Here is a 55,532-nt window from a genome sequence, read left to right as displayed (position 1 = left end):
GGGAATAAATTTCGGCCCGGACGATCCTGTTTTGCGGAACCCAAACAGGAGATGACATGAACGTCTGGCCGAATTCCGCTCCTCAGCGCAGCACTTCAGGCCTGGCTCTTGCCTTTGTCGCTATCGTGCTTCTGGGCCCAGCTCGGCCCGCGGCTGCGACCGGCAACGTGGCGCGCGGCCAGACGCTCTACAAGGGCTGCGCAGATTGCCACGCGATCAACGAGAACGGCGTCGGCCCCATGCACAGGGGTGTTGTCGGCCGCAAGGCGGGCAGCGTCGCCGGTTACGACTACTCGCCTGAGCTGAAGAAATCGGGGATCGTCTGGACCGAGGAAAATCTCGACCGATGGCTGACCGGACCGCAGGCCATGGTGCCTGAGACCAAGATGTTCTTTGACGTGCCCGACGCGCAGGATCGCGCCGACATCATCGCATTTTTGAAAGAAAAGGCGCGGTAGCCACCGCCCTCAATCAGTCACGATCTTCACGCGGTCGCGCACCTTCACCTGCGCATTGCGATCGAGCCCGTTCAGCACCCGAAAGCGCTCGGCCGGATGATCGACACCGGCCATGCGGTGGGACAGCGATTCCACGGTGTCGCCGGGCTGCACGGTGATGACCTTGATGCGCAGCGGGCGCGCCGCCTGGATCTCGTCGAGCGTCAGCCGGCGGAAGGAATTGACGGTCTCACGCGCGTTGCGCTCGCTCTCGGTCGACTTCTGCCGTGTCGCGAAGATGAAGCGGTAGACGTCGCTGCCGAAGCGCAGCGCATAGACCTTGAACTGCCACTGATCGCCCTTGGCAGAGGCAGATGCGGCTGGAAAGCCGTTGATGGTGATGTCCTCGGTGGACGCCTTCTCGACGCCCTCCATCCAGCCGGAATTGAGGTAATCGCCCAGCGACTGCTCGGCCGGCACGCGCACGACGTCGAAGCGCATCGCCTGCGAGCCGCCCTCGCGCACGCCGATCACCGCCTGCGCGGTATTGTCGAGCGAGAAGTTATCAGGCGCCTGGAACGTGAAGCCGAGCTTTGGATGCAGGAATCTGCGGCCGCGGACGAAGCCTTCGCTGGGGTCCTCGCCATAGACGAGGTTGTCGATCGCGGAAAGATAGCTCTCGCGGTCGCGCTCGCCGCCTTCCGGCGCGACGTATTGCCGTGCGATCGCCTGCGCGTTTTGCACCCGTTCGGGCGTGGCCGGGTGCGACGAGGTGAAATCCTGCGCGCGCGGATCGAGCGAGCTCTTGCCGGCCTTCAGCTCGGCATTGCGCTCCATCGCCGAGAGGAAGCGGGCGGCACCATAGGGATCGAAATGCGCCTTGGCGGAGATGCCGACGCCGATGCCATCGGCCTCGAACTCCTGGTTGCGCGAAAAGCTCGCCATGGTCAGCTTGGTCTTGGCGAGTGCGAGCGCGGTGAGATCGGGATCGTTGCTCATGTCGGTGACGACACGGGTGACGATGGCAGCCTGGCGCGCCTGGTCCTCGCGCATCGCGGCGTGTTTGGACAGCACATGCGCCATTTCGTGGCTGAGCACGGAGGACAACTCAGACGTATCGCTCGCAAGCGCAAGCAGGCCGCGCGTGACATAGAGCTGGCCGTTCGGCAGCGCGAAGGCGTTCACCGCGCCGGAATTGAGGATGGTGACCTTGTAGCCCTGATCCGGGCGATCGGAGGCGGCGACGAGTCGGTCGACGGTCTTGCTGACGAGTGATTCGAGCCTGGGATCGTCATACGCGCCGCCGTAGCTCGCCAGAATGCGCTCGTGCTCCTTTTCGGTGGCGGGGGTTTGCGCGACGGCCGGCTTCGGCTTGGGCAGCGCGACGGTCGGCGGGGCCGCCGCAGTTTGGAAACGGCCCATGTCGCCGCAACCGGCGAGGGCTGTGCCCAGCACGAGGCAAAGCGCGGCCGGCGCAGCCCGCAGGCGGCGGCCATCACTTAGTCCGTGCCGTTCTAGCACCCCATTCACGTCGATTAACCCGTGCCTGGCCTGATCTAAGGCCTTACCCCTGTCGGCTCGTTTGCGCCCAGCAACTCAACCTGTCCCGCCCGGAACACATCGATACGCGGCCCCGTCGTCCCCTCAACCCAGCCTCGGACACGAATCCGTCTATTTTCCAATGACTTAAGAGTTGCTCCGGCACTTTCAAGCGTCGGCAGCGTACGCTTTGAGATAGTCACAGCGAAGCCGTGTGTCCAGTTCCGTCCGAAGTTGAGGTAGGTCATTGCCCCAGCTTGCCGGACCGATAGGACTTTGCCCTCGACCACCATAAAGCGCCCGATCCCGGCCAAAATATCGTCCGGACTTTCCGCGTTTTTTATGGCCGACGGGTCAGCCCAGCTGCCCTTTTTTTGGCGCCGCGCCTCGGCCTCGGCCGACATCAGGGCGGCTGCGCAATCCTTCTCGGCGATCTCGGCGGAGACGAGGGCATCGCCGTTGGTGAGCAGCATCGTCTGCACGGAGGCGTCGCTCTCGCCGATGAACACCAGCGCGCCCTGGCGGCCGTAGCGGTCGGGCGTGTCGTCGGTGCCGCGCAGGATGACGTCGCGGCCGACGAGCAGCGACGTCAATGCTTGCCTCGTCGTGGCTGTCGCCTCCATGCCGGCGAGACGGACTTCACGGCCATCGTCGAGACGTACACTGCGTGCGTCAACGATCGCCGCGACACGGCCTTGGCCCTGTGCTTCGAATTGGCACGGTGCCGCGTACGCAGCTCCATCAGCGACGAGAAGAAGCGCGACGATGAGGTGAAGCCGTTGCGGCATGAGACCCGTGGAGGTTGCGTTGAGCGCCGATGTTAACCCAAGCGCTGTGTGGCGCGAAGAGGCTTCTACACGCTCGGTCATTGCGGGGAGCCCTTGCGACGAAGCACATCCGGATGTCTCGACCGAAAGATTCTGGATTGCTTCGCCACGCTCGCAATGACGTGGAGATATTTGTCCATACATCACCATTCCGCTTTGCGGAAAACACACAACGCCGTCGCGAGACGCGCATCGCGCTTCTGCTTGCTGCGCACGCGCGCATCCGGCATGATTGCGGGAATAGCAATAATCAAGCCGCCGTTCAGAGCCAGGCGATCAAGGGAGGTTGTTTTTCATGAAACATATTTTGTCCGGCATTTTTGCCGCCGCGATTGCCTTGAGTGCAAGCGCCGCCGCGCAGGCCCAGGACAAGCCTCCCTTGAAGGTCGGCGGCATCCTCGACATGTCGAGTCTCTATGCCGACATCACGGGCCCCGGCAGCGAGACCGCGGCCAAGATGGCGGTGGAAGATTTCGGCGGTGAGGTGCTCGGACGCAAGATCGAGGTGCTGGCCGCCGACCATCAGAACAAGGCTGATCTCGCCGCCAACATCGCCCGCGACATGCTCGACAACCAGGGTGTCGAGATGATCTATGACGTCGCCGCTTCCGCGACCGCGCTTGCCGCCGGCGAAATCGCGAAAGCGCGGGGCAAGATCATCATCTTCAACGGACCCGGATCGATCCGTCTCAGCAACGAGGCCTGCGGCCCCTATACCATCCACTACGTGTTCGACACCTACGGTCAGGCCAACGTCACCGGTCTTGCGGCCGTGAAGGCGGGCCTCGACACCTGGTTCTTCCTCACCGCCGACTACGCCTTCGGCCAGGATCTGGAAAAGGACACCAGCGCCGTCGTCATCAAGACCGGCGGCAAGGTGCTCGGCAGCGTGCGTCATCCACTTAACACGTCCGATTTTTCGTCGTTCCTGCTTCAGGCGCAGGCCTCAAAGGCCAAGGTGATCGGACTTGCAAATGCCGGCGGCGATACCGTCAACGCCATCAAGCAGGCGGCCGAGTTCGGCATCACCAAGGCCGGCCAGAAGGTCTCGCCGCTGCTGGCCTTCGTCACCGACATCGACTCGATCGGGCTGGAGACGGCGCAGGGCCTGCTGCTGGCCGAAGCCTTCTACTGGGACATGAACGACGAGACGCGCGCTTTCTCGAAGCGCTTTCAGGAGCGCGTCAAGCGACCGCCGACATCGGCACAAGCCGGCGTCTATTCCTCCGTCACGCACTATCTGAAGGCGGTGAAGGCGGCCGGCACGACCGATGCTGCCGCGGTGATGAAGGTGATGAAGGACACGCCGGTCAACGATTTCTTCGCTCACAACGGCAAGATCCGCGAAGATGGCCGCATGATCCACGACATGTATCTGTTCGAGGTCAAGAAGCCGTCGGAGTCCGGGGGGCGCTGGGATGATTACAAGCTGCTCGCCACCGTGCCCGGCAGCGAGGCGTTCCAGTCGCTCGAGCAGTCGCGCTGTCCCCTGGTGAAGAAGTGACGGCGTGACGAAGTCACGACGTCATCCCGGGGCGCGAAGCGAACCCGGGATCTCGAGGTTCCGGGTTCTCGCTTCGCGAGCCCCGGAACGACGGAGATACAAAACAACAAAAGGGAGACCTCCCATGAACGACATGGTCCTGCAAAAGCTCGAAGGCGGGCTGCTCACCATCACCATGAACCGGCCCGAGCGAAAGAACGCGCTGAACCCTGAGATGGTCGCAGGCCTGGTCGAGGCGGCGCGACGGGCGGCGGACGATCCGGACGTGCGCGCGGTGCTGTTCAAGGGCGCAGGCGGTTCGTTCTGCGTCGGCGGCGACGTCAAGTCGATGGCGGCCGGCCGCGCGCCGCTGCCGTTCGAGCAGAAGCTTGCGAATTTGCGCCGTGGCATGGAGGTCTCGCGCATCCTGCATCAGATGCCGAAGCCCGTGGTCGCGCAGCTCGATGGCGCCGCAGCCGGCGCCGGCCTGTCGATGGCGCTGTCGTGCGATCTGCGCGTCGCCGCGGAATCCTGCAAGATCACGACGGCTTTCGCCAAGGTCGGCTTCTCCGGCGATTACGGCGGCACCTATTTCCTGACCCAGCTGCTCGGCAGCGCGCGGGCGCGCGAGCTCTACCTGACTTCGCCGGTGCTGACCGCCCGGGAAGCGCATGCGATCGGCATGGTGACCAGGGTCGTCCCCGACGCCGAGATCGACGCCGCCGCGCACGAGCTCGCAATGTCGCTGGCGCAAGGGCCCTCGATCGCGCTCGGCTTCATCAAACGCAACATCAATAATGCCGAGCATTTGCCGCTGGAAGACTGCTTCGACGGCGAAGCGATCCATCACACCCGCTGCAGCGACACCGAGGATCACAAGGAAGCCGCCAAAGCCTTCGTGGAGAAGCGCAAGCCGGCCTTCAGGGGCGCATGACGATGGCGCCCTATATGCGGCTGCGACAGATCTGCCTGGTCGCGCCGCAACTCGCGCCCGTCATCTCTGACATCGCCGGGATCATGGGCCTTTCCGTCTGCTACCGCGACGGCAATGTCGCCAAATATGGCCTGGAGAACGCGCTGCTCCCGGTCGACACGATCATGCTGGAGGTCGTCGCGCCGTTCAAGGATGGCACCACGGCGGGGCGCTTCATCGAGAAGACCGGCGGTCGTGGCGGCTATATGGCGATCTTCTGCTGCAGCGAACCGGACGAGCGCGGCCGCCATGCGAACGCGATGGGCGTGCGCACCGCCAACGTGATCGACCATGCACCTTATCACGGCGTCCAGCTCCACCCGCGCGACTGCCGCGCCGCCTTCATCGAGTTCAACCACACCGAAGGCAGCGACGATATTCTGGGCGCGTATCCGCCGGCCGGACCGGACTGGCAAAGCTTCATCCGCAAGGATGTGACGCAGGCGCTGACAGCGGTGGAGATGCAGAGCCCGGATCCGCAGGGACTAGCGGAGCACTGGGGCAAGATCATCGGGGTGGCGCCGACTGGCGAGGCCGAACTGAAGCTGCCCAACGCGGTCTTCCGGTTTGTGAAGGGTGCGAGCGAGATCATGAGCGCGCTGGAATTCCAGGTAACCGATGTCGCCCAGGTGCTGCATGCCGCCAGGGCGAAGGGGCTCGCGGTGGCGGGGAATGAGTTTCTGCTGGGCGGAGTGACGTTCCGCGTCAGTTGATGATCCAATCGTGATCCGCCACCCTGAGGTGCTCGCCTCTTCGGCGAGCCTCGAAGGGCGACGGCCACCATCGGGCGTCATCCGTCGAGGCTCCCCGCGCGGTGCTACGTACTGCGCGGCTCGCTCCTCGGGATGACGGTCTGACAGTGCGGCAGGTGTAGACAGAACAAGACGGGATCACATGATGCCGCATCCGCTCGACAGCTTCTTCGCACCCGCAAGCATCGCACTGATCGGGGCCTCGCGCGATCACGAGAAGATTCCGGGCCGGCTGCTATCGATGCTGCGCAAGAACCGTTATCCCGGAAAGATCTATCCGGTGAACCCGAACTACGCGGAGCTCGACGGGCTCGTCTGTTACAGATCGATCGCCGAGATCGGCGCGCCGATCGATCTCGCCGTGATCATCATTCCTGCCCGCGCCGTGCTGCCGGCACTCGAGCAATGTGCCGTCGCCGGTGTGAAGAACGCAGTCATCATCTCGTCCGGCTTTGCCGAGGAGGGCGGCGACAGCGCGGCGATGCAGGACGCGATCGCCGCACTGGCGAGGCGGACGGGCATGCGGATCTCCGGGCCGAACGCCGAGGGGTTTTTTAGCCAGGTTCAGCACGTGGCGGCGACGTTCAGTCCGGCCGTGGATGTCAAGCCTGATGTGGTTCCACTGGTGGCCACGACCAGGCGGATCGGCATCGTCGCGCAGAGCGGCGGCATCGGCTTCGCCTATTATCACCGCGCCAAGACGCTTGGCATCGCCGTGAGCTACGTGGTCAGCGCGGGCAATGAATCCGACCTCGGTGCCGGCGAATTCCTCGAGTACATGGTGCAGGACGCTTCGACCGATGTGATCCTGCTGTTCATCGAAGGCATCCGCGACGTCGACAAATTCCTGGCCGCAGCGCGACGGGCGGCCGAGCTGAAGAAGCCCGTGATCGTGACGAAAGTCGGCCGCTCCGGCGCAGGCGAGCGTGCCGCGGCTTCACACACCGCGAGCATGGCCGGCTGGTCGGCGGCTTATGATGCGGTGTTCGCGAAATACGGCTTCATCGTCTCCAACGATCTCGACGAGGCCCTGACGATCGCCGGGGTGCTGGTGAGCAATCCGCTGCCGAAAGGCGACCGCGTCGCCGTCGTCACGACGTCGGGCGGCGCCGGCATCTGGGGCGCCGATGCCGTGGCGCTGCAGGGGTTGCAGGTGCCGGAGCTCTCCGAGCAGGTGCAGGCGGAGATCGGCAAGCTGATGCCGTCCTATGGCACTGCGCGCAACCCGATCGACGTCACCGCGCAGGGAGTGACTTTGGGCGGCTTGCAGAAGAGCGTTGATCTGCTCACCCTGTCCGACGAAGTCGACGCGATCTTGGTCGTGCTGTCGCTGTCGAGTGATGTTCGCAAGCCCTTTCAGGAGCCGGAGCTGACGCCGGTGCTGGCGGCGCGACGCAAGCCGGTGGTGTTCTATTCGTACACCGTGCCGTCCGAGTTCGCGCGGCGCGAGCTCGCGAAATCGGGCGTGGTCGTGCTCTCGGGCCTCACCCATGTCGGCGTCGCGATGCGGCGCGTCGTCGACTACGCGAAGTTCAGCCTGCCAAAGCCCGCGGACGACACCCGGTTGCCGGCGCGCGATCTGTCCGCTCATTTGAGCTCGCCGGTTCTGTCGGAGGCCGGCAGCAAGGCATTGCTGCGCGCCGCCGGAATTGCCTTGCCGGATGAAGCGTTGGTGAAAGACAGGAGCGAGCTGGACGCGGCGGTCGCCGGTGTCGGCTTTCCGCTTGCGATGAAGATCCAGTCGCCGGACATTCCGCACAAGAGCGAGGTCGGCGGCGTGCGCCTCAACGTCGCCAGCAAGGGCGAGGTGTTTCTGGCGTTCGAAGCCTTGATCAACAACGCGCGCAAGCATCGACCGGAGGCGGCCATCGAGGGTGTGCTGATCGGTCCGATGGCAAGGAAGGGTGTCGAGATCATCGTCGGCACGATGACGGACAAGACGTTCGGGCCGATGGTGATGGTTGGGCTCGGCGGCATCACGACGGAGCTGTTCCGCGACGTCGTCTATCGTCCCGCGCCGGTCAGCGCGGAGGACGCGGTCGCAATGTTGGCGACCCTGAAGGCCGCGCCGCTCCTGAACGGTTTTCGCGGAGCGGCAAAGGCGGATCTCGCCGCGTTGGCGCAGCTGATCGCGGATGTCTCAGTGCTTGCCGCGCGGCATGCAGGCGAGATCACGGAGATCGAGCTCAATCCGGTGCTGGTGCATCCGCAGGGAGAGGGCGTGACGATTGTGGATGCGCTGGTGGTGGGACGCAAATAGACCTTCTCCCGCAAGGGGAGAAGGAAGGCAAGGCAATCACCGTCCCTTAAAATTCGCCACGCGACGTTCTTCCGTCGCCTTCACGCCTTCCTTGAAGTCTTCCGTGGCGCGCAGGCGGGTCTGCTCGGCGAGCTCGTGATGGGTCGCGGCCATGACGCGGTCGGCGAGACCGGCGCGCATCGTGGCGCGGGTCGAGAGCAGGCCGAGCGGAGAGCATTCGGCGATCTCGTTGGCGAGCTTCATCGCTCCCGCCTTCACCTGGTCCTGCGGCACCAGCACATTGGCGAGGCCCCATTTATAGGCTTCTTCGCCGGTGACGCGGCGGCTGGTGTAGAACATCAGCTCGGCATTGTTCTTGCCGATCAACTCGGGCAGCGTTGTGGTCAGGCCGAAGCCGGGATGGAATCCGAGTTTTGTGAAGTTCGCGGCGAAGCGCGCTTCCGGGCAAGTGACGCGAAAGTCGGCCGAGACCGCGAGGCCTAGCCCTCCACCAATAGCGGCGCCCTGCACGGCGGCGACGATCGGTTTCTTGGCGCGGAAGATGCGCACGGCCTGGATGTAGAGATGGTTGATCGGGCCGAGGTTGTCGGCCGGGTCGCCCTTTGCTTTCTTCTCGGCCTCTTGCGCTTCCTGCGCCTGCCGCGCCGGATCGCCGAAATTTGCGCCGGCGCAGAACGCCTTGCCTTGCGCTGATAACACGGAGGCGCGGATCTCGATGTCACGGTCGAACTCGTCGAGCGCGTCGGCGATCTGGTTGATCAGCGAGATGTCGAAGAAGTTGAGCGGTGGGCGGCGGATCTCGATGGTGCCGACGTGCCCTACTTTCTCGACGCCGATATCTTTGTAAGTGGTCATTTTTGCCTCCAATGTCTCAGTAGCGAAGATTCACCTCTCCCGTTGGGAGAGGTGAACGGAGCGCGGGGCCAGAGTTTCGATCCCATCTAGCGGAGCCCAAGTCCGCGGGCGATGATGCCGCGCAGCACCTCGGTGGTGCCGCCCTGGATGGTGAGTTTCGGTGCGGTCTTGATGGCGAAGTCGAGCTGCCGCTCCAGCGTCTCGCGGTTTGTGGCGGTCTCCTCGACGAAGGCGGCGAGATCGCGCACGCGGTGCGGAAGCTGCTGCTCCCAGACCGTGCCGATGTCCTTGACGATGGAGGCTTCCACCACCGGCTCCTTGCCGGCCTGCAGCATGCCGGCCACCGAGACCGACATGCGCCGCATGGTGTGGAGCTGCGCCACGAGACGGCCGATGCCTTCGGCGCTGCGCGTGTCCGGATCAGGACCGACCGCACGGACCAGCTCGGTCAGCACGTAATAGGTTTCGAGGAAGCGCTCGGGGCCGGAACGTTCATAGGCGAGCTCCGATGTCGCCTGCTTCCAGGCACCATCGACCTCGCCGAGCACGTGATCGTCGGGCACGAAGAAGTCGGTGAAGACCACCTCGTTGAACTCGTACTGGCCGGTGATCTGGCCGATCGGGTTTACCTTGATGCCCGGCTGCTTCATCTTGACCAGAAACTGCGTCAGGCCGTGACGGCGGTTCTCCTTGGTGGGCGGTGAGGTCCGGAAGATCGCGATCATGTAGTCGGCGATATGCGCCGACGAGGTCCAGATCTTGGTGCCGTTGATGAGATAACCGCCGTCGGTCTTGGTCGCACGCGTCTTCGCGGCGAACAGGTCGGAGCCGGAGTTCGGCTCGCTCATGCCGATGGCAAAGCAGATCTCGCCGCGGCAGATGCGCGGCAAGATATCCATCTTGATGTGTTCGGGCGCGTATTTCAGCAGCACCGGGCCGCTCTGGCGGTCGGCGACGAAGAACCGCCGCGTCGGCGCGTTCGCAACGCGCATCTCTTCCGTCACCACGTAACGCTCGAGGAAAGAGCGTTCCTGGCCGCCATATTTCTTCGGCCAGGTCATGCCGAGCCAACCCTTGGCTCCCACCTTACGGGAAAATTCCGGGACGTCGGTGTCTTCGCGGTTGGGCTTGTGCGGATCGAAGGTGCCGGCGGCGATCTCTTCGGCGAGGAACGCACGCACTTCCTTGCGTAGTTGTTCGCAGGTCTCGGGCAGGCGGATCGGGTCGAAACGAAGGGCAGCGGTCATGTGTTTCGTCTCCCGGTCAGCGCGAAGCCACGAGCGGCCACAATTCATCGGCGCCTCTGGAGGCGACCAGCTTGCCGAGCTCGACCGCCCAGTGGCTCTCCGAACCGAAATCGTCGCGCCAGGCCAGCGCCCGCAGCGAGTAGCGGTGCAGGATATGCTCGATGGTGAAGCCGATCGCGCCGTGAACCTGGTGTGCGATGGCACCGCCTTTTTCGGCTGCTTCCGCGCAGCGGATCTTTGCCGAGGCGGCTTCGAGGTAAACTTCATCGTCGAACGTCTTTGCGTTCGCGATGGCGTCGGCCGCCGACGTCGCGGCCGCAAGTGCTGCGGCAGACTCGCCCGCCAGGCGCGCGAGATTGTGCTGCACCGCCTGGAATTTCGAGATCTTCTTCTCGAAGGCGACGCGCTCGTTGGAATAGCGCACGGAGATGTCGAGCATCGATTCCAGGGCACCGGCGATCTGGAGGCTGCGTGCGACGCCGCCCATCAGCATCAGCCTTGTCTGGTCGACGCCATCAGGCGCCGCCTCGATGGCGAGGGGCTGGACCTTGTCGAGTGTGACGGTGTCGCTGTGGTCGTAGCCGACGTTGAGCCCGGATTCGATCCGCCCCTTGCTCGCATCGACCAGCGCGATCGAGACGCCATCCGGCCCATGCGCGAGGACTGCAAAATGCCTGGCCGCCTTGGCAAAGGGGACGCCGCGGCAACGGCCGGAGAGCGCGCCGTCGGCATCAACTGTGATGCGATCCTTTGGCGAGGCCGGCATCACGGTCATCTCGCCTTCGGGCGAGGTCATCTTCGCTTGCGCCAGCAGCCAGCCCGCCAGCATGGTCTCGGCCAAGGGAATCGCGACTGCGAAACGGCCGGCGGCGTTCAGCAAGGCAAAACCGTCCGCCAAGCTCGCGCCGGAACCGCCGAGCTCGTCGGGCACCCAGGACAGCGGCAAGCCGGCTTCGCTCAGCGCCTGCCACAGCGGCGCCTGCCACGAATTCGTCTTGTCGTTGTTGATGGTTTGCGGATCGGCAAGATCGGCGAAGATCTTCTCCGCGGTCTCGACGACGATATTGTCACTCTCCGCCACAGCGTTCCCCGTTTTTGCCATTGGCGCGTCCCGTCCAATCGGGCCGACGCGCAGGTTCTTCTTGCGCCCGATGATCCGAAAAAGCCATGGCTCTGACAAGCGTTGATCGCAGGCCCATCTGCGGCACCGGCATGGAGGCGCGCGAGCCGTCTGGACTAATTCCGCTTAGCGGAGTTTGCCGCGATTTGCAGCGCGCGGCAAACTCGCTAAACAAGGCACCACATTCAATCACGGGGAAGGACATCCGGATGGCCAAGGACAGTTTGTGCGCGATCGTGACGGGCTCCGCATCCGGGCTCGGTGCTGCGACTGCGCAAATTCTCGCAGCGAGCGGGGCGCGGCTCGTCATCAACTATTCGTCGAGCAAGACCGAAGCCGAAGCCACGGCAGAGCTCTGCCGCAAGGCCGGCGCCGCCCACGTTCTGGTCGCGCAGGGCGACGTCTCGAAGGATGATGATTGCCGTAGAATCGTTGCGGCCGCCAGCGGCTGGGGCAAGCTCGACATCCTGGTCAACAATGCCGGTACCACCAAGCACGTTGCTCATGCCGACCTCGACGGATTGTCGGCGGAGGATTTCCAGCGGCTCTACGGCGTCAACACCATCGGCCCGTTCCAGATGGTGCGCGCGGCGCGCAGCCTGCTCGAGGCGGCGTCGAAGGCGTCCGGGCGTGCGTCGGCGGTGGTGAACGTCTCTTCGGTCGCCGGCATCAGCGGCGTCGGTTCGTCGATCGCCTATGCCGCGAGCAAGGGCGCGCTCAACACCATGACACTGTCGCTGTCACGCGCACTCGCGCCGCTGGTCCGTGTCAACACCGTGTGTCCCGGTTATATCGACACGCCCTGGTTCACCAAGGGCCGCGGCGAGGCCGGCGCCAAGCAGGTGCGCGACAGTGTGGTGGCGAAGGTGCCGCTGAAGGTCGCCTCTTCAGCCGAGGACATCGCACAGCTCGTCTGCTTCCTGGCGATGCCGGCCTCCAGCAACATGACCGGGGAGGTCGTGCGCATGGACGCCGGGATGCATTTGATTGCGTGATTGGCTCTGCGCTCTCTCACGTCATGGCCGGGCTTGTCCCGGCCGTCCACGTGCGACAGCGGGTCGAAAGACGTGGATGCCCGGGGTCAAGCCGGGCATGACGACGAGGTGGTAAGTGATCCACCTTCGGCCCTTTGAAGCGTCACCCCTTGATCACGCCGCTCGCGACCAGCCGGTGCCAGATGAACAGCACCACCACGGCGCCGATCGTGGCCATGATGAATCCCGCGCCCTGATCCGGACCGTAATGGCCGATGGCCTGACCGATGAAGGTCGCCAGGAATGCACCGACGATTCCGAGGATGGTGGTGAGGACGAAGCCGCTGGGGTTGTTCGGCCCCGGCGCCAGGAAACGCGCGATGAGGCCGGCGACGAAGCCGACCACGATGATCCACAACAGGCCGCCCATGCTCATGTCAGTGCTCCCCTCGTTTTGGCGAAAATCAGAGTCTGCCCGAGATCTCGTTCTCGGTCGGTAGCCGTCCATCCGGCGTCAAATGATCGACCACCTGCGGCAGGTATTGGCTGAGACCTGATAGCAGCTCGTCGCGCGACAGGCCGCTCTGCGCGGACAGACTCTGGATCTGATCGGCGCCGAGCGCATTGGCGAGATCGCCGGGGCTGATGGGCTTGTTCTCGCCCTTGCCAACCCAGCTGTTCGCAGTGTCGCCGTGACCGCCCTGCTGGAGCTGCTTGAGGAGATCGCCGAGGCCACCGCTCAGCACGGAGCCGGCCGCCCCGCCCGCGAGCAGGCCGCCGAGGCCGCCCTTGAGGACATCACCGAGGCCGCCACCGCCAACGGCACCGCCTGGGCCCGCATTCACGGGCGGCGGCACAGGCGTCGGCGCCGACTGCGGCGCGCCGCCCGGCTGGCCTGCCGTCAGATGCTTGAATGCCTTCCATGCGAGCAGGCCGAGGATCGCCATGGTCATCGGCGACATGCCGCCGGAAGAGCCTTGCGGGCTTGGGGTGCTCGGGCCGCGGGGTCCGTTCTGCATGCCGTTGAGGACGTCGAGTAGACCCATGATGTTCTCCTTTGGCGTTCTCGTCGGCGAGCTCTCGCCGGTGATAAGCCCCCATGCAAAAACATATGGGCGTCTCATGACGGTTACAAGGCAGATGCAGTTTGGCCGCGATGGGCAGCCGGCCTCGCCTCTGGTCTAAGCCTCTGCTATCGAAGACGCATCATTGTGGAGCAGGTCTGGTGGTGACGGATCGATCGATCGTGGTGGCCGGCGCGGGCGCCATCGGCTGTTTCGTCGGCGGCCAGCTCGCCGCCTCCGGCCGCCGTGTCGGGCTGCTGGTGCGGTCGCGGGTGAAAACCGAGATTGAGCGCTTCGGTTTGCAGCTGACGGATTTCGACGGCTCCGAGAGGAAGCTCGGCGCGGGCCAGCTCGCGCTGTCGGAGGATCCGTCGATCCTCTACGGCGCCGGCATCGTGCTGGTGACGGTGAAGAGCGCCGACACGGCCGGTGTCGCCGATCAGATCGCGCAGCATGCGCCGCAGGATGCCGTGATCGTGTCGTTGCAGAACGGCGTCGGCAATGTCGCCGTGCTGAGGGAGCGCCTCGGTGGCCGGCGCGTGCTCGCCGGCATGGTGCCGTTCAATGTGGTCGCAATGGGCGAGGGGCGCTTCCACCGTTCCAGTTCCGGAGACATCCAGGTCGCTGAAGACGCGGACAACATTGCTGCCGCGCTGTCGGTGCCGGGTCTTCACCTGCGCGCCAGCCGCGACATCGCCGGCGTGCAATGGGGCAAGCTCATCATCAATCTGAACAACGCACTCAGCGCACTGTCCGACATGCCGCTTGCCGCCCAACTGGCGAACCGCGACTGGCGAGGACTGTTCGCCGACCAGATGGCGGAAGGCCTGGCTGCGCTGAAGGCCGCCGGCATCACACCGGTGTCGTCAACGCCCATCCCGATGAACTGGACGCATGCGATGCTCAGACTGCCCGACATGATCTTCAAAGCGATTCTGGGGCGGACGATGAAGATCGATCCGGAGGCGCGCTCCTCGATGTGGCAGGATCTGAAGCAGGGCCGCAAGACCGAAATCGACTATCTCCAGGGCGCGGTCATTGCGCTCGCGGAGCAGAACAAGCTCGATGTGCCGCTGATGCGTCGCATTGTTGTGCTGGTCAAGGAGGCGGAGACGGCGGCTCAGGGGCCGCCCGGCCTTTCGCCTCAACAGATCCGTGGTGTGGTTTGAGTGGAGGAGCCGATGAAACGTTGTCTCGTGATCGGACTCGGGCTGGCCGCGCTCTGCGGCGCCGCTCGCCTGGCGGAGGCCCGGCCGCCGACGGTCATGAACTCGCCGGGCTACGACGCGCGCTTGCAGGAGAGCCGCAAGGCGCTGAGCAATTCACAGGCAACGACAGAACCGGTTACGCCGGCGGTGACCCCACCGAAGCGTCCGAAGAAGAAGCAGACGCGCTGAGGGCCGGGCACGAATCCATCCACTCGTCATTGCGAGCGTAGCGAAGCAATTCAGGAAACCTCCACGGAACGACTCTGGATTGCTTCGCTGCGCGCGCAATGACGGATGTGGAGACAGCTTACCCCTTCTTGGCCGGCTTGCTCGGCGCCGGGCTGAACAGCTTCTTCAGGTCGCTGAGGCTTTCCGACAGCCGCGGCCATTCGCAAGAGAACGCGCCCTTCGTGCAAGGGGCATTCTTCGGCCGCGCACCCAGCACCTTCGGGCGCTCCACCGGAACGGGCACGCGCTCGACCTCGGTTCGCAATGCGACCTGCTGGAGTTGCTGCGCTTGCTGCTCACGCTGCCGTTCCCGCTGCTCGCGCTGCTTCTCCTGCTGCTCGCGCTGTTGCCGCGCCAGGGCCTCGGCGGCTTCATTGCTGCGGCGCTGATCGGCAAGATAGGCGGTGTAGGATTCGTCGATCTTCTTCTGCTCCTCCGGCGTCGGATTGGGACCTGCGATGTCGAAGGTGCGGTCCTGGAGGAAGTCGTAATAGGTGTAGCCGCCGCCTGCCTTGCGCCGGCCGGCGAATTTGGCATTGCAGTCCGCAAGGGCTGCGGTCTTTTCGGCCTTGGTCGCGGATTTTTCGGCGGCGTCGGCGCATTCCTCGAAGTCGATAGGGGCGCGCTTCCACCATTCGGCGTGGGCATGCGGCGTGGTCAGCAGAAAAATTCCTGCTGCGGCAACGAGAAGTGGCGCCGCACGACGCGATGCAAACACGGACAACATTCTGCGAGAGCCTGAGAAACTCAACCCAACTGAGTCGTCGCCAATTTTTGCCCCTTTCTCGTCGCCTTGTCACCCATGGAACTCGGGAAATTCATGGCTGGGTTGCTGACATTTTTTCCTTGACGTGGCAGGGGAGGTCACAGCCGTGGGGCGCCGGTTGCGCTTGCGGTTTGATCGGTTTGAATGCGAAGAGAAATTCTCATCATGAGAGCGTTGACCTGTTTCTCCGCCATCGCATGGCGCAGGTTGCGGCCGCGCACTGGTCGATACCGCTGCCGGCGATCTCCCGCGCCCTGCTGCACGGACACCTGCGCGATGCCGACGTCTACATATGTCGGCGCATGCCGCGCCGAGCGCGGCGGCATTGACCGAGGAGGCCTGAGTGCAAAAGCTTGAAGGGGCGGCTCCGGCTGTTACACTTCGCCGCGCGACCCGCCCCATCCTGAGGCCCCGCCAAGAAGACGAAATGGAAACGCCTGATGCTGCTGCCCCTGTCCGATGTGCCGCGCTGGTACGCGCAACGCAAACCCGAGGGCACCATCGCCGTCCAGCACGGTCAGGATAGACTGACATGGGGCCAGCTCGAACGCGGTGCCAACAGGCGCGCGCGGGCGTTTGCGGCGAAGGGCGTCAAGCCCGGTGATTTCGTCGCCATCGGATTGCCCAACAGCAATGCGTTTTTCGAGACCACGTTTGCGGTGTGGAAATGCGGTGCGACGCCGACCTCGCTGTCGTGGCAGCTGCCGCGCGGCGAAGCCGCGGCCGTGCTCGAGATTTTGAAGCCCGCGCTCGTGGTCGGTGGCGAGGCCGACTGGAATGCGCCGAACCGCTTGCCTGCGGATTTTGTGCCGGACGGTTTTTCCGATGAGCCGCTCGATCCCCCGGTCGCGCGCTACTGGAAGGCCATGACCTCAGGCGGCTCGACCGGCCGTCCCAAGGTGATCCTCGACCATCAGCCTGCGGTGACTGATACCGTCGCTGCGCCGCCGCTCAATATTCCCATTGGAGTCTCGCTGCTCAATCCAGGCCCCCTTTATCATAATGCGCCGTTCATCGTGTCGCATTTTGCGCTGTTCGCCGGCGGCAAGCTGACCGGCCTCGAGAAGTTCGATGCTGAGGAGACGCTGCGCCAGATCGAGCGCGAGCGCGTGCAATGGGTCAATTTCGTGCCGACCATGATGCACCGGATCTGGGCGCTGCCTGATGACGTTCGCAATGGCTATGACGTGTCGAGCCTTCAGACCGTGTTCCACATGGCAGCGCCGATGCCGCCCTGGCTGAAGGAAAACTGGATCGCCTGGCTTGGGCCGGAGAGGGTCTGGGAGCTCTATGGCGGCACCGAGCGCCAGGGCGCCTGCATCATATCAGGCACCGAGTGGCTGGCGCATAAGGGCTCGGTCGGCAAGATCGCGGAGACGGCGAGGCTTCGCATCATCGGCGAGGACGGCAACGACGTCGCGCCCGGTGAGACGGGCGAGATCTATTTCCTCAACAATGACGGCAAGGACGCCACCTATCACTATCTCGGCGCCGAGCCGAAGCGCCGCGCCGACGGCTGGGAATCGCTCGGCGATATCGGCCGGCTCGACGCCGAAGGCTATCTCTATCTCGGCGACCGCCTCGCCGACATGGTGCTGCGCGGCGGTGCCAACATCTATCCGGCCGAGGTCGAGGCTGCCGTCTCCGCGTGCCCCGGCGTGCGCTCCTGCGTGGTGGTGGGCCTGCCTGATCCTGAGCTCGGCCAGCGCGTGCATGCCATCATCGAGCCGGACCCCGGCGCGGACCGTCAGGTGATCGCGGACGGCATGGCGGACTTCTTGAAAGACCGGCTCAGCCGCTACAAGCATCCGGAGAGTTTCGAGTTCGTCAGCGCGCCGCCGCGTGACGATTCCGGAAAGGTTCGCCGCACGCTGTTGCGCGACGAACGCGCGGCGTGGATGAAGGAAGGCCGTGCCTTCCGCATCATGCCCGTGCAGGCCCGGGCGCACGCCGAATAAGAAACTCGGAAGGACTGAACCTCATGACGATCACCATCGCAGCGAACAGCGTGCCGAAGCCGCCGGCCGATATCATCGAAGGCTTCAGGAATGCACCAACCTCGATCATTTCGGACAATCTCAGCCGGCTGCCTGGCGCGGTCGGGCTGAAGCCCTATCATCGCAGCGGCAAGCTGGTCGGCGCGGCCTTCACGGTCCGGACCCGTCCCGGCGACAATCTTGCCATCCATCGTGCCCTCGAGCTGGTCGGTCCCGGCGACGTCATCGTGGTCGATGGCGGCGGCGACGAGACCCGGGCCCTGGTCGGCGAGATCATGAAGAACATCGCGCAATGGCGCAAAGCCGAAGGCTATGTCATCGACGGCGCCATCCGCGACGTCGCGGCCTTCGCCGGCGACGACTTTCCCTGCTTCGCCCGCGCGGTGATCCATCGCGGGCCCTACAAGAACGGCCCAGGCGAGATCAACGTGCCTGTGACGGTCGGTGGCAGCGTGATCTCGCCGGGCGACATCGTGGTCGGTGATGAAGATGGCGTGGTGTCGTTTCCCGCCGCCGGCGCCGCGACGCTGCTGGAGGCCGTGCGTGTCCAGATCAGGCGCGAGGAGGAGACCCTGAAGGCGATCCGCGAGGGGCGCTACCAGGGGGCTTACGGGAAATCCTGATCCTCCGCTTCTTGACCTCGCGAAGGGCTTCCGGTCCCGCCGCTGCTTTGCTATGAACGCGTCCAGGCAACCCGCCCTACCGGCGGGTTCCGCGGTCCCGTAGCTCAGCCGGATAGAGCGGCGGTTTCCTAAACCGTAGGTCGCATGTTCGAGTCATGCCGGGATCGCCATTCCAACATGCGGCTTTTGAAAAATCGTTTGCCGCCCCCGCTCTTTCCGCCAGTTAATTCCTCATAGGATCTGCACTCCTTGCCGACCATCGTGCTTGCGGAGTGCGGGCGTGTGATGCCGATGCGCTGCAGCGGCTGAAAGAGGATGCGCCGAAGGCGGCGCGCAGGCCCCTTGGACATTGAGCTCAGTGGATTTGCTTCGTCAGCGGGAAAATTGCTAACAGAAGCGCGGGCTGGAAGGGTAGCTTCCGGCCCGGTCCAAGCGTTGCTGAGGCCCGGAGACGACGATGCCCTTCGATTTGATCCTGCGCGGCGGACGGGTCGTCGACCCCTCGCAGAAGCTCGACGCCGTGACCGATGTGGCATTTTCCGGCGGCAGGGTGGCTGCGATCGGCGCCGGGCTCAAGACGGACGCCGGCACCGAGGTCCGTGACGTCTCGCGGTTCATCGTGACGCCCGGGCTGATCGATCTCCACACCCATGTCTATTGGGGCGGCACCTCGCTCGGCATCGACGCCGAGGAGTTCTGCCGTGCCTCGGGCGTGACCACCTCCGTCGACACCGGCAGCGCCGGCCCCGGCAATTTCGCCGGTTTTCGCAAGCACGTGATCGAGCCGAGCCAGGTCCGCATCCTCGCTTATCTGCACGTTTCCCATGCCGGCATTTTCGGCTTCTCGCACCGGATCATGGTTGGCGAGAGCGAGGAATTGCGGCTGATGAATCCGATCGAAGCGGCCAAGGTGGCGGACGCCAACCGCGACATCATCGTCGGCATCAAGGTGCGGGTCGGGCTGCACTCCTCGGGCACCTCGGGCGCCGTGCCGCTCGATATCGCGCTTCAGGTTGCCGACGAGGTCGGCATGCCCCTGATGGCGCATATCGACCATCCGCCGCCGACCTATGAAGAGGTGCTGGCGCGCCTGCGGCCGGGCGATGTGCTGACCCATGCGTTCCGTCCCTTCCCGAATTCGCCGGCCACCGCGCAGGGTACGGTCAAGCGGGCGGTACTGGCGGCGCGCGAGCGCGGCGTGCTGTTCGACATCGGGCACGGCAAAGGTTCTTTCGCGTTCAAGACCGCGCGCGCCATGCTGGCCAACGGCTTCTATCCGGATACCATCTCCTCCGACATCCATCAGCTCTGCATCGACGGCCCGGCCTTCGACCAGGTCACGACCATGTCGAAATTCCTCTGCATGGGCATGTCGCTGTCGGATGTGATCGCGGCCTCGACGGAGAACGCCGCGATGGCGCTGCGGCGCCCCGAACTCGGCAGCCTGAAGCCCGGCAGCGTCGGCGATGCCACGCTGATCTCGGTGAAGGAAGGCCAGTTCGACTATCAAGACGTCGTCGGCGAGCGTCTCATCGGCGACAGGAAGATCGTCTCCGAAGGCGTCGTCATCGGCGGCCGCTGGTGGCATCCGAACTAGGTTTGCTCGCGATAGAATTGCAGCAGCCGTGCGCCCGCCGGTGAGAGCCAGTCGGGCGCGCCGGCGATGTAGCCCTCGACATGGCCGCTCGTCCCGACGAGATAGGTGATGGGCATGCCGAGGAGGGGAAGCATCTCCGTCGACGCTTGCGCAGCTGCGCCATAGGCATCGATGTAGCAGGCGAGGTTTTTCGCGGCGAGACCGCCGAGGAACGCGGTGATCTTTCGCAAGTCCTTCGTGTCGGTGCAGACGGCAATGACATCCAGTTGGGCGCCTTGCGATCCAGCGAGGCTTGCCAGCACAGGGAGATCGAGCCGGCAGGCCGCACACCACGTCGCCCAGAAATTGACGAGGGCGATACGTCCAGGCTTCGCCGTCACCACCACGTCTTTTCCATGCAAGTCCCGAAGTCGTAACGGCGGCATCGCGGCGCGCGGCCGCACCACCGTGAACTGGCTGCGGCCGGCTTCGAATACCGGCGGCCAGCTACCCTGCGCACGGCTTGCGCGCAGGGAGGCAAGGAGCGCCGGTGCTGCGACCAGGAGCGATCGCCTGGACAACGCACGGGGCTTTTCACGCATGGATGTAGGCCCAGCCCTTGAGTTGCAGATCGACGACGCGCCCGATACCGAAGGGAACAAGGCTCGCGCCCGGGATCAGCGGGATCGAGACCTGCTCCTTGGCTTCCGCGATCGCTTTCGACGAAGCGCACATGCTGTAGGTGAGCTCTGGCAGCGATTGCCGCAGCGTCGCGAGCGGCTCGAGCAGTGGAGTTCTGTCCGCCCTGAAGACGTCGATGCCCTTGCCATTGGCGACGACCTCGATCAGCAACCGCGCGCCCCTCTCGGCAAAGTGCTTTGCAAGATTGCCCGAATAGCTGATCGCGTGCCCCATCACATAGGGCTCGTTGCGGTCGATCAGGATCACGACGCCCTCAGTGAGACGATCCTGCTTGGCCGCGCTCGCGCCGCCGGTCGTGAGGATCGCGCTGCCTGCAAGCAGGCCCCTGCGGGACAATGCGATGTCAGAGATCATCGTAGCGGCGCCTCGCCGGTCAGAACCGGCGCGGGGTGATGGGGGCCTTGCTGTTGCGCCCCCACAGCACGAACAGGCTGAGCGCGAGCAGGACGAGGTTGAGCGGCGTCACCTCGGCCTCGCCGCGCGAGAGGTGGAAGGCCAGCGCAATCACCTGCAATACCGAGCAGCCTAGCGCGGCGAGCACCGTCAGCCGCGGCAGGATCCGCGTCAGGGCCGGCAGCAGAATGCCGATCCCGCCCGCGAGATCGATCAGCGCGATCGAGCGAACGAAGGTTTCGGAATACTGGCCGGCCCAGGGCATCATGGCGGCCAGCTGGGGAATGGGAGTGGTCAGCTTGACCAGCCCCGCCCCGACGAACGCGACGGTGAGGAGGATCTGCGCGGCCCAAAGGCCGACGCGGAGGGCGCGGCCGGGCGCAGCGGTCTCGAAGGTGGTGGTCGACATGACGGGTTCTCCAAATTGTGAGCGTCGCCACCATTTGATAGTTTCGCCCTATTTGATCATCATGTGTTTCGGAAGTTATTCATTTCCTGTATGTTGATGATCTCATGGATTCGCTGGTCAGCATGCGGGTGTTTTGCCTCGTCGCGGAGCTGAAGAGCTTTGCGGCGGCGGCGCAGCGCCTGCGCATCTCGCCCGCCATGGCCAGCAAGCACGTGATGCAGCTCGAGAAGCGGCTGGGCACGCGGCTGCTCAACCGGACCAGCCGGCGTGTCAGCCTGAGCGAGAGCGGCACGCTCTATTTCGAGCAGGCACGCCAGATGCTTGACTCGCTCGACGAAGTCGAAGCCGCGGTCAGCAAGGCGACCGTCGTGCCGCGCGGCACGCTGCGGCTGACCGCGCCGGTGTGGATGGCGAACACGATGTTTGCGGGGGTGCTGGCGGATTATCAGGCCCGCTATCCTGAGGTGCGCCTCGACGTCGATCTCGGCGGTCGGCTGGTCAATCTGGTCGAGGAGGGATTCGATCTCGCGCTGCGCGCAACCGGCACGCCTGACGCGGCGCTGATCGCGCGCCCCATCACCAGCGTGCCGTTCTACATGGTGGCCGCTCCCGCCTTCCTCAAACGGGCGGGGCGCCCGGCAACGTTCGCCGATCTCTCCGGCATTCCCCTGTTGCACTACGCGCTCTATCCCGGCGAGAGCTTCTCCTTCACCGGCGAGCAGGGCCCCGAGACCGTCAAGCTCAATCCAGTGCTGCGCAGCGGCAACGAAACGCTGCTGCACCTGGCTGCGCTGGAAGGCATGGGCCTCGCCTTCCTGCCGAAATGGCTGGTCGCTGACGACATTGCCAGCGGCCGTCTCGAGCACGTGATGCCCGGCCACATCATTTTCGCTGGAAAGCTGTTCGCGGTCTACCCCAGCCGCAAATATCTCTCCGCGAAGGTGCGGACCTTCATCGACTTCGTCGCCGGCGACAAGCGGATGAGGTAGCCGCCCTTACAGCGATCTCGCGATCAACAGCTTCATGATCTCGTTGGTGCCGCCATAGATCTTCTGGATCCGGGAATCGATGAAGATGCGCGAGATCGGATATTCCTGCATGTAGCCATAGCCGCCGAACAGCTGAAGGCATTCGTCGGCGGTCTGCACCTGCTTGTCCGAGCACCAGTATTTCGCCATCGACGCGGTGACGGTGTCGAGGTCGCCTGCGACCAATTGCTCGATGCACCAGTCGACGAAGACCCGTGCGATCATCGCTTCGGTCTTGCGTTCGGCGAGCGTGAAGGCGGTGTTCTGGAAATCCATCAGCGGTTTGCCGAATGCTTTCCGCTCCTTGGTGTACTCGGTGGTGAGCCTGATCGCGCGCTCCATCGAGGCCACTGCGCCGACCGCGAGCGCGAGCCGCTCCTGCGGCAGCTGCTGCATCAGCTGGACAAAGCCCTGGCCTTCCTCCTTGCCGAGCAGGTTTTCCGGCGGCACGGTCACGTTGTCGAAGAACAGCTCTGACGTGTCGGAGGCGTGCAGGCCGATCTTGTCGAGGTTGCGCCCGCGCTTGTAACCCTCGGCACCGTGGGTCTCGACCACGATCAGCGAGATGCCCTTGGCGCCGGCATCACCGGTGCGCGCGACCACGATGACGAGATCGGCAGCCTGGCCGTTGGTGATGAACGTCTTCTGGCCGTTGATGACGTAGGAATTGCCTTGCTTCTTGGCGGTGGTCTTCACGGCTTGAAGGTCGGAGCCGGTGCCGGGCTCGGTCATGGCGATGGCGCCGACCATCTCGCCGGAGGCCATCTTCGGCAGCCAGCGCTTCTTCTGCTCCTCCGAGCCGTAATTGAGGATGTAATGCGCGACGATGGCGCTGTGCACGGAGACGCCGGTCGTGAGCTCCGGCACCGTGCTTTCGAGATCATCCAGCACGGCGGCCTCATAGGCGAAGGTCGCGCCCAGCCCGCCATATTCCTCCGGCACGCTCGCCAGCAGCGCGCCCATCTCACCGAGCCCGCGCCAGGCGAAGCGGTCGACCATCTTCTGCTGGCGCCATTTCTCGGCATGCGGCGCCAGATCCCTGGCGAGATATTTCCGGAACTGGTCGCGGAAGACGTCGAGCTCTTCGGTCATCCAGGAGGAGCGGTAGGCCATGGTCACCTCGGTCGATCTTCTCGTCAACGGCGCGCGCATATCACGCGTGCCACAACGGCCAAGGCGGGCGCAAGCCCGCGCGTCGTGGTACGCCAAGCCCGGGTGCCGATAATTGCGTTTTCTGGCTGCTGGCCCCGCCGTTATCCGGCCTGCGCGGTCTTGCCGCCGTCGATGACGAATTGGCCGCCAGTCGTGTAGGGATGATCGTCCGAGGCGAGCACGAGCGCGAAGGCCGCGATCTCCTCCGCCGTTGCAACGCGTTGCAGACCCGGAACGTGCGACTTGGCCCATTGCGCGATGGCCACGTGCCAGGCTGCGTCCGGCAGGCTCTCCATGCCGGCGAGACGGCGGATGAAGGGCGTATCGGTCGTGCCCGGGATCAGCGTGTTGATGCGGATGCCGTGTTGGGCATATTCCAGCGCTGCAGCCTGGACCAAGCCGACGAGGCCGCGCTTGGCCGCAGAATAGGCGGAGCGGTTGGGCGAGGTGGCGATGGCGTTCGACGACGAGGTGACGACGATCGATCCGCCCTTCTGCAACATATGCGGGATCTGGTACTTCATCGACAGGAACACGCCGCGCAAGTCGGTGCCGATGACGTCGTCGAACTCTGTTGCGCTCAATTGATGCAGGGGCTTTTCGATGGAGATGCCGGCATTGTTGAAGGCGACGTCGAGACCACCGTACAGGCCGATGGTCTTGTCGACCAGGACCCTGACCTCGGCCTCGTCGCGGACGTCGGCGCGCATGAACGTCGCCTGGCCGCCTGCAGCTCTCGCCTCTGCTACACCTGCTGGCCGCGTTCGAGATTGCGTCCGCAGAAAACGACGCGTCCGCCCTCGGCGGCGAACATCAGCGTGGCGGCGCGGCCGATGCCGGAAGTGCCGCCGGTCACGACGATGACCTTGTCCGTAAAGCGCTGCCGGCCGCTCGGCTTTTGCCGGGGCAGCGCGGCGCCCTGGCCGAGCGCCACACCGCCGGCGAGACCGCCGATAGCGCCCGCCAGCATGCCGAGTGCGGCGCCGCCGACCAGATGGCGCCGTTTCACCGGAGAGGTTGCGGTGCTATGCTCCGTTTCGGTCATTGCGAATCCTCCGGCGTCTCTATCTTAACGGTGTTAAGATCATTAGGCCTCAATCTAAACAGTGTCAAGTTGCATGAAGAAAGCCATCGCGCGCGGCAATCCGAAGGGCATGGCGCCCCCGGGCAGGTCGGATACCGGCTACCATCACGGCGAACTCCAGGAAGCGCTGATCGCCGCGAGCGAAGCCATCCTGGCCGAGCACGGCGCCGACGGATTCACGCTGCGCGAGGCAGCGCGGCGGGCGGGCGTGTCACCGGCCGCGCCGTCGCACCATTTCGGCAATGCGCAAGGGCTGCTCACCGAGGTCGCGATCCGCGGCTACGAGGCGCTGGCCGCCGCGCTGCTTCAGGCCGCGTCCGGCAAGCGGAATGCGCGCGACAGGCTGCACGCGCAGGGACTTGCCTATGTCGAATTCGCGCTGACTCATCCGGGGCGCTTCCAGATGATGTTCGCCAACAAGCGTCTCGTTGCGGACGACGAGCGGCTCAGAGCCGCAATCAAGGCCGCAGGCCGCGAATTCGAGCGCGTCGTCGCGGAGCTCGCCGGCGGTACGCCGAAGCAGACCGGGATCGCCGCGGCGGCGGCTTGGTCGACCGTTCATGGTTTCGCCAAGCTCGCGCTCGAAGGAAAGTTCGGCGCTGGCAATGACGAGGCCGGCCGTCGCGAAATCATGCGCATGCTGGTTCAGGTGCTGAACCATCTCTGGCCACGGGATGCGCGGGATGTCGCCTGAACACTTGCGTTTCCGCGCGGCTCGATGAATCTAGGCGGGCCAGCAGCAATCGGAACGCCGGGAAATGACCGTCAGCACGCGCGAGCTCAAGCTCGACATCGAAGGCACCGGCACAGTCTCCGCGATTCTGATGGTGCCCGCCGATGCGCGCGCCTGTTACATCCTGGCGCATGGCGCCGGGGCCGGAATGCGGCATGCGTCGATGGAGAAGATTGCCGAGGGCCTCGCAGATCGCGGAATCGCGACGTTCCGCTTCAATTTTCCCTACATGGAAACCAAGCAGGGTCGTCCCGACCAGCCTGTTGTCGCGCATGCCACCATCCGCGCGGCAGTGGAGGAGGCGACGCGGCTTTGCCCGGGTGTGAAGCTCGTCGCGGGTGGCAAGTCGTTCGGTGGACGGATGACATCGCAGGCACAGTCGAAGGCTGCGCTGCCCGGCGTCAAAGGTCTCGCCTTCCTCGGCTTCCCCTTGCATGCCGACAAGAAGCCATCGACCGAGCGCGCCGAGCACCTTCATCGCGTCGCCGTTCCCATGTTGTTTCTCCAGGGGACGCGCGACGGGCTCGCCGACCTGGGCCTGCTGAGGCCCGTCGTCGCGGCACTCGGAGCCAAGGCGACGCTGCATGAGATCGAAGGCGGCGATCATTCCTTCGCGGTGCTGAAAAAGTCCGGCCGCACCAACGACGAGGCGCTCGCAGAAGTGCTCGATACGCTCGCGGCATGGATCGATGAACTCAGCTGAGGTTCAGGCGGAGTAAAGCCCCTTGTCCCGCGCCTTCTGAATCGCGAGCGCGGCAATCAGGTCGAGCGTGGGAGTAGACAGGCCGGCAGTTCGCGCGAAAGCGGCGGGCGCCTTCACCAGCACGTCGATCTCCATGGCGCGGCCGAGCTCGTAATCCTGCAGCAGCGATGGCTTGTGGTTGGGAGCGGGACCACTGCGTGTCACGCGCTTGACCTCGGGAATGAAGTGTTGCGCGACATCGTTGGCCTCGTTCAGCATCCGCGGGATGAGCTCGGAGAACGCGGGATCGTCGCGCACGCCGCGCGCGGTCTGGCCTGTCAGCAGGCACAGCACCGACAGCGACATGTTGGTCAGCAGCTTTGACCAGATTGCCTCGCGGATCTCGGCCACCGGCGGCGATTCCAGCCGCGCGTCGTTGAAGACGCCGCGGAGCTTGGTGATGCGCTCGCAATTGCGGTCGTCGCATTCGCCGATCAGGAGCCGATTGCGGTCCGGCGTCAGGTTCTGCACCACGCCGGGCGCCGTCACCTCGTTGGAAGAGAAGATGACGCCGCCGATGATCCGCTCCTTCGGGATGCAGGCGCGCAAGCGCCCTCCTGGATCGAGGAAGGAAATATCCGGCGGCCTCGGATGTCGCGGCGGCAGACCGATTCCATACCACCAGGGAATGCCGTTCTGCGCAAAGACGATCGCGGTCTCGTCGTGCAGCAGCGGCTTGATGCTCGAAACCAGCCCGGTCAGCGCGGTCGCCTTCAGCGTCGAGACCACGACGTCCTGCTGGCCGAGCTGGGCCGGATCGCCAGAGGCGTTCACCTTGACGCCGACCTCGGAATCGCCGACGCGCAGCTTGAGGCCATTGGCGCGGACTGCCTCCAGATGCGCGCCCCGCATCACGCAGCTGACTTCATGGCCGGCGCGCGCCAGCCGGACCGCGAGATGGCTGCCGACGGCGCCCGCGCCGAAAATGCAGATGCGCATGTGGTGTCTCGTCCCTGATCCCTAGGTGCCGCCCGGCGGCAGCATGACACAAGCCGCCATGCGATGGGCGCGGCCGCCCCACGCTGGAAAGATATGGATCAAGACGCATTGCCTCGGCCATTATGTGCGCCATCAGAATGACCGGAGATCGCCGATGACCGCCAGCCCCGTCCTGTGGAGCCTTGATGAGCGTGGGGTTGCGACCGTCACGTTGAATCGCCCGGAGGTCAACAACGCCTATGACGGCGCGCTGATCGCGGGCGTGCTCGCGGCCATGGACGAGCTGGCCAAGAAGCCGAGCTTGCGCGTCGTCGTGCTCAGGGGCAACGGCAAGCACTTCCAGGCCGGCGCCGACCTGAAATGGATCAACGGCGTGCGGCCGCAATCACCTGAGGCCAACGAGGCGGCGTCGCGGGCGACGTTCGAAGCCGTGCAGCGGCTCAACACCTTGCCGATCCCGACCGTGGCGCTGGTGCAGGGCGGCTGCTTCGGTGGCGGTACCGGCGTGATTGCGGCCTGCGATGTGGTGATTGCGGCCGACAACGCCCTGTTCTCCATCACTGAGGTGCGCTGGGGCCTGACCGCCGCGATCATCATCCCCCAGCTATGCGACGCCATCGGCGTCCGGCAAGTCCGCCGTTACGCACTGACCGGCGAACGCTTTGGCGCCGAGGACGCCCGCCGCATCGGGCTTGTCCACGAGGTGGTGCCGCTCGCCGATCTCGACGCCGCAGGCAGCAAGGTGGTCGAGCAGCTGCTGGCCAACGGCCCGGAGGCGATGGCCGAGACCAAGCGGCTGGCACTGGAGAGCTCGTTCGGTGGAATGGCGGTGGATGATGCGACCTACACCCGGCTCGTCCAGCTGCATTCGCTCAAGCGGCAAAGCGCGGAAGCAGCAGAGGGGCTGGCGTCCTTTGCCGAGAAGCGCGCGGCGAAGTGGGGCGGCGGGAAGGGCTGAGTCTCGGCAGCTTAACGGCCAACAGCACCGCAATTCACAGCGACGGCGCGAGTGACGTTTTGAGCAAGGTCAGCAGCGCCTGCACGGCGGCCGCGTTGCGCCGGCGTTCGGGGATAGCCGCCTTCACCCACAACTCCGGAATCGGAAACTCGCGGAGCACCGGTTTCAGCGTGCCGTCGCGCAACGAGTCCGCAACGAGATAGTGCGAGATCAGCGTGATGCCGTTGCCGGCGATCGCGCTGCGCGCCAGCACATGTCCCTCATTGGAGGAGAGCAGGGGGCTGACCTGGATGCTGATGCGGCCGCGCGGCCCGTCAAAGACCCATTCGGGGCCTGTCGGCATGAAGCTGAGGCAGCGATGCTCGACGAGATCGCGCGGATGCTTCGGCGTGCCGTGCTTCCTAAGATAAGCCGGCGAGGCGCAAAGCAGTCGTTTCAGCGGGACCAGTGGTTCGTCGACCACGCCGCCGAAGGAATGCGGAAAGGCGCCGATCGCGATGTCGAAACCTTCGGTGACGGGATCGACCGGACGGTCGATCAGCACGATCTCGAGCTTCAGCCGTGGATTCTGCGTCTGGAATGCGCTGAAGGCATCCGCAAGCCGCGCGACGGTCATCGAGGTCGGCGCCTTGATGCGGAGGTGATCGACGAGATCGTGGCGCTTCTCGCCCATGCGTGAGAGCAGATCGGTGGCATCCATGACGACGCCGCGGGCGCGATGCACGTAGCGCTGGCCGGCCTCGGTCAGCCGCAATTGCCGGGTCGAGCGGTGAAACAGCGGCGTACCGATCCGTGCCTCCAGCTGCGCGACGCGCTTGGCCACGACCGAGGTCGAGACATCGAGTTTTCGCGCGGCGGCGGAAAATCCGGCCGCGTCGGCGGTGGCGAGGAAGGCCTCAAGATTCACCAGGATGTCCATGTCGACTTTTCGCGTTTCGAGAAAGCTGATCGCATATTTTGGTGGATTGTAGCCCGCTACGCGCTAATTCATAGTCGCCTCCAAGCAACGGATGTTGGGAAGGACGCCATGCGGGCCACGACGATCAAGGAACCAGCACGGCAGGTGCCGCTCTATGGCGAATACGAGGTCGTCGTGCTCGGCGGCGGCCCGGCCGGCATCGTGGCTGCGGCCTCGTCCGCGCGCGCCGGGCGGAAGACGCTGCTGATCGAGCGCTACGGCTTTCTCGGCGGCATGGGCACCGCGGCCGGCGTCACCAATTTCTGCGGCCTGCATGGCAATGTCTATGGCGAGGCCGTCAGGCTCGTGCAGGGCATGGCCTCCGACCTGCTGGCGCGGATCGACCATCTCAACGGCCTCAACGCGCCGCATCTGATCCTCGGCAAGGTCTTTGCCCAGGCCTACGACACCGCTGCCTACAAGATCGCGGCGGATGAGCTGCTCGCCAGCCACAAGGTGCACATTCTCTTCCATGCGCTCGGCGCAGGCGTTGTGATGGGGGCTGACCGCCGCATCGACGCGCTCATGATTGAGACCAAGGCCGGCCGGCAGGCGGTACGCGCGGAGATCTTCATTGATTGCTCCGGCGACGGCGATCTCGCGGTCTGGGCCGGTGCGCCGTTCGAGGTCGGGGACGAGCACGGTCATCCGATGTACCCGTCGATGATGCTGCGCCTCAACGGCATCGACCCTGCGAGGGCCGGCGATGCCTGGCGGACCATCCCGCAACTGATGGAAGCGGCCACCGCGGCCGGCACGCACAGATTCCCGCGCAAGAGCGCGATCGTACGGCCGCAAAAATCCGGCATCGAATGGCGGGTGAATTTCACGCAAGTGGCGCGTGAGGACGGCCATGCCATCAACGGCGTCGAGCCTGATGATCTCACCCGTGGCGAGATCGAGGGCCGCAAGCAGGCGCTCGCAGCCTTCGAGTTCCTGCGCACGGTGCCGGGCTTCGAAAAGTCCTATATCGTCGATTTGCCGCCGCAACTCGGCATCCGCGAGACCCGCCGCATCAAGGGCGGCTACCAGCTCAGCGGCGAGGACGTGCTCGGCTGTGCCTCGTTCGAGGATTCCATCGGCGTCAATGGCTGGCCCATCGAGGCCCATGTGCCCGGCGATGTCGTCTTCACCTTCCCGCCGATCCCGGAATCGCGCGGCTACAACGAATTGCCGTATCGCATGCTGGTGCCCGAGGGCGTAGACAATCTGTTGGTCGCCGGCCGCTGCGCCTCCATGACCCACGAGGGCCAGTCGGCCGCGCGTGTCTCCGGCGCCTGCTTCGTGATGGGCGAGGCCGCCGGTTCCGCGGCTGCGCTGGCGCTGTCAGGAAACAGGATCCCGCGCGACATACCGGTTGAAAAATTGCAGGAAACGTTGAAACAACAGGGCGCCTTCATCGGACGGGATCAACCGCTGCCGAAGGGCCTGTCATGAACTGCAAGAAGAACCATTGGAGGAAGCGGGATGATCGGAATTGCGCGGGTCGCGGCACTTAGCCTTTTGGCTATGATGGCGATGGGCACGGCCCAGGCCGAGGACGCACTGAAGGCCAAGGTCGGCGTGCTCCGCCTGTCGTCCTCCGCGCCCGTCTTCATTGCGCAGGACAAGGGCTATTTCCGCGACGCCGGCCTCGACGTCGATCTGAAATTCTTCGACGCGGCGCAGCCGATCGCGGTCGCCACCACCTCGGGCGATGTCGATTTCGGCGTCACCGCCTTCACGGCGGGGCTCTACAATCTCGCCGGCAAGGGCGTGCTGAAGGTGATCGGCGGCATGAGCCGCGAGAAATCAGGCTATCCCCTGATCGGCTATTTCGCCAGCAACAACGCCTATGCCGCCGGGTTGAAGACGCCGAAGGACCTCGCCGGCAAGCGCATCGCGGTCACGCAAGTCGGATCATCCTTCCATTATTCGCTCGGCCTGCTCGCCGACAAATACGGCTTCAAGCTTTCCGACGTGAAGATCGTGCCGCTGCAGTCGTTGTCTAACGCAGCCGCTGCGTTGAAGGGAGAGACCGTCGATGCGGCGCTGCTGCCGATCTCCACCGCGCGAAAGCTGATGGACGAGGGCGGTGCGAAGTTTTTGGGCTGGGTCGGCGACGAGACGCCCTGGCAATTGGGCGCGGTGTTCGCTTCGCCGAAGACGCTGACCAACAAGGCGCTGGTGACGAAATTCCTTGGCGTGCTTGCGAAAGCCGACCGCGAATATCACGATGTGATCCTCGCTTCGATGAAGGACGGCGTTGCGCCGATCAACGAGCACACAAAACCGCTGCTGGAGATCATCGCGAAATACACCAACCTGCCGGTCGAGCAGGTGGTCGGCAACTGCGCCTATATCGATCCCGACGGCAAGCTCGACGTCAAGAACGTCGACAACCAGATCAAATGGCTTCAGGAGCAGGGTTTCGTCGACAAGGGCTTTGACGCCGATGCGATCATCGCCAAGGATTACGTGAAGGCGGATTGATGCTGCGGGCTCTGCTCTATCTCCGTCATCCTGAGGTGCTCGCAGCGCAGTGCATCCGCACTGCGCTGCGAGCCTCGAAGGATAGACGGCCGAGCTCCATCTGGGCCGCACATCGTTCGAGGCTCGCTTCGCTCGCACCTCAGGATGACGGGGCGAGAGCGAGAGGATTCATCCCATGGACCTGATCGCCAACCACATCTCCCACCACTTCGGCGATCTCGCCGTCCTCGACGACATCTCCTTCACGGTGAGTTCAGGCGAGGTGGTGGCGATCGTGGGTCCATCCGGCTGCGGCAAGAGCACGCTGTTGTCGATCCTCGGCGGGTTGCTGCAGCCGACCTCAGGGGCGCCCGAGCTGCGCGGGGCGCCGCCGGCGGACAGTCTCAATCCGTTGACCTTCGTGTTCCAGGATTTTGCGCTGCTGCCCTGGGCGACGGTGGCGGAGAACGTCGAATTCCCATTGCTGCACACCCAGCTTTCGGCCGTGCAGCGCCGCGCGCTGGTCGAGGATGCCCTGCGCCGTACCGGTCTGACCGATTTCCGCAAGACTTATCCAAAGCAGCTTTCCGGCGGCATGCGTCAGCGCGTCGGCATTTCGCGTGCGCTCGCGGTGAAGCCGGCGATTCTGTTGATGGATGAGCCGCTCTCGGCGCTGGATTCGCAGACGCGCGAGCTCTTGATGGAAGATTTCGTCCGGCTGCTCGCCGACGGCGGCATGGGCGCGGCCTATGTCACGCACAATCTCGAGGAGGCGGCGCGGCTGGCCGATCGCATCGTGGTGCTGTCCCGGCGGCCGGGTCGCATTCGCGAGGTCGTGACGGTACCGATGACGCGCGCCGAGCGCGGCGAGACTGCCGCGCGAGAGAAGCTGCTGGCGCTGCAGGACCAGATCTGGTCGCTGATCCGCAACGAGGCGATCGACGCCGAGCGCGAGGTCCAGCATGCTTGATCGCGCGACCGATACATCGGCCAAGGACGATACGACGCGGCGCGTCCGCTTCCGCGGCGCGGGTTTCGTGCCGGCGTCCAGCCGTTTTGGTGGTTGGATCGCGCTCGCACTGGTCATTGCGATCTGGCAGGCTGCCGGCAGCGCCGGTATCGTCAATCCGTTGTTCCTGCCGGCACCCTCGGCGATCGTGCGCGCGATCTACGAGCTCGCGATGTCCGGTGCGCTCTGGCAGCATCTCTCGGCCTCGCTGCTGCGCATCGGCGTCGGCTGGCTGCTCGGCACCGCGGCTGGCGTCGTCGTCGGCTTTGCCATCGGCCTGTCCAGGCTCGCGCGTGGCGTCGGCATCACCTTCATCTCGGCGCTGTTCCCGATCCCGAAGATCGCACTGCTGCCGCTCCTGATCCTCTGGCTCGGCATCGGCGAAGAGCCGAAGATCGCGACCATAGCGCTCGGGGTGTTCTTCTCGACCGCGATCTCGGTCTATAGCGGCGTCGACGCCGTGCCGCGCAACCTCATCCGCATGGCGCAGAGTTTCAACGTCCCCTTCGCGACCATCGTCCGCAAGGTGGTCTGGCCCGGCGCGCTGCCCGCGATCCTCGCCGGCTTCCGCATCACGGCTTCTGTCGCGCTGCTGCTTGTCGTCAGTGCCGAGATGATCGGCGCGCAATACGGCATCGGCGCCTTCGTGCTCCAGGCCGGCAATCTGATGCAGACCGATCAGCTGCTCGCAGGCGTTGTGATCCTGTCGGTGTTCGGGTTGGTGGTGGGGAAGGTGATCGGCTGGCTGGAGACGCGGTTGTTGCACTGGCGGTAGCCAAACTCACCGCTGCCGTAGGGTGGGTTAGCGAAGCGTAACCCACCACTTCCTTCGACGCGGAGGGACCGATGGTGGATTACGCCTTCGGCTCATCCACCCTACGAGACTGGATTGCTTCGTCGCAATGACGACGTGGCAGGCTCACGCGTTGCCGCGATCCTCGCGAAACAGATCCAGCTTCTGCTGCACCGGCCGGTCCGAGAAGCTGAACAGCACGGCATCGTCATCCGCCTCGTGCGTCACCCAGTGCCAGCTCGGCACCACGAACAGGTCGCGCGGCCCCCATTCGAAAACGGCGTCGGCGATGCGGCTGCGGCCGCGGCCCTCGATCGGGCAGAACACGGTCGCATCGGTCGCGCGATAGCGCGCGGTCTTGAAGCCCTTCGGCAGCAGCTGGATGAACGTGCCGATGGTCGGCATCGCGAAATCGCCGGTCTCGGGGTTGCTGAATTTGAGTTTCAGCCCGTGGCAGGCGTCCCACTCCTGGCTCGTCCTGGCTTTCTCGAGCGCCTCGCGGGTGTAGGCGTAGGGGTAGCTGAAGATCGGCGATGTCTTCGATGACCGCTTCACGTCGACCGGGAGCAGATTATGGCCATAGCGGGCAAAGCTGGCGCCGGCGGGCTTCGTGATTTTCTGCTGGTCCTCTTTCGAGCCCTCCGCGAAAGAGCAGTCGAAGAACTGCACCAGGGGAATATCGAGTCCGTCGAGCCAGAACATCGGCTCGTCGGTTTCGTTGGAGTGATCGTGCCAGGTCATCGACGGCGTGATGATGAAGTCGCCTTGCTCCATTGCAGTGCGCTCGCCGTCAACGGCGGTGTGGGCGCCCCTGCCTTCGAGCACGAATCGCAGCGCCGATTGGCTGTGGCGATGGGCGGGGGCGACGTCGCCGGGCACCACCATCTGCACGCCCGCATAGAGCGAGGTCGTGATCTTGGACTGACCGCGCAGCCCGGGATTCTCGAGCACCAGCACGCGCCGCTCGGCTTCTTTCGCCGTGATCAGCTTGCCGGCCTCGGTCATGTAGTCGCGGATGACGTCGAACCTCCACAGATGCGGCCGGCAGGCGCTCTTCGGCTCCGGTGTGATCAGATCGCTCATCACCGTCCAGAGCGCGGTGAGATTTTCGCCGTCGATCTTCTTGTAGAACGCCTCGCGTTCCGGCGTCCTGGTCACGGCTTCCATGATGAGCCTCCCGTTCGTTTTGTTGATTGACAGTATACTGACGACCTGGATAGCGTCAATGCACGGGAACGTCATTCCGGGGCGTCCGAAGGGCGAACCGGAATCGCGAGAGTCCGGGTTCGATGCTGGCGCATCGAAGCCGGAACGACAAAGCAACAGGGAGGGTTCCGATGAAGCTGCACGGCTATTTCCGCTCCAGCGCCGCCTATCGCGTCCGGATCGCGCTCAATCTCAAGGGTCTCGGCGCCGAGCACCTGCCGCATCATCTACGCAGGGGCGAGCAATGCGCGCCTGCTTATCTCGCCATCAACCCGCAAGGCCTGGTGCCGGCGCTGGAGAACGATGCCGGCACGGTGCTGACCCAATCGGTCGCGATCATCGAATGGCTCGACGAGACCCATCCCAATCCGCCCCTTTTGCCAAAGGATTCGCTGCAACGTGCCAGGGTGCGGGCCTTCGCATTGGCGATCGCCTGTGACACCCATCCCGTGCAGAATCTGAAAGTGCTGGCGCGGCTGCGAGAGCTTGGCCTGGCCGAGGAGAAGGTCCAGGACTGGGCCGCCTGGGTCAATCGCGAGGGCCTGTCGGCCTGCGAGACGTTGATCAAGGACGAGCCGGGCTCGTTCTGCTTCGGCGACGCGCCGACGCTCGCCGATCTCTGTCTGGTGCCGCAGCTGGCCAATGCGCGCCGCTTCGGCGTCGACGTCTCGGCCTATCCGCGCCTGCTGAAGGCGGAAGCCGCGGCCAAGGCGCTGCCGGCCTTCACCAATGCCGCGCCGGAGAAGCAGCCCGATGCCGAGTAAGCCTCGTCCTTCGATCACAATCGACGCGATCTATGCCGCGCCGGGTTATCTGTTCCGGCGCATGCAGCAGATCGCGGTCTCGATCTTCATGGAGGAGTGCAAGGCGTTCGACCTCACGCCGGTGCAATATGCGGCGCTGGTTGCGATCCACACCCATCCCGGCATCGACGCGACACGACTGTCGGCCGTGATCGCCTTCGACCGCTCCACGCTCGGCAGCGTGATCGAGCGCCTACAGGCCAAGGATTATGTCGAGCGCAAGCCGGCCCCCGAGGACAAGCGGATCAGGCTGCTCTATCTGACCAGGCAAGGAACCGCGACCCTGCGCCAGATCATCCCCGCCGTCGAACGCGCCCAGGCGAGAATGCTGGACCCGCTCAAGCCCGCCGAGCGCAAGGCGTTGATGGGGTTGATGTCGCGGCTCGTCGATCTCAACAACGAGGCCTCGCGCGTGCCGCTGCGGGCCGAGGATGCGCTGGAGCATTTGGGCAAGGCGGGGTGAGGTTGCCCGCGCAGCACCGCGCATTCGCGTATCTCTGGCTCATGGCGAGGCCTCACCGACCGCTTCTCCGCCGCCGTTCTTTCCGGCCTCGTAGCGGGCCATGAAGGCCGGCGACATCGCACGCAGCCGGGAATCATCGATGCGGCCTGAGCGGGTGATGTAGCTATAGGCGAAGTCGAGCAGGCCGAGCTGCATGTGCTGGGCGAAGTGCTCGTACCAGAAAGCGCTGGTGCGCGCGGCATTGACGAGCGTCTGCACCACCGGCTTGCGGGCCGCTTGATAGCGATGCAGCGCGGTCGACAGATGGGCATCCGATTCCAGCGCCTTGACCAGCGCGATCGCGTCCTCGATCGCGAGCCGCGTCCCCGAACCGATCGAGAAATGCGCCGAGTGCAGCGCGTCCCCGATCAGCACCATGTTCTTGAACGACCAGTGCTCGTTCCAGACCCAGGGAAAATTACGCCACACCGATTTGTTCGAGACCAGACAATGGCCGCCGAGCGTGTCGGCAAACACCTCCTCGCAGACGCCCTTGGACTGCTCGACGTCCTTGTAGGCGAAGCCATAGGCCTGCCAGGTGGCATGGTCGCACTCGACCAGGAACGTGCTCATCGTCGGCGAATAGCGGTAGTGATGGGCGTTGAAGGCGCCGCGATCGGTCTTCACGAAGGTCTGGGACAGCGTGTCGAAGCGCTTCGAGGTGCCGTACCAGACGAACTTGTTGGACGAATAGGACAGCGAGGTGCCGAAATCGCCTTCATAGGCGCGGCGCACCAGCGAATTCAGCCCGTCGGCGGCGACGATCAGGTCGTGGCCGTTGAGCTGGTCGATCGCCTGGATCTGGGTGTCGAAGCGCGGGGTGACGCCGGCATCGAGCGCGCGCTGCTGCAGGAACTGCAGGAGCTCGAGCCGTCCGATCGAGGAGAAGCCGACACCGTCAATGACGACGCTGTCGCCGCCGTGATTCAGCGTGATGTTTTCCCAGCTCTCCATATGCGGCGCGATCGCATCCACGGTCTCGGGGTCGTCGGCCCGCAGGAACTCCAAGGCCTGATCGGAAAACACCACGCCAAAGCCCCAGGTCGCGTCGGCCGGGTTCTGTTCGAACAGGTCGACTTGATCCTCGGGGTGACGCTTCTTCCAGAGATAGGCAAAGTAGAGCCCGCCGGGCCCTCCACCAATCACGGCGATCCGCAAAGTCATCCTCCTGAATTGACAGTATACTTACTATCTCAGGGCAGACTGATCAGCTGCGGTCGCCCACCCCGGCGGAACCATCGGCAGGCAGAGCACCGCAGCACGACTGCGGGCAGCCGTCGTACGCATGCCCGAAATCGTCAGGTCCGAATCATAGCCAAACCATGCCGGCTTGGCCACCCGTGCCTCGGACGCAGCGCTTCACGTAGACGCCGTTCACCAGCACTCTGGTACGGCGGACCACAGGATGGCGGACCACGACCGCACCCCGCGCTCCGGCGCAACCGGCGCGGTAGACGCCGCGGGTGCACACCACTGCGTTGGCGTCGGATGGTTCGAAAGTCATGGTTGCCCCGACGGCGGGCAGCGCGGAACCGATAAGCAGACTGAACGCATGTCTTCCTCCCGGTCTTGTCGTGATTGAAATCGCTGATCGGCAAAAAATATGAGCATCGCGGGCGCAGGAAAATTCGGCCGCGCGCTGCGCCTATCGCGCCGCGAATGGTGCAAGCACGTCCTTGCAGGCGGGCGACAGCGATGCCGCATTGCCGGCAATACACTGCACGACGCGTCCGCCACCTGGCTGGACACCCGCGCAGAGCGAGCGGATGTCCGCGCCGCAGGCAGAGCGGACAATCAACAACTCTTCGCGCGGCCGCAGCGGGCGCAGAACCATCGCGGCCGGTGGGGCCGGCGGTACGGCTCCGGCCGCCGGTGCAGCAGCAGTCGCCGGTGCTGCCGTTGTCGCTGCGGCACTGCCGCCGGTCACGGCGGTCACGGCCTTCTCGCAACCCGGCGATACCTTGGTCTTGTTCCTCTCGAGACATTCCAGCGCGGGGGCGCCGCCCGGCGGCACGCTGGCGCAAACCTTGGGGTAATCCGCGCGGCACGCGCTCTTGACCGCGGCAATTTGCGCGCTGCTGGGCTTCTTGGCTGCGGCAGCCTTCGGAGCGGCTTCTGCCGGCGGCTTCGCCGCGGGTTCGGCGGCGGGGGCCGCTTCGGCCTTTGCCGGTTCGGATTTGGCAGGTTCAGATTTGGCCGGTTCGGACTTCGCTGGCGGAGCTTCGGTGTTCGGCGCAGCCGCCGGCTCGACCGCACGAACCGCGGTCTGGCATCCCGCCGACAGGCTCGACATGTGGCCTTGGAGGCATTGATACGCTTCCACGCCGCCAGGCGTTACGCTCGAGCAGTGCGCGATGAAATCCGAGCGGCATGCCGAGCGGATGGCGCTCTTCTGTGCCTCGCTCGGCGCTTGCGCGAAAGCGCTTGTTGCAGATGCGAAGAGTGCTGCGGCCAACAACGCGTGCCGCGTCGATGCATGTTTCAAGATGTTGGACATCTGGATCAATTCCCGCCCTGTCGGCAACGCCGACGCTCAATTAAAACCGATGCAAACAATCATCACGGGTGATGCCGCGCGTAAATCCTCGGGCGCTTTGGCCACCACCGCGAGCAAATAATATCAGTTCAATTGCGACGTAACTACGTCGTCACAGCTTCACCATCCGCTTGCCGCGGTTTTCGCCGGCGAGCAATCCGATCAGCGCCTGCGGCGTGTTCTGCAAGCCGTCGATGACGTCCTCCTGTACCTTCAGCCTGCCTGATTTGACCCAGGCCTGGAGGTCGGCGAGCGCACGCCCGCTCTCCTTCATGTAGTCCATCACGATGAAGCCCTGCATCACGAGCCGCTTCACCACGATCAGGCCGGGCACGCCGCGCGGTCCGTGCGCGGACGGTGCGCCGTCATATTGCGAGATCGCACCGCAGCAGGCGATGCGGCCGTAATTGTTCATCTGTGGAATGCAGGCTTCGAGAATGTCGCCGCCGACATTGTCGAAATAGACGTCAATGCCTTTTGGCGCGGCCGCGCGTAGTGCCTTGAACACCGCGCCGTCCTTGTAGTCGACCGCGGCATCGAATCCGAGCTCGGATGTCAGCCAGTGGCACTTGTCGGCGCCGCCGGCGATGCCAATGACGCGGCACCCCTTGATCCCCGCGATCTGCCCGACGATCGAGCCGACCGAGCCCGCGGCGGCGGAGACCACGACGGTGTCGCCTTCCCGGGGCTTGCCGACCTCGAGCAGGCCGAAATAGGCGGTGAGGCCCGCGATGCCGAACACGCTGAGCAGATGCGTCATCGGCTCGAGCTTCGGCATTTTCGTGAGATGTTTTGCGGGCACCGCCGCGAACTCCTGCCAGCCGGTGTCGCCGAACACGATGTCGCCGGGCGCAAGCCCCTCGGCCTTCGAGCTCACGACCTCGGCAATGGCACCGCCGGCCATCACGCTGTTGGCTTCGACGGCCGAGCGGTAGGTTGCGCCGTGCATCCAGGCGCGGTTGGCGGCATCGAGCGAGATGTAGCGGACGCGCAGCAAGGCCTCGCCATCCTTCGGCTCGGGCGTCGCGCCCTCGACCATCTTGAAGTGTTCGAGACCGAGCTTGCCGCTGGGCTTCTCCACCAGAAGAATTTGGCGATTGACGCTTCCGGTCATGGCGTTCCCCCTTGATTGTTTGACGATTATTGATGCACTCGCCGCAAACAAAACATGCAGGCCGCATCCGTTGTGCGCTGCATGAAAGCTAGATCGGCGCGCTCGGTTTCGCAACCGGAACATCGACCTCGATCGGCCGCACGCAAAGCGTGTTGCGTCGCTGTCATATCTGCGACATCATGAAGCGGCCGGAGCAGTGGGGATTGTCAATGTCGAACAGGTTTACGCAATACATTTTGGCGGCGATGGTGCTCGGCATCATCATGGGCTCGGCGATCTACAATTTCATGCCGGAGACGCGCGGCGACTGGGCCTCTTCCATCAACCTGATCGCAGTGATCTTCCTGCGCCTCATCAAGATGATCATCGCGCCGCTGGTGTTTGCGACGCTCGTCGGCGGCATCGCCCATATGGGTTCGGGCGCGAAGCTCGGGCGTATTTTCGCCAAGACCATGGGCTGGTTCGTCAGTGCGTCCTTTGTCTCGCTGATGCTCGGCCTCGTCATGGTCAACCTGCTTCAGCCCGGCGCGAATTTCCCCGGTACCCTGCCGGACAAGGCGCAATCGACCGGCCTGCCGGTGTCCGCCTTCTCGATCGAGAAATTCCTGACCCATCTGATCCCGACCTCGATCGCGGACGCGATGGCGCAGAACGAGATCCTCCAGATCGTGATCTTCGCCGTGTTCTTCTCGGTGGCGATGGGCGCGCTGCCGGAGCGCTCCAAGCAGATCCTGTCCCTGATCGACGATCTCGGCCACATCATGCTGAAGGTGACGAGCTATGTGATGATGTTCGCGCCGTTCGCGGTGTGGGCTGCGATCACGGCGACCGTCGCCAAGAACGGTCTGCTGGTGCTCTGGAAGCTCATCGTCTTCATGGGCGGCTTCTATCTCTCGCTCTTCCTGCTCTGGGGTATCCTGGTGATCGTCGGCTTCATCGTGATCGGGCCGCGCTACAGCCATCTCCTGAGACTGATCCGTGAGCCGCTGATGATCGCGTTCTCCACGGCGAGCTCGGAAGCGGCCTACCCGAAGACGCTCGAAGGCCTCAACCGCTTCGGCGCCTCGTCGCGGATCTCGAGCTTCGTGCTGCCGCTCGGCTATTCGTTCAACCTCGACGGCACGATGATGTACTGCACTTTCGCCAGTATCTTCATCGCGCAAACCTACCACATCGACATGCCGCTCGGCACGCAGCTCGCGATGCTGGCGACCCTGATGATCACGTCGAAGGGCGTTGCCGGCGTGCCGCGTGCCTCCCTCGTCGTGATCGCCTCGACACTGTCGCAGTTCAACATTCCCGAAGCGGGCCTGTTGATGATCATGGGCATCGACACCTTCCTCGACATGGGGCGCAGCGCCACCAACGTGATCGGCAACACGCTGGCGACCTCGGTGGTTGCGAAGTGGGAAGGCGAGCTCGGGCCCGAGCATGCGATGGGACCAGGCGATGCCGTTCCCGGCGACATGGTGCCGGGCGAAGTGCCTGCGATGGCCGGCCACTGACGGGAGTGCGTCATGCGCCCTTTGACGGCGATTTCGAGCGGCCTGTTGCTGGCAGCCTGCCTGCTGGCATCGGCTGCCTCCGCCCAGACCGGCGGCAGCGAAGGGCTTAGCCCGACGCTGCTTGCCATCAAGAATGCGCATACCGTGCGGCTCGGCTATCGCGAAAGCTCGCCGCCGTTCTCTTTCCTCGACCAGGCGGGCCGGCCAATCGGCTATAGCCTCGAATTGTGCGAGGCCATCGTCGAGGAGATCGGCGTCGAGGTCGACGATCCCAATCTGAAGATCGAGTACGTCAAGGTCACCTCGGATGACCGCATCGACGCGGTGCTCCAGAACAAGATCGATCTGGAATGCGGGTCGACCACGGCCAATTCCGAGCGCGGCAAGCGCGTCGCCTTCTCGCCGCTGATGTTCGTGGCCGGCACCAAGCTGATGGTGCCCAAGGCCTCCAGCGTCCAACAGCTGACCGATCTGAAGGGCAAGACCATCGTGGTGACCAAGGGCACCACCAACGAGCAGGCGATCCAGGCGGCCGAGAAGAAGTTCGCGCTGGGGATGAACATCGTCGTCGCCGCCGATCACGAGCAGTCCTATCAGATGCTCGCCGACGGCAAGGCTGATGCGTTCGCGACCGACGACATCCTGCTCTCGGGCCTGATCGTGCGTCACAAGTCGCAGGACAAGTTCCGCGTCACCGGCGACTATTTGTCCTACGACCCCTACGGCATCATGTTCCGCAAGGGCGAGCCGCAGCTCGCGGCCGTGGTCGAGCGCACCTTCCGCAAGCTCGGATCCAACCACGATCTCGTGCCGCTCTACAATAAATGGTTCATCGCGCGCATGCCCACCGGCGAGAAAATGAACGTGCCGATCTCGCTGCAGCTGGAGGAAGCGTTCAAGGCGATGGACGATTCCGCGAGCGCGAACAATTAGCGACAGTCTTCCTTACCCTCCCCCTGCAGGGGAGGGTAAGGGGCCCGCGGCCGCTATCTTTCCCCGAACACCCGATCCAGCGCCGCATCATACGTTGCTTGCACCAGCTCCGGATACAGCTTCCCCAGCGCCTCCATCATCACACCGGAATTGATTTCGAGCACGCGCCAATCGCCCTCAACGCGCACCACGTCGATCGACGCGAAAGCAATTCCGATGGCGTTTGCGGCGTCGATCGCGAGCTTCACGCACGCGGTGCGAACCTCGCCGTCTTCCAGCAACACCGGCTTTGCGCCGGCATCGAGATTGTGCCGCCAATCCGCACCACGCTGCTTGCTGTACACGACGAGGGGCATATCCTCGAGCAGCACCACGCGGACTTCTTCCTCGATCGCGACATAGGGGGCGATCACGAGCCCGGCGCTCATCGCAAAGACATCGCTCGCCGCGTGGTCGAGCTCCGCCTCCGTCGTCACCTTGAACACCTGACGTCCCGATGTCCCCTCGTTCGGCTTCAGCACCACGCCTTGCGGATGGGCGTGAAGCAGCTCGCGCATTGCATCGCGCCAGGTCGGGGCGACGATATTCCTGCCCAGCTTCGGGTTGAGGAAGAGGTGATGCGGAATGGAGGACACGCGTGCAAGCGACAATGCCTCCGATGTCGCCGATTTGTCGTTGGCGAGGCGGTGTGCAATCGCGCTGTTGAGGCCGATGTCATAGCCGAAGGCGAAGCGGCGGATCTCGCCGCGACGCATCGCGATGAGCCAGCCGCCGGCGCGGACATCGACGTCGATGCCATGGCGCGCACAATAGGCCTTGATCGCCTGGACAAAGATCCGCTCGCTGGTTGCCATGTCGTCGTCGTTACAGGCGCCAAAAGCCGCGGAAATGCGGGATATGGCGCCAAGCGGGGGTGAAAATCAGAGCTATTCTTAATGAAATTCTCGCGAGCGCGATGGAAATTAAGTGCTGCAATTGCAGCCGCAAGGGAAAAGAAATTGCCCACTGCCTGCCCCGGACAGCAGATCCGTTAATGCTGTGACCAATTCCGCCGCAAATGCATGATGGCCCGGCATCAATTGCACCCGGAACGAGGTTGATTATTGGTCCCAATGGCGTAGATCACACACGCGAAATCCTCCGCCATGGCAATGGTGTCCGCCCCGTTTTCAGGGCCGGGCAACGCTTTGCCCGAAAAACCGCAGTCATTCGGAATATCGAAAATCATGAGCGCGTTTTACCGAGAGAAAGTTGTTTCCGTCCAGCACTGGACCGACACGTTGTTCAGCTTCCGCGCCACGCGCGACACCGGCTTCCGCTTCCAGAACGGTCAGTTCGCGATGATCGGCCTCGAGGTCGACGGCCGTCCGTTGTTGCGCGCCTACAGCATGGCCAGCGCCAACCACGAGGAAGAGCTCGAGTTCTTCTCCATCAAGGTGCAGGACGGTCCGCTGACCTCGCGCCTGCAGAAGATCAAGGAAGGCGACACCATCCTGGTCGGCCGCAAGGCGACCGGCACGCTGATCACCGACAATCTCATCCCCGGCAAGCGTCTGATGCTGCTCTCGACGGGCACGGGCCTTGCGCCGTTCGCCAGCCTGATCAAGGACCCCGAGGTCTATGACCAGTTCGAGAGCATCGTGCTGGTGCACGGCTGCCGCCAGGTCTCCGAGCTCGCTTATGGCGAGAAGCTCGTGGCGAATTTGCGCGAGGACGAGCTGTTCGGCGAGTTGCTCGCGGACAAGCTGATCTACTATCCGACCGTGACCCGCGAGCCGTTCCGCAACCGCGGCCGCATCACCGACCTCATCAGCTCCGAGCAGATCTTCAACGACATCGGGCAGGGCCCGCTGGACATCGAGACCGACCGCATCATGATGTGCGGCAGCCCGGCCATGCTGGAAGAGCTGAAGCTGATGTTCGAGGGTCGCGACTTCGTCGAAGGAAGCGGCAACAAGCCTGGCCATTTCGTGATCGAGAAGGCGTTCGTCGAGCGGTAAGCCACCCTCGATGGTCCTGTTCGCGTCGTCCTGGCCTTCGCCAGGACGACGGCGCAGCCCTTCGCGTCCCACTGTCCCGCTGCACTGCAAAAAGCCCGGCCATCGGGCTGATTGATTTGTCACGGCCAAATTCGCTAGCCTGAAACAAGCGCTGCGTCATATCCGTATGACAGGCGTAGGCGTATCGTATCGCCTCATGCTGGCGAGAGGATGGGAATCGTGCCCGACAACAACACGCAGGAAGCGCCCAACTCCCCCTCACCCAAGCGCCTGCCGCTGGCGGAAGAGGGGATCATGGAAACCCTGCTGCTTCCATTCTCGCCGCGCTTCATCATCCTGACGATCTGCGCGGTGCTCACCGCGCTGTTGATCGGTATCGCCATCGCGGACCGCCGGATCTTCGACATCCTGATGGTCCCGATCGCGATCTTCGGCGCCCTGACGCTGCTCGGCGTCCGCGACCTCATGCAGAAGGGCCATGCGGTTCTGCGCAATTATCCGATCTCGGCGCACATCCGCTTCCTGCTGGAAGAAATCCGGCCGGAGATGCGGCAGTATTTCTTCGAGAGCGAAAAGGACGGCATGCCGTTCTCGCGCGACATTCGCGCGGTGGTCTATCAGCGCGCCAAGATGCAGCTCGACAAGCGTCCGTTCGGGACGCAGGAGGACGTCTATCGCCAGGGATATGAGTGGATGCATCACTCGGTGTCGCCGAAGGCGCATGCCGAGGAGAAGTTTCGCGTCACGATCGGCGGGCCGGATTGCGCCAAGCCCTATTCGGCATCGGTCTTCAACATCTCGGCCATGAGCTTCGGCGCGCTCAGCCCGAATGCGGTGCGTGCGCTGAATGCCGGCGCGAAGAAGGGCGGCTTCGCCCACGACACCGGCGAGGGCGGCTTCAGCCCCTATCACGCCGAGATGGGGGGCGACATCATCTGGGAGATCGGCTCCGGCTATTTCGGCTGCCGTCACCGCGACGGCACCTTCGATCCGGATGCATTCGCGCGCGTCGCGAGCCAGGACCAGATCAAGATGGTGGAGCTCAAGATCAGCCAGGGCGCCAAGCCCGGCCATGGCGGCGTGCTGCCGGCGGCCAAGGTCTCGGAAGAGATCTCCAAGATCCGCGGCGTGGCGATGGGCGAGGATTGCATCTCGCCGGCCTCGCATCGTGCCTTCTCCACGCCATCGGGCATGATGGAGTTCATCGCCGAGATGCGGAGGCTCTCAGGCGGCAAGCCGGCGGGCTTCAAGCTCTGCATCGGCCATCCCTGGGAGTTTCTGGCGATCTGCAAGGCGATGCTTCAGACCGGGATCTATCCTGACTTCATCGTCGTCGACGGCAATGAAGGCGGCACCGGAGCGGCGCCGCTGGAGTTCATGGACCATCTGGGCATGCCGATGCGCGAGGGCGTCAACTTCGTCCACAACGCGCTTATCGGCATCAATGCGCGCGACCGCATCAAGATCGGCGCGTCAGGCAAGATCGCGACCGCCTTCGACATGGCGCGCGCCATGGCGATCGGTGCCGACTATTGCAATTCGGCGCGCGGCTTCATGTTCTCGCTCGGCTGTATCCAGTCGCTGAGCTGCCACACCGACCGCTGTCCGACCGGGGTCGCGACCCAGGATCCGACGCGGGCGCGCGCGCTCTACGTGCCGCTGAAGATCGACCGCGTGCACAATTATCACCACGCCACCCTGCATTCGCTGATCGAGCTGATCGCCGCGGCCGGCCTGGAGCATCCGCAGCAATTGCGCCCGATCCATTTCACCCAGCGCACCTCGACGACAGACGTGAGGTCCTTCGCCCAGCTGTATCCGGCGCTCCGCCCCGGCGAACTGCTCGAAGGCACCGAAGACCCGCGGTTCCGCGACGCCTGGCGGATGGCGCAAGCGTCGTCGTTTCAGCCGGCGCTCTGACGGAGCGGCAATCCACCGCATGATACCGCCCGATCGCGAGGTCAACTGAACGCGAGTCGGTTGCATTAACCTTTGTGTCAGCTTCGGGTGTAAATTGGCGTGATGGACGAGCGGCGCGACAAGGCCAGGCATCGCGTATTGAAGGGCGGAACCATCGAGTTCGGCGGCGGCGCGATCGATTGCACCGTCCGCAATTTCTCCGATACCGGCGCTGCCCTCGACGTCACCAGCCCGGTCGGGATTCCCGAGCACTTCACGCTGTTCATGCAGGCGGACGGGAAACATCTGTCCTGCACCGTGATCTGGCGCAAGGAAAGGCGGATCGGCGTGAAGTTCGGGTGAGGCGGCGTGAGCTCGCTTACCCCGTCTCCATCTCATTCACCCGGCTCGCCAAAATCTTGTCGATCCTCCTGCCGTCGAGATCGACCACCTCGATTTGCCAGCCTGCGAAATCGAAGGCGTCGCCGACATCTGGCAGCACGGTGAACTGCTGCAGCACGAGGCCAGCCACCGTATTGTAACGGTGATGCGGAGGCAGCTCGACGCCGAGCAACTCGCCGAACTCGTCGACCGGCATCCAGCCCGAGACGAGCAGCGAGCCGTCGGCGCGCCTGACATAGGCCGGCTCCGGTGGGCCTGCTTCTGAATGGAAGGCGCCGACGATCGATTCCAGAATATCCGCCGCCGTCACCACGCCTTCAAACGCGCCGTACTCGTCATGGACGAGGCCGATATGCACGGGCGCCGCCTTCAGGATCGCGAGCACGTCGCGCGCATCCGCTGACGCCGGGATGATCGGCGTCTCGCGCACGAGCGCCCGCAGATCGGGCGCACGCTCGCGCATATAGGCAATCAGCAGATCCTTGGCCTGGAGCACGCCGATCGGCTTGTCGCGATCGCCGTCACAAACGGGAAAGCGCGAATGCGGGCTCTCGGCGATCATCGTCTGGATCGCCGTCCGATCGTCGTTCAGGTCGATCTCGTCGACCTCCGTGCGCGGCGTCATCACCGCGCCCACCGGGCGGTCGCCAAGCCGCATCACGCCGGCAATCATTTCCTTTTCGCCGGGCTCGAGCACGCCCGCGCTCTCGGCCTCGCTGACGAGATGATGGATCTCGTCCTCCGACACTTTCTCCTCGGCCTTGCCGCCGCGGCCGAGCAGCTTCAGGATCAGCTTGCCGGAGACGTCGAGCAGGAACACCAGCGGCAGCGAGACCCGCGCCAGCACGTGCATCGCCGGCGCGACCTTCACCGCGATACTTTCGGGGTCGCGCAGCGCGACCTGCTTCGGCACCAGTTCGCCGACGATCAGGGTCGCATAGGTGATGATGGTGACGACGATGCCGACGCCGACGATGTCGGCAATGCCCGGGGACAGGCCGAGCTCGAGCAGCCATTGGGTCAGCCGCTGTCCGAGCGTCGCGCCGGAGAACGCACCGGAGAGCACGCCGACCAGCGTGATGCCGATCTGCACGGTCGAAAGGAACTTTCCGGGATCCGCAGCCAATGTCAGTGCGCGCCCGGCGCCGCGCACGCCCTTGGCCGCGAGCAGCGACAACCGCGCCGGGCGCGACGAGACCACGGCGAGCTCCGACATGGCGAGCAGGCCGTTGATGACGATCAGGACGACGACGATGATGAGTTCGACAGACAACATTGCGCGCAGGGAGAGGGGAGGCCCAGCGGATGCAGGACCAGGCCCGTTACATATAGGAACCCAAAGCGCGCCTGCCCGGTTCCGACGAAATTGTCGCAGGTGGCTCAGGAGCTTTCGCCGGGGTTTTCGAGGCTGAATGTCTCCGACTGCTCGTCATAGGCGAACAGCTCGGCATAGCGCCCCCACGACACCACCGTCTTCAGCGTCTCGTCGGCATAATCCTCCGACATGTAGTCTTCGAGCTCGTTGCGGAACCGTGCCGCGGGCGCGGTATGCGAAGGCCGTTCGTCGAGCACGCGGCGGATCAATCCCATCACCGGCACATAGGTGACGAGATGCTCGGCGAACAGCGTCTTGCGCGCGTCGGTCTCGAGATGGGCGAAGCGCTTGCCCGCGTCGGTGAGCATCAAATCGCCTTCGCTGAGCTGGGCGAAGCGCAACAATTGCAGCGACTCGCCGAGATGAAGGATTTCGTCGGCCTCGAGCCGAAGCTGGCTCGCCAGCACCGGCAGGTCGGCATGTCCGTTGTAGGGCGCGCCCGCCAACGTCTCGATCAGGCCGGACAGGACGTTGGACGATACATGGTGCAGGGTCATGCCGACGCCGGTGCCGGGGATGCCTTCGATTGTCGGCGCCTTGGGTTCGGCGCGCTGGGTCATGCGGGCATAAATGCTGTCGACGAGCTGGCGGAAATGCGGATCAAGCCGCTTACGCGGATGCGCCAGCTCGACCTTGATCTCCACCGCGACACGTCCCGGGTTCGACGAAAACACCAGGATGCGGTCGCACATCAGGACCGCCTCTTCGATGTTGTGTGTCACCATGAGGATCGATTTGATCGGCAGGCGCCCTTCCACCCAGAGATCGATCAGGTCGGTACGCAGCGTTTCGGCGGTGAGCACGTCGAGCGCCGAGAATGGTTCGTCCATCAGGAGCAGATCCGGATGCACGACCAGCGCGCGGGCAAAGCCGACGCGCTGACGCATGCCGCCCGACAATTCCTTGGGAAAGGCCGACTCGAATCCGTCGAGGCCGATCAGGTCGATCGCCGCCAGCGCGCGCTTGCGCCGTTCGGCAGCATCGACGCCAAGCGCCTCCAAGCCAAGCTCGACGTTTTGCAGCACCGTCAGCCAGGGAAACAGCGCGAACGACTGGAACACCATGGCCACGCCGTTCGGCGGTCCGGCGATGACCTCGCCCCGGCAGGTCGCCTGTCCCGTGGACGGAGCGATCAGGCCGGCGATGATCCGCAGCAGCGTGGATTTGCCGGAGCCCGAGCGGCCGAGCAGGCCGACGATCTCGCCGGAGCGGATCGTCAGGTCGACCTTCTCCAGAACCAGCAGCTGCTCGCCGCTGCCCTTCGGAAAAGACCGGCAGACACCGCGGATGTCGATGAGCGCAGGGGGGTGATCGAGCATGATGAACTCCTCGTCAGCCGAGCCGCAGGCGGCGCTCGCCGAAGGCGTAGAGCGGTCGCCAGACCAGACGATTGAACAACGTCACCAGAATGCACATCGCGGCTATCCCGAGAACGACACGCGGGAAATCGCCCGCTTCAGTCGCAGATGCAATATAAGCGCCGAGCCCGCTGGCGTTCAGATGCGTGTCGCCCCAGCTGGCGACTTCGGCGACGATCGATGCGTTCCAGGACCCGCCGGAAGCGGTGATCGCGCCGGTGACGTAATATGGGAAGATGCCCGGCAGGATCACCTTCAACCACCAGCGCCATCCGCCGAGATGAAGGCTGCTCGCGGCCTCGCGCAGATCGCTCGGAAAAGCACTGGCGCCGGCGATCACGTTGAACAGGATGTACCATTGCGTGCCCAGGATCATCAGTGGGCTCAGCCAGACGTTCGGGTTGAGCTTGAAGCTGACGATGGCAACGACGAAGACCGGAAAGGCAAGGTTGGCGGGAAACGCGGCGAGAAATTGTGCCAATGGTTGGATGCGCTCGGCCAGTTTCGGACGCAAGCCGATCCAGACGCCGATCGGCACCCAGATCAAGGTCGCAAGGCTGATCAGGACAATGACGCGCAGCAGGGTTATCAGCCCGTCGCGGATCACGACGAGCACGTCGCCGAGGCCAAGACTGGCCGAAAGATAGCGGTAGGTCAGCCACGCGGCGTAGGCTGTGCCGGCGAGGATGACGGCAAGCCAGAGCCCGTCGATCAGTCGTGACGGCTGGCCTTTGCTCTTCGCCGGTCCCCCTGGTTTGGGGAGCGAGATGCGCAAATTCGAAACGAAGCGATTGATGGCGGAGAAGGGCAGCGTCACCGCACGCAGAGCGCGGGTCCGGCGAAACAGGTCCAGCATCCAGGAGGTGGGTGGCTCGCCGGACGCGGTCTGCTCGAAGCGGAATTTGTCGGCCCAGGCGATGATGGGCCGGAACAGCAGTTGATCATAGGCGATGATGACGAGCAGCATCGCCAGGATCGCGTAGAAGATCGCCGGCAAATCGCGCTGCTGGATTGCCAGCGCGACATAGGATCCGACGCCCGGCAGGGTCACGGTGGTATTGCCGACGGTGATCGCTTCCGATGCGACGACGAAGAACCAGCCGCCCGACATCGACATCATCGCGTTCCAGATCAGTCCCGGCATCGCGAAGGGCACGTCGAGGCGCCAGAAACGCTGCCACCCGGATAGATGAAAGCTCTGCGTGGCCTCTTCCAGGTCCTTCGGTACGTTGCGCATCGACTGGTACATGCTGAACGTCATGTTCCATGCCTGGCTCGTGAAGATCGCGAACACCGAGGCGAGTTCAGCGCCGAGCACCTGGCTCGGAAATAAATTCATGAAGAAGACGACGGTGAAGGTCAGGAAGCCCAGGATCGGCACGGACTGGAGGATGTCCAGCACCGGGATCATGACCATCTCCGCGCGCCGGCTCTTGGCCGCGATCGCCGCGTAGACGAAGGTGAAGACCGTCGAGCAGACGATCGCAAGCAGCATGCGCAGCACCGTGCGCAGCGCGTAGAGCGGCAAGTTCGCCGGATCGAGCGAGACCGGCGTGCGCTCAAGCTCGGACAGCGGCGCGGTGGTCTGCTCGCCGCCATAGACGATCAGTACCATGGCGCCGATCACGAGGATGAGTGCGACCACATCCCAGATATTGGGGCGCAGCGCCCGGCCGAGCGCGGCCGTGCGGATATCTCTCGGCTTCATGGGCCGCCTCTGGTCAACAATCCCTGGGGCTAAAACTCGGCGTGGAGCCGGCCTGAGAAGATCGAGACCGGTCCACGGTCGGCGTTATAGGCCGGGTTTGTGATCAATTGATAGTCGGCGGTCATCGTCACGCCCTTGATCACCTGATAAGCGTAGTAGGTCTCGAGGATGCGTTCGGGGCTGTAGTTGAGCCGGCCGTCGCCGATCAACAGACCGGTGCCGCCGGCCGCGAGGAAGTCGCGATGTGCGGACGACAGGCCGTTGATGGCACCACCAATGCCGATCGTGTCGTCAGGACGTCCCCAGCTTCTGCCCTTGATCGATAAACCGCCCGACAGGCTGCGGTCGATGTCGGTGAAGGACAGGATCTGGTTCTGTCCGTCGTTCCAGCTCGCCCGCGCGAACAGTCCGACGTCCTTGACGATCTGCTGCTCGAGATTGACGTAGAATCCGTATTTGAGCCGGTCGCGCTGATCTGCGTTGGCAATCGCGTTGATATCGAGTCCCGGGTTCGCTGCCGCCAGATCGAGGACCTCGCGGTAGTTGGCGGTATTGCCGCTGTTGGCGAAGACGCCGACGCGCAATTTGCCGGGCTGCTCGAGGATCGTATGGCGCTCCTCGAATTCGACGACCGTGCCGCCGGTCTTGAAGGTCAGCACGTCGCTGTTCGGCGCGGACGGCACCTCGAACAGGCCGGCGCGAACGGCCCAATCCTTGCGGTTGAGCTCGACCACCGCGCCGCGGGTATAGCCGGGCAGGTCGGCGGGGAAGTCGTAGGCGGCCGATGCCCACATCGCCCAGTTCATGAAGTCGGCGCGCGGGTCTTTCGCATAAGAATTGCCGTCGAAGAAATCACCGACGGCGAAGCGGCCGACGATCAGGGTGACGCGGTCGATATCGCGCTTGCCGGCAAGCTGGTTCGGTGCATCCTCGACCGTTTCCTGCTCGCCGCCGAGCCCGAAGGTCTGCTTGAGGTAGTAGCGCTGCGCGCGGATCTTGGGGAATGCCGCGCCGGCCTTCTGCGCTTCGCCATTGGAGAAGCCGGCGAGGCCGAGCGTGCCGTTGAGACCAAAGCCCTGCGCGAGCTCGGGATTGAAATAGAATTCGCCGCCGTCCCACAGCCGCGCGCCAAGGAAGGCCGTCGTCGTCCATGTCTCCTGGAATTGGCCGCCGCCCGGCAGGCTCTGCGGGCCCGCATAGGGCGAATGAATCGGCCCATAGCCTTGCGGTATCAAGGTCGTCTGTGCGTGGACGTTCCAGTCGTCGGATTCCGGAAGCTTGGGCTTGCCGACCGCCGGCATCCAGGGCGTATCGCCGAACTGATAGTTCAGGCCGAGCTTGAACAGGTGAAGACGCGGATCGACATTGACGCTGCCGAGACCGAAGCCGCTGAGGTCGTAAGTTTTGCGCGAGAGGTCGACATATTCGTATTCGGCCTTCGCGGTCCAGTTGCCGCTGACGGCGTATTCGAGACCGAGGCCCGCGGTCCATCCGGCCTGATAGTGGCCGACCGGGAAGAGCGGCGTGACACCGTCGGTGTCGTTGACGTTGATATGCGTGTGACCCCAGGCGAGGCCGCCGGTGACGTAGGGCATGAAGCGGTCGAAGGCATAGCCGACGCGGCCACGTAGGGTGCCGACATAGTCCATCGTGGTGTTGAATGGCACCGGTGAACGCGCCAGTGCCGGACCGTCCGTCGGCCCCGTGAACGTCGCGTCCGCCTCGATGCCGAGCACCACGCGATTGGAAAGTTGCCTGTTGTAGCCGAGCTGGTAGCCGCCGCTGAATCCGGTCGCGCTATGAGGCAGCAGCGCGCCCTGCTCGGGCAGGGGATTGGAGCCCGGCCCGAAACTCGCGTCGCCGTAGGCGACATGACCGCCGACATAGAAGCCGGTCCAGTCGTAGGCGGTTTTCGCGGCGCGCGCCTTCAGCGGCAGGTCAGCGGCATAGCTGGCAGCCGGCAAAGCGAGCACGCCCGAGGCAATCGCCGCCGCCGTCCGCACAGACCTGTAACGGTGACCTCTCAACGTCAAAACCTACGCCCCCCGTCGCGACCGTGCCCAACCGCCGCCCGACATCCCTGCCAATTCGCGGCGATCCTGTCATCAGGGTCTTGGCTGGCCACGCGACCCCGACGAGATGAGTTCGTCTCGGTGCGATTTCACCCAGGATCGCGCCAAGTCCCTGCGCCAGTTGCGAAGATTATTGCTAATAGTTCGCAATAGCAACTAGTGCGGAACGCCGCGAAGGATGGTTCGCATCCTTATGTGACGAGACTGCAACAAAATTACCGGCGGGGAAAAAGGATGACCCCGCCCGGGGGGACGGCCGGGCGGGGTCGGGGCGCGACACGGGGTGGATGAGGCGCCCGTGTCGGACGCAAGATCCACGTCAGATCGGCCTCAGCACCTCGAATCAGTAGCAGGAGCGCACGCGGCCGACGTACTGGCCGAAGGCGTTGTACTGGGCGACCCAGCCGCAGCGGTGATAGCCGTAGTAATAGGGCTCATTGCTGGCGGCGATCGCGGTGCCGACAATGGCGGCGGTGGCGATGCCGGCGCCGACACCCCAGCCCCAGCCGAGCGGCTTGGCTTCGGCCTGCGACGTGGTGGCGGCGATGCTGCCAGTCACGGCGAGGGCAGCGAGCGCGAGTGCGGCAATTCTGGTCTTGATCGACATCTGAAACTCCATCCGGGTTGAGGCTGTGGTCCGCGTGCCCAGTTGGACGGTCCCTTGCCGCATCGGGTTCGAAACCGCCTCAGGCGGTCCCGGGCTCTGTCATTTATCGAATGATTACAGATGGATGTGAGCTAGCCGAGAGGACCCTTGGCGAGCCTGGTCACGTCGAAGTTATCGACCTCGTCAAGCAGCTCGCAAAAGGCGCGCGCGCCCTGCTCGAGGAGCTGTTCGCCTTTCCCGGCGACGGCCAGAGTCGCATTGCCGACGGCGCCGCTGGCGTTGAGATCCTGCGCCTGCCAGGCAAACGGGGCGGGCCGCTGCGTCGACAGCCAGCGATATCGTTTTTCCATTGCGATGCTGCTCGCAGGAAAATCCGCGATCGCGTCAGTGCGCACCTGGTCTGGATAACGCGACAGCATGATCGAGGTCTCGACCGCGCCGCCATGAATGCCGTGGCGCACTTCATCTGACGGGAACAGCGTTTCCGCGCCCGACAGCCGCGACCACGACGTCGTCACCACGAATAGTTTGTGATGCGCGCGAAGATCCTGCGCCACCAGCATCATCGCCGCGCTGTTGCCGCCATGGCTGGTGATGATGACGAGCTTTTTCACGCCGCGTCGCGCGACATCCTCCCCGATCCCTGTCCATCGCTTCAGCGCCACTTCTGTCGGCAGCGTTTGCGTGCCCGGATAATCGATATGCTCGGTGGAGATGCCGACGGGTTCAACGGGCAGGAATGTCACGGGGGCGGTCGCAGGCAGCACCTCCCGCACGCGCGCGAGATAGGCCTCGGCGATCAGCACGTCGGTCTCGTTAGGCAGATGCGGGCCATGCTGCTCGGTTGCCGCCAGCGGCAGCACCGCGATCCAGCGCGAAACATCCGTGCGGCTGGCATCGGCCCAGCGGATCTCGATCCAGTCGCGGGGAGGCGTCATCGAGGTTTCTTTGCCCGAATTTGTCACGTAGGTTGGGGGTATCAGGGGACGCGGGCCCGGCCGGCCAGCGTCCCCTTGCGGTTCTATCGCGTTGCTTTCACATCGGCCAGACACGATCGACGGAGTGCATTCATGAGCCCCTCCCATCTGCGGCGAGCGTTAACGGCGGGCTTGCTGGCCACTGTCGTATCGATCCTGCCGGCGCGCAGCGAGACCCTGGACAAGGTCACCTTCGGCACCAATTGGGTCGCCGAGGCCGAGCATGGCGGTTTCTTCCAGGCGGTCGCCGATGGCACCTACAAGAAGTACGGGCTCGACGTCTCCATCGTTCCGGGCGGACCCAACGAGAACAACCGGATGCTGCTGATCGCCGGGAAGATCGATTTCTTCATGGCCGCGAACACGCTGATGTCGTTCGACGCAGTCGCCAATAACGTCCCCGTGGTGACGATCGCTGCGATGTTCCAGAAGGATCCGCAAGTGCTGCTGTCGCAGCCGGACGCGAAGGTCACCAGGATCCAGGACCTCAAGCCGCTGACGCTGTTCGTCTCCAAGGAGGGCATGAGCAGCTACTTCCAGTGGCTGAAGTCCGAATACGGCTTCAGCGAGAAGAACGTCCGTCCCTACAATTTCAACCCGCAGCCCTTCATCGCCAATCCCAAGAGCGCGATGCAAGGCTATGTGACATCGGAGCCGTTTGCGGTCGAGAAGGCCGCCGGCTTCAAACCGAACGTGATCCTGCTCGCCGATGCCGGCTTCAACACCTATTCGACCTTGATCGAGACCCGCCGTGACGTGGTCGAGAAGAAGCCCGACATGGTGCAGCGCTTCGTCGATGCCTCGATCGTCGGCTGGTACAATTACATCTACGGCGACAATTCCGCCGGCAACGCCATGATCAAGAAGCTCAACCCGGAGATGACCGACGATCTGCTCGCTTATTCCGTCGCCAAGATGAAGGAATACGGCATCGTCGATTCCGGCGACAGCCTGAAGGCCGGCATCGGCGCGATGAGCGACGACCGTTACACCTCCTTCTTCAACAAGATGGTGAAGGCGGGCGTCGTCAAAGGCGATCTCGACTTCCGCAAGTCCTACACCCTGCGCTTCGTCAACAAGGGCGTCGGGGTCGAGCTGCGCCCGAACAAGCCGTAACGCATGACTGGGCCGGGAATAGCGGTGGCTTGGTTCACCTCTCCCCGTTGGGGAGAGGTGAGAGACGCGGCCCGAGCGAGCCCCACCACAGCCAGCGATCAATGGTAGAGAACAGACCTTCGCCCACGGTCGAGGCCAG

55 protein-coding genes, 1 tRNA gene and 1 pseudogene (1 of these 57 cut by a window edge) are annotated in these 55,532 nt (G+C 64.4%); 30 read left to right on the top strand and 27 right to left on the bottom strand.

The window, feature by feature from the left end; translation table 11 throughout:
• Window positions 1-56: 56 nt before the first annotated feature.
• The gene (locus tag BM222_RS24580; RefSeq protein WP_092233372.1) at window positions 57-458 is read left to right on the top strand and encodes a c-type cytochrome; all 402 of its coding nucleotides are present in this window, start codon (window positions 57-59) and stop codon (window positions 456-458) included.
• A gap of 9 nt (window positions 459-467) precedes the next feature.
• Here the strand turns inward: BM222_RS24580 and BM222_RS24575 are convergent, their stop codons facing one another.
• Both BM222_RS24575 and BM222_RS24570 read right to left on the bottom strand, forming a co-directional pair.
• Window positions 468-1,958: a M48 family metalloprotease gene (locus tag BM222_RS24575; protein ID WP_143106028.1), complete on the bottom strand. Its 1,491-nt coding sequence runs from the start codon at window positions 1,956-1,958 to the stop codon at window positions 468-470.
• Window positions 1,959-1,993: 35 nt separating this feature from the next.
• Window positions 1,994-2,845 (bottom strand): thermonuclease family protein, encoded by an 852-nt coding sequence (locus BM222_RS24570; RefSeq protein ID WP_092233369.1) that lies wholly within the window; start codon window positions 2,843-2,845, stop codon window positions 1,994-1,996.
• 253 nt (window positions 2,846-3,098) lie between these two features.
• Between BM222_RS24570 and BM222_RS24565 the strand changes: the two genes are divergently transcribed.
• The 4 genes from BM222_RS24565 (at window position 3,099) to BM222_RS24550 (ending at window position 8,271) form a co-directional block, all read left to right on the top strand.
• On the top strand, window positions 3,099-4,307 hold the full coding sequence (locus BM222_RS24565; RefSeq protein ID WP_092233366.1) for an ABC transporter substrate-binding protein: 1,209 nt from the start codon (window positions 3,099-3,101) through the stop codon (window positions 4,305-4,307).
• A gap of 124 nt (window positions 4,308-4,431) precedes the next feature.
• A complete protein-coding gene (locus BM222_RS24560) occupies window positions 4,432-5,220 on the top strand; it encodes an enoyl-CoA hydratase (protein WP_092233363.1) in 789 nt (262 codons plus the stop codon).
• Window positions 5,221-5,222: 2 nt separating this feature from the next.
• Entirely contained in the window at window positions 5,223-5,972 is a 750-nt protein-coding gene (locus BM222_RS24555) for a VOC family protein (RefSeq protein ID WP_177243430.1), read from the top strand.
• 184 nt (window positions 5,973-6,156) lie between these two features.
• A complete protein-coding gene (locus tag BM222_RS24550) occupies window positions 6,157-8,271 on the top strand; it encodes an acetate--CoA ligase family protein (RefSeq protein ID WP_092233483.1) in 2,115 nt (704 codons plus the stop codon).
• Between the two features lie 36 nt (window positions 8,272-8,307).
• On the opposite strand, the gene BM222_RS24545 is transcribed toward BM222_RS24550, so the two are convergent.
• The 3 genes from BM222_RS24545 to BM222_RS24535 form a co-directional block, all read right to left on the bottom strand.
• Window positions 8,308-9,126, bottom strand: a complete 819-nt coding sequence (locus BM222_RS24545) for an enoyl-CoA hydratase/isomerase family protein (protein WP_092233357.1) — start codon at window positions 9,124-9,126, stop codon at window positions 8,308-8,310.
• 86 nt (window positions 9,127-9,212) lie between these two features.
• Complete coding sequence (locus BM222_RS24540; protein ID WP_092233354.1) at window positions 9,213-10,373, bottom strand: acyl-CoA dehydrogenase family protein; 1,161 nt, start codon at window positions 10,371-10,373, stop codon at window positions 9,213-9,215.
• Between the two features lie 16 nt (window positions 10,374-10,389).
• The gene (locus BM222_RS24535) at window positions 10,390-11,454 is read right to left on the bottom strand and encodes an acyl-CoA dehydrogenase family protein (protein ID WP_092233351.1); all 1,065 of its coding nucleotides are present in this window, start codon (window positions 11,452-11,454) and stop codon (window positions 10,390-10,392) included.
• A gap of 248 nt (window positions 11,455-11,702) precedes the next feature.
• Between BM222_RS24535 and BM222_RS24530 the strand changes: the two genes are divergently transcribed.
• Window positions 11,703-12,488 carry an SDR family NAD(P)-dependent oxidoreductase gene (locus tag BM222_RS24530; RefSeq protein WP_092233348.1) on the top strand — a complete coding sequence of 262 codons (786 nt, stop codon included), beginning with the start codon at window positions 11,703-11,705 and terminating at the stop codon, window positions 12,486-12,488.
• A gap of 142 nt (window positions 12,489-12,630) precedes the next feature.
• On the opposite strand, the gene BM222_RS24525 is transcribed toward BM222_RS24530, so the two are convergent.
• Together BM222_RS24525 and BM222_RS24520 are read right to left on the bottom strand one after the other, a co-directional pair.
• Entirely contained in the window at window positions 12,631-12,903 is a 273-nt protein-coding gene (locus BM222_RS24525; RefSeq protein WP_177243429.1) for a GlsB/YeaQ/YmgE family stress response membrane protein, read from the bottom strand.
• Between the two features lie 28 nt (window positions 12,904-12,931).
• Entirely contained in the window at window positions 12,932-13,513 is a 582-nt protein-coding gene (locus BM222_RS24520; RefSeq protein ID WP_092233345.1) for a YidB family protein, read from the bottom strand.
• A 179-nt stretch (window positions 13,514-13,692) separates the two neighbouring features.
• On the opposite strand from BM222_RS24520, the gene BM222_RS24515 reads away from it, so the two are divergent.
• Both BM222_RS24515 and BM222_RS24510 read left to right on the top strand, forming a co-directional pair.
• Entirely contained in the window at window positions 13,693-14,700 is a 1,008-nt protein-coding gene (locus BM222_RS24515; protein WP_092233342.1) for a 2-dehydropantoate 2-reductase, read from the top strand.
• Between the two features lie 12 nt (window positions 14,701-14,712).
• Window positions 14,713-14,928 (top strand): hypothetical protein, encoded by a 216-nt coding sequence (locus BM222_RS24510; protein ID WP_092233476.1) that lies wholly within the window; start codon window positions 14,713-14,715, stop codon window positions 14,926-14,928.
• A 118-nt stretch (window positions 14,929-15,046) separates the two neighbouring features.
• On the opposite strand, the gene BM222_RS24505 is transcribed toward BM222_RS24510, so the two are convergent.
• Window positions 15,047-15,694: a hypothetical protein gene (locus BM222_RS24505; protein WP_092233339.1), complete on the bottom strand. Its 648-nt coding sequence runs from the start codon at window positions 15,692-15,694 to the stop codon at window positions 15,047-15,049.
• Window positions 15,695-16,173: 479 nt separating this feature from the next.
• Between BM222_RS24505 and BM222_RS24495 the strand changes: the two genes are divergently transcribed.
• The 4 genes from BM222_RS24495 (at window position 16,174) to BM222_RS24480 (ending at window position 19,950) form a co-directional block, all read left to right on the top strand.
• On the top strand, window positions 16,174-17,691 hold the full coding sequence (locus BM222_RS24495) for an AMP-binding protein (protein ID WP_092233333.1): 1,518 nt from the start codon (window positions 16,174-16,176) through the stop codon (window positions 17,689-17,691).
• Between the two features lie 23 nt (window positions 17,692-17,714).
• The gene (locus tag BM222_RS24490; protein WP_177243428.1) at window positions 17,715-18,353 is read left to right on the top strand and encodes an RraA family protein; all 639 of its coding nucleotides are present in this window, start codon (window positions 17,715-17,717) and stop codon (window positions 18,351-18,353) included.
• A gap of 93 nt (window positions 18,354-18,446) precedes the next feature.
• A tRNA-Arg gene (locus BM222_RS24485) sits at window positions 18,447-18,523 on the top strand.
• Window positions 18,524-18,810: 287 nt separating this feature from the next.
• Entirely contained in the window at window positions 18,811-19,950 is a 1,140-nt protein-coding gene (locus BM222_RS24480; protein WP_092233327.1) for an amidohydrolase/deacetylase family metallohydrolase, read from the top strand.
• Here the strand turns inward: BM222_RS24480 and BM222_RS24475 are convergent.
• The 3 genes from BM222_RS24475 to BM222_RS24465 are packed head-to-tail and all read right to left on the bottom strand — an operon-like array spanning window position 19,947 to window position 21,433.
• A complete protein-coding gene (locus BM222_RS24475) occupies window positions 19,947-20,531 on the bottom strand; it encodes a TlpA family protein disulfide reductase (protein ID WP_092233324.1) in 585 nt (194 codons plus the stop codon). The genes BM222_RS24480 and BM222_RS24475 overlap by 4 nt on opposite strands.
• Window positions 20,524-20,985 carry a DsrE family protein gene (locus tag BM222_RS24470; RefSeq protein WP_092233321.1) on the bottom strand — a complete coding sequence of 154 codons (462 nt, stop codon included), beginning with the start codon at window positions 20,983-20,985 and terminating at the stop codon, window positions 20,524-20,526. The genes BM222_RS24475 and BM222_RS24470 overlap by 8 nt, the downstream gene beginning before the upstream one ends.
• A 19-nt stretch (window positions 20,986-21,004) precedes the next feature.
• Window positions 21,005-21,433 (bottom strand): DoxX family protein, encoded by a 429-nt coding sequence (locus BM222_RS24465; protein ID WP_092233318.1) that lies wholly within the window; start codon window positions 21,431-21,433, stop codon window positions 21,005-21,007.
• A 104-nt stretch (window positions 21,434-21,537) separates the two neighbouring features.
• Between BM222_RS24465 and BM222_RS24460 the strand changes: the two genes are divergently transcribed.
• Entirely contained in the window at window positions 21,538-22,422 is an 885-nt protein-coding gene (locus BM222_RS24460; RefSeq protein WP_092233315.1) for a LysR family transcriptional regulator, read from the top strand.
• Between the two features lie 6 nt (window positions 22,423-22,428).
• Here the strand turns inward: BM222_RS24460 and BM222_RS24455 are convergent, their stop codons facing one another.
• A complete protein-coding gene (locus BM222_RS24455; RefSeq protein WP_092233473.1) occupies window positions 22,429-23,574 on the bottom strand; it encodes an acyl-CoA dehydrogenase family protein in 1,146 nt (381 codons plus the stop codon).
• 140 nt (window positions 23,575-23,714) lie between these two features.
• Window positions 23,715-24,427: pseudogene (locus BM222_RS24450) on the bottom strand (SDR family NAD(P)-dependent oxidoreductase).
• A 304-nt stretch (window positions 24,428-24,731) separates the two neighbouring features.
• Here BM222_RS24450 and BM222_RS24445 point away from each other — a divergent pair.
• Both BM222_RS24445 and BM222_RS24440 read left to right on the top strand, forming a co-directional pair.
• Window positions 24,732-25,391 carry a TetR/AcrR family transcriptional regulator gene (locus tag BM222_RS24445; protein WP_092233312.1) on the top strand — a complete coding sequence of 220 codons (660 nt, stop codon included), beginning with the start codon at window positions 24,732-24,734 and terminating at the stop codon, window positions 25,389-25,391.
• 64 nt (window positions 25,392-25,455) lie between these two features.
• Window positions 25,456-26,133: an alpha/beta hydrolase family protein gene (locus BM222_RS24440; RefSeq protein ID WP_092233308.1), complete on the top strand. Its 678-nt coding sequence runs from the start codon at window positions 25,456-25,458 to the stop codon at window positions 26,131-26,133.
• Window positions 26,134-26,136: 3 nt separating this feature from the next.
• On the opposite strand, the gene BM222_RS24435 is transcribed toward BM222_RS24440, so the two are convergent.
• On the bottom strand, window positions 26,137-27,111 hold the full coding sequence (locus BM222_RS24435) for a ketopantoate reductase family protein (RefSeq protein ID WP_092233303.1): 975 nt from the start codon (window positions 27,109-27,111) through the stop codon (window positions 26,137-26,139).
• A gap of 154 nt (window positions 27,112-27,265) precedes the next feature.
• Here BM222_RS24435 and BM222_RS24430 point away from each other — a divergent pair, with 154 nt between their 5' ends.
• On the top strand, window positions 27,266-28,069 hold the full coding sequence (locus BM222_RS24430) for an enoyl-CoA hydratase-related protein (RefSeq protein ID WP_092233470.1): 804 nt from the start codon (window positions 27,266-27,268) through the stop codon (window positions 28,067-28,069).
• 34 nt (window positions 28,070-28,103) lie between these two features.
• Here BM222_RS24430 and BM222_RS24425 read toward each other — a convergent pair whose 3' ends face one another.
• Window positions 28,104-28,988, bottom strand: a complete 885-nt coding sequence (locus BM222_RS24425; RefSeq protein WP_092233300.1) for a LysR family transcriptional regulator — start codon at window positions 28,986-28,988, stop codon at window positions 28,104-28,106.
• Between the two features lie 108 nt (window positions 28,989-29,096).
• Between BM222_RS24425 and BM222_RS24420 the strand changes: the two genes are divergently transcribed.
• The 4 genes from BM222_RS24420 (at window position 29,097) to BM222_RS24405 (ending at window position 33,262) form a co-directional block, all read left to right on the top strand.
• Entirely contained in the window at window positions 29,097-30,464 is a 1,368-nt protein-coding gene (locus tag BM222_RS24420) for an FAD-dependent oxidoreductase (protein WP_092233296.1), read from the top strand.
• 30 nt (window positions 30,465-30,494) lie between these two features.
• Window positions 30,495-31,499 (top strand): ABC transporter substrate-binding protein, encoded by a 1,005-nt coding sequence (locus BM222_RS24415; RefSeq protein ID WP_092233293.1) that lies wholly within the window; start codon window positions 30,495-30,497, stop codon window positions 31,497-31,499.
• A 175-nt stretch (window positions 31,500-31,674) separates the two neighbouring features.
• The gene (locus tag BM222_RS24410) at window positions 31,675-32,448 is read left to right on the top strand and encodes an ABC transporter ATP-binding protein (RefSeq protein WP_092233290.1); all 774 of its coding nucleotides are present in this window, start codon (window positions 31,675-31,677) and stop codon (window positions 32,446-32,448) included.
• Entirely contained in the window at window positions 32,441-33,262 is an 822-nt protein-coding gene (locus BM222_RS24405) for an ABC transporter permease (RefSeq protein ID WP_092233287.1), read from the top strand. Before BM222_RS24410 ends, BM222_RS24405 begins: the two co-directional genes overlap by 8 nt.
• Window positions 33,263-33,406: 144 nt before the next feature.
• Here the strand turns inward: BM222_RS24405 and gtdA are convergent, their stop codons facing one another.
• Window positions 33,407-34,447, bottom strand: coding sequence for a gentisate 1,2-dioxygenase (gtdA, locus tag BM222_RS24400; protein WP_092233467.1), 1,041 nt, complete (start codon window positions 34,445-34,447; stop codon window positions 33,407-33,409).
• A 170-nt stretch (window positions 34,448-34,617) separates the two neighbouring features.
• Here gtdA and maiA point away from each other — a divergent pair, with 170 nt between their 5' ends.
• Together maiA and BM222_RS24390 are read left to right on the top strand one after the other, a co-directional pair.
• A complete protein-coding gene (gene maiA, locus BM222_RS24395) occupies window positions 34,618-35,250 on the top strand; it encodes a maleylacetoacetate isomerase (protein WP_092233284.1) in 633 nt (210 codons plus the stop codon).
• On the top strand, window positions 35,240-35,752 hold the full coding sequence (locus BM222_RS24390; RefSeq protein ID WP_177243427.1) for a MarR family winged helix-turn-helix transcriptional regulator: 513 nt from the start codon (window positions 35,240-35,242) through the stop codon (window positions 35,750-35,752). Before maiA ends, BM222_RS24390 begins: the two co-directional genes overlap by 11 nt.
• A gap of 39 nt (window positions 35,753-35,791) precedes the next feature.
• Here the strand turns inward: BM222_RS24390 and BM222_RS24385 are convergent, their stop codons facing one another.
• From BM222_RS24385 to BM222_RS24375, 3 genes are all read right to left on the bottom strand, one after another.
• On the bottom strand, window positions 35,792-36,949 hold the full coding sequence (locus BM222_RS24385; RefSeq protein WP_177243426.1) for an FAD-dependent monooxygenase: 1,158 nt from the start codon (window positions 36,947-36,949) through the stop codon (window positions 35,792-35,794).
• Between the two features lie 151 nt (window positions 36,950-37,100).
• Window positions 37,101-37,295, bottom strand: a complete 195-nt coding sequence (locus BM222_RS24380; protein WP_092233278.1) for a hypothetical protein — start codon at window positions 37,293-37,295, stop codon at window positions 37,101-37,103.
• 141 nt (window positions 37,296-37,436) lie between these two features.
• Entirely contained in the window at window positions 37,437-38,246 is an 810-nt protein-coding gene (locus tag BM222_RS24375) for a cysteine rich repeat-containing protein (protein ID WP_244547229.1), read from the bottom strand.
• Here BM222_RS24375 and BM222_RS42215 point away from each other — a divergent pair.
• Window positions 38,146-38,409, top strand: coding sequence for a hypothetical protein (locus tag BM222_RS42215; protein WP_244547231.1), 264 nt, complete (start codon window positions 38,146-38,148; stop codon window positions 38,407-38,409). The genes BM222_RS24375 and BM222_RS42215 overlap by 101 nt on opposite strands.
• 30 nt (window positions 38,410-38,439) lie before the next feature.
• Here BM222_RS42215 and BM222_RS24370 read toward each other — a convergent pair whose 3' ends face one another.
• Window positions 38,440-39,441 (bottom strand): NADP-dependent oxidoreductase, encoded by a 1,002-nt coding sequence (locus BM222_RS24370; RefSeq protein WP_092233275.1) that lies wholly within the window; start codon window positions 39,439-39,441, stop codon window positions 38,440-38,442.
• Between the two features lie 209 nt (window positions 39,442-39,650).
• On the opposite strand from BM222_RS24370, the gene BM222_RS24365 reads away from it, so the two are divergent.
• Window positions 39,651-40,946 carry a dicarboxylate/amino acid:cation symporter gene (locus tag BM222_RS24365; protein ID WP_092233272.1) on the top strand — a complete coding sequence of 432 codons (1,296 nt, stop codon included), beginning with the start codon at window positions 39,651-39,653 and terminating at the stop codon, window positions 40,944-40,946.
• Between the two features lie 12 nt (window positions 40,947-40,958).
• Complete coding sequence (locus tag BM222_RS24360) at window positions 40,959-41,879, top strand: amino acid ABC transporter substrate-binding protein (RefSeq protein ID WP_092233269.1); 921 nt, start codon at window positions 40,959-40,961, stop codon at window positions 41,877-41,879.
• A gap of 53 nt (window positions 41,880-41,932) precedes the next feature.
• On the opposite strand, the gene BM222_RS24355 is transcribed toward BM222_RS24360, so the two are convergent.
• Window positions 41,933-42,733: an ATP-grasp domain-containing protein gene (locus BM222_RS24355; protein ID WP_092233266.1), complete on the bottom strand. Its 801-nt coding sequence runs from the start codon at window positions 42,731-42,733 to the stop codon at window positions 41,933-41,935.
• 372 nt (window positions 42,734-43,105) lie between these two features.
• Between BM222_RS24355 and BM222_RS24350 the strand changes: the two genes are divergently transcribed.
• The 3 genes from BM222_RS24350 (at window position 43,106) to BM222_RS24340 (ending at window position 46,141) form a co-directional block, all read left to right on the top strand.
• Complete coding sequence (locus BM222_RS24350; protein ID WP_092233263.1) at window positions 43,106-43,879, top strand: ferredoxin--NADP reductase; 774 nt, start codon at window positions 43,106-43,108, stop codon at window positions 43,877-43,879.
• A gap of 294 nt (window positions 43,880-44,173) precedes the next feature.
• Entirely contained in the window at window positions 44,174-45,799 is a 1,626-nt protein-coding gene (locus BM222_RS24345) for an FMN-binding glutamate synthase family protein (RefSeq protein WP_092233458.1), read from the top strand.
• A gap of 102 nt (window positions 45,800-45,901) precedes the next feature.
• Window positions 45,902-46,141 (top strand): PilZ domain-containing protein, encoded by a 240-nt coding sequence (locus BM222_RS24340; protein WP_092233260.1) that lies wholly within the window; start codon window positions 45,902-45,904, stop codon window positions 46,139-46,141.
• 16 nt (window positions 46,142-46,157) lie between these two features.
• Here the strand turns inward: BM222_RS24340 and BM222_RS24335 are convergent, their stop codons facing one another.
• From BM222_RS24335 to BM222_RS24310, 6 genes are all read right to left on the bottom strand, one after another.
• Window positions 46,158-47,456: a hemolysin family protein gene (locus tag BM222_RS24335; RefSeq protein WP_092233257.1), complete on the bottom strand. Its 1,299-nt coding sequence runs from the start codon at window positions 47,454-47,456 to the stop codon at window positions 46,158-46,160.
• Window positions 47,457-47,560: 104 nt separating this feature from the next.
• Window positions 47,561-48,874 carry an ABC transporter ATP-binding protein gene (locus BM222_RS24330; protein WP_092233253.1) on the bottom strand — a complete coding sequence of 438 codons (1,314 nt, stop codon included), beginning with the start codon at window positions 48,872-48,874 and terminating at the stop codon, window positions 47,561-47,563.
• Window positions 48,875-48,887: 13 nt separating this feature from the next.
• The gene (locus BM222_RS24325; protein ID WP_092233251.1) at window positions 48,888-50,621 is read right to left on the bottom strand and encodes an ABC transporter permease; all 1,734 of its coding nucleotides are present in this window, start codon (window positions 50,619-50,621) and stop codon (window positions 48,888-48,890) included.
• A 29-nt stretch (window positions 50,622-50,650) separates the two neighbouring features.
• Window positions 50,651-52,594 carry a carbohydrate porin gene (locus tag BM222_RS24320; RefSeq protein WP_244547224.1) on the bottom strand — a complete coding sequence of 648 codons (1,944 nt, stop codon included), beginning with the start codon at window positions 52,592-52,594 and terminating at the stop codon, window positions 50,651-50,653.
• Window positions 52,595-53,036: 442 nt separating this feature from the next.
• Entirely contained in the window at window positions 53,037-53,300 is a 264-nt protein-coding gene (locus BM222_RS24315) for a hypothetical protein (RefSeq protein ID WP_177243423.1), read from the bottom strand.
• A 131-nt stretch (window positions 53,301-53,431) separates the two neighbouring features.
• Entirely contained in the window at window positions 53,432-54,238 is an 807-nt protein-coding gene (locus BM222_RS24310) for a creatininase family protein (protein ID WP_092233240.1), read from the bottom strand.
• Between the two features lie 132 nt (window positions 54,239-54,370).
• On the opposite strand from BM222_RS24310, the gene BM222_RS24305 reads away from it, so the two are divergent.
• Both BM222_RS24305 and BM222_RS24300 read left to right on the top strand, forming a co-directional pair.
• A complete protein-coding gene (locus tag BM222_RS24305; protein WP_092233237.1) occupies window positions 54,371-55,393 on the top strand; it encodes an ABC transporter substrate-binding protein in 1,023 nt (340 codons plus the stop codon).
• A gap of 101 nt (window positions 55,394-55,494) precedes the next feature.
• On the top strand, window positions 55,495-55,532 hold the 5' end (the start) of the coding sequence (locus BM222_RS24300) for an ABC transporter ATP-binding protein (protein WP_092233234.1). 778 nt of this gene lie beyond the right edge of the window; 38 of the gene's 816 nt are visible here — the first part of the coding sequence; it begins with the start codon at window positions 55,495-55,497; the stop codon falls past the right edge of the window.

It is taken from the genome of Bradyrhizobium sp. Gha (assembly GCF_900113735.1).
Taxonomy (GTDB): Bacteria; Pseudomonadota; Alphaproteobacteria; order Rhizobiales; family Xanthobacteraceae; genus Bradyrhizobium.
The sequence above is the reverse complement of the archived record's forward strand: the minus strand, read 5'-3'. Positions and strand labels throughout refer to the sequence as shown.

Coding starts and splice junctions, on each gene's coding strand:
- BM222_RS24580 (WP_092233372.1), top strand. CDS start 57: ATGAACGTCTGGCCGAATTCCGCTCCTCAGCGCAGCACTTCAGGCCTG.
- BM222_RS24570 (WP_092233369.1), bottom strand. CDS start 2,845: ATGACCGAGCGTGTAGAAGCCTCTTCGCGCCACACAGCGCTTGGGTTA.
- BM222_RS24565 (WP_092233366.1), top strand. CDS start 3,099: ATGAAACATATTTTGTCCGGCATTTTTGCCGCCGCGATTGCCTTGAGT.
- BM222_RS24560 (WP_092233363.1), top strand. CDS start 4,432: ATGAACGACATGGTCCTGCAAAAGCTCGAAGGCGGGCTGCTCACCATC.
- BM222_RS24555 (WP_177243430.1), top strand. CDS start 5,223: ATGGCGCCCTATATGCGGCTGCGACAGATCTGCCTGGTCGCGCCGCAA.
- BM222_RS24550 (WP_092233483.1), top strand. CDS start 6,157: ATGCCGCATCCGCTCGACAGCTTCTTCGCACCCGCAAGCATCGCACTG.
- BM222_RS24545 (WP_092233357.1), bottom strand. CDS start 9,126: ATGACCACTTACAAAGATATCGGCGTCGAGAAAGTAGGGCACGTCGGC.
- BM222_RS24540 (WP_092233354.1), bottom strand. CDS start 10,373: ATGACCGCTGCCCTTCGTTTCGACCCGATCCGCCTGCCCGAGACCTGC.
- BM222_RS24530 (WP_092233348.1), top strand. CDS start 11,703: ATGGCCAAGGACAGTTTGTGCGCGATCGTGACGGGCTCCGCATCCGGG.
- BM222_RS24525 (WP_177243429.1), bottom strand. CDS start 12,903: ATGAGCATGGGCGGCCTGTTGTGGATCATCGTGGTCGGCTTCGTCGCC.
- BM222_RS24520 (WP_092233345.1), bottom strand. CDS start 13,513: ATGGGTCTACTCGACGTCCTCAACGGCATGCAGAACGGACCCCGCGGC.
- BM222_RS24510 (WP_092233476.1), top strand. CDS start 14,713: ATGAAACGTTGTCTCGTGATCGGACTCGGGCTGGCCGCGCTCTGCGGC.
- BM222_RS24505 (WP_092233339.1), bottom strand. CDS start 15,694: ATGTTGTCCGTGTTTGCATCGCGTCGTGCGGCGCCACTTCTCGTTGCC.
- BM222_RS24495 (WP_092233333.1), top strand. CDS start 16,174: ATGCTGCTGCCCCTGTCCGATGTGCCGCGCTGGTACGCGCAACGCAAA.
- BM222_RS24490 (WP_177243428.1), top strand. CDS start 17,715: ATGACGATCACCATCGCAGCGAACAGCGTGCCGAAGCCGCCGGCCGAT.
- BM222_RS24480 (WP_092233327.1), top strand. CDS start 18,811: ATGCCCTTCGATTTGATCCTGCGCGGCGGACGGGTCGTCGACCCCTCG.
- BM222_RS24475 (WP_092233324.1), bottom strand. CDS start 20,531: ATGCGTGAAAAGCCCCGTGCGTTGTCCAGGCGATCGCTCCTGGTCGCA.
- BM222_RS24470 (WP_092233321.1), bottom strand. CDS start 20,985: ATGATCTCTGACATCGCATTGTCCCGCAGGGGCCTGCTTGCAGGCAGC.
- BM222_RS24465 (WP_092233318.1), bottom strand. CDS start 21,433: ATGTCGACCACCACCTTCGAGACCGCTGCGCCCGGCCGCGCCCTCCGC.
- BM222_RS24460 (WP_092233315.1), top strand. CDS start 21,538: ATGGATTCGCTGGTCAGCATGCGGGTGTTTTGCCTCGTCGCGGAGCTG.
- BM222_RS24455 (WP_092233473.1), bottom strand. CDS start 23,574: ATGGCCTACCGCTCCTCCTGGATGACCGAAGAGCTCGACGTCTTCCGC.
- BM222_RS24445 (WP_092233312.1), top strand. CDS start 24,732: ATGAAGAAAGCCATCGCGCGCGGCAATCCGAAGGGCATGGCGCCCCCG.
- BM222_RS24440 (WP_092233308.1), top strand. CDS start 25,456: ATGACCGTCAGCACGCGCGAGCTCAAGCTCGACATCGAAGGCACCGGC.
- BM222_RS24435 (WP_092233303.1), bottom strand. CDS start 27,111: ATGCGCATCTGCATTTTCGGCGCGGGCGCCGTCGGCAGCCATCTCGCG.
- BM222_RS24430 (WP_092233470.1), top strand. CDS start 27,266: ATGACCGCCAGCCCCGTCCTGTGGAGCCTTGATGAGCGTGGGGTTGCG.
- BM222_RS24425 (WP_092233300.1), bottom strand. CDS start 28,988: ATGGACATCCTGGTGAATCTTGAGGCCTTCCTCGCCACCGCCGACGCG.
- BM222_RS24420 (WP_092233296.1), top strand. CDS start 29,097: ATGCGGGCCACGACGATCAAGGAACCAGCACGGCAGGTGCCGCTCTAT.
- BM222_RS24415 (WP_092233293.1), top strand. CDS start 30,495: ATGATCGGAATTGCGCGGGTCGCGGCACTTAGCCTTTTGGCTATGATG.
- BM222_RS24410 (WP_092233290.1), top strand. CDS start 31,675: ATGGACCTGATCGCCAACCACATCTCCCACCACTTCGGCGATCTCGCC.
- BM222_RS24405 (WP_092233287.1), top strand. CDS start 32,441: ATGCTTGATCGCGCGACCGATACATCGGCCAAGGACGATACGACGCGG.
- gtdA (WP_092233467.1), bottom strand. CDS start 34,447: ATGGAAGCCGTGACCAGGACGCCGGAACGCGAGGCGTTCTACAAGAAG.
- maiA (WP_092233284.1), top strand. CDS start 34,618: ATGAAGCTGCACGGCTATTTCCGCTCCAGCGCCGCCTATCGCGTCCGG.
- BM222_RS24390 (WP_177243427.1), top strand. CDS start 35,240: ATGCCGAGTAAGCCTCGTCCTTCGATCACAATCGACGCGATCTATGCC.
- BM222_RS24380 (WP_092233278.1), bottom strand. CDS start 37,295: ATGACTTTCGAACCATCCGACGCCAACGCAGTGGTGTGCACCCGCGGC.
- BM222_RS42215 (WP_244547231.1), top strand. CDS start 38,146: ATGAAATCCGAGCGGCATGCCGAGCGGATGGCGCTCTTCTGTGCCTCG.
- BM222_RS24370 (WP_092233275.1), bottom strand. CDS start 39,441: ATGACCGGAAGCGTCAATCGCCAAATTCTTCTGGTGGAGAAGCCCAGC.
- BM222_RS24365 (WP_092233272.1), top strand. CDS start 39,651: ATGTCGAACAGGTTTACGCAATACATTTTGGCGGCGATGGTGCTCGGC.
- BM222_RS24360 (WP_092233269.1), top strand. CDS start 40,959: ATGCGCCCTTTGACGGCGATTTCGAGCGGCCTGTTGCTGGCAGCCTGC.
- BM222_RS24355 (WP_092233266.1), bottom strand. CDS start 42,733: ATGGCAACCAGCGAGCGGATCTTTGTCCAGGCGATCAAGGCCTATTGT.
- BM222_RS24350 (WP_092233263.1), top strand. CDS start 43,106: ATGAGCGCGTTTTACCGAGAGAAAGTTGTTTCCGTCCAGCACTGGACC.
- BM222_RS24345 (WP_092233458.1), top strand. CDS start 44,174: ATGGAAACCCTGCTGCTTCCATTCTCGCCGCGCTTCATCATCCTGACG.
- BM222_RS24340 (WP_092233260.1), top strand. CDS start 45,902: ATGGACGAGCGGCGCGACAAGGCCAGGCATCGCGTATTGAAGGGCGGA.
- BM222_RS24335 (WP_092233257.1), bottom strand. CDS start 47,456: ATGTTGTCTGTCGAACTCATCATCGTCGTCGTCCTGATCGTCATCAAC.
- BM222_RS24330 (WP_092233253.1), bottom strand. CDS start 48,874: ATGCTCGATCACCCCCCTGCGCTCATCGACATCCGCGGTGTCTGCCGG.
- BM222_RS24325 (WP_092233251.1), bottom strand. CDS start 50,621: ATGAAGCCGAGAGATATCCGCACGGCCGCGCTCGGCCGGGCGCTGCGC.
- BM222_RS24315 (WP_177243423.1), bottom strand. CDS start 53,300: ATGTCGATCAAGACCAGAATTGCCGCACTCGCGCTCGCTGCCCTCGCC.
- BM222_RS24310 (WP_092233240.1), bottom strand. CDS start 54,238: ATGACGCCTCCCCGCGACTGGATCGAGATCCGCTGGGCCGATGCCAGC.
- BM222_RS24305 (WP_092233237.1), top strand. CDS start 54,371: ATGAGCCCCTCCCATCTGCGGCGAGCGTTAACGGCGGGCTTGCTGGCC.